We start from the raw sequence: 57,671 nt of genomic DNA, 5'->3' as shown, positions 1-57,671 counted from the left end.
TTTATCTGCCGGTACTACGTGAACTGTGGAAAAATAAAGTGTCTGCTCAAGTCCTTAATGCCAAATTCTAGGTAAATTTAAACTGATTAATTTAATATCATCCTCCATATTTGGGGGATGAATTTTAATAGTTTCCAAAAAACTATTTAATTAGTTCAATTCTCATAAATAGCCTAAGCAAATCTTTCTATTTTTCATTCAAAAAAATTCTGCTGCATCATTGAACATGATGACTTATTTTAAAACAGAAATTGGTTCATCAAAGGGCATTTATTTTATCTTTTGATAAAAAATAAATTAATAAGCCATTCTTTATCATGAGAATATATAAAGATATTACTTTAATAATATAGCTATTCTAAGTATATTTTCTTAAGCTATAAGTACTAATGATTAAATGAATCATAGAATTCTCATTTATTAGATTTCCTTCATGAAAATAAGTGAAGGTTCCAGTTTTTCCGAAGATATATCAAAGGATTTCCAATAATGTCGAATCAGTTTTTAGATTTAATTACAAAACGCCGTACGATCTACGCGATTGGTAAGAATGTCACTCAATCTCCTGAATTCTTAACTGATTTGATTCAAAACGCTATTAAACAAAGCCCCTCATCATTTAACTCACAATCTTCTCGTGCCGTGATCCTGTTTAATAGTGAACATGAGAAATTCTGGGCCTTTGTCGCAGATAAATTAAAAAGCTATGCCAAAGATGAAGAAAGTGCTGCAAAAACCGCAGCGAAAATGGGGACTTTTGCTGCAGGCTTAGGTACGGTTTTATTCTTTGAAGACCTAGATGTCGTGAAAGGCCTACAAGATCAGTTCCCATCTTATGCAGATAACTTCCCAATCTGGGCAGAGCATTCTACTGCGATCGCGCAATTTGCGACCTGGACAGCACTGCATACTGAAGGCTTGGGTGCATCTCTACAGCATTACAACCCGATCGTAGATGAAAAAGTTCATGCAGAGTGGAACGTTCCAGCAAACTGGCAACTGAGAGCACAGCTGGTGTTTGGTTCAGTTGAAGGTGAAGCACGCGCCAAAGACTTTATGCCGGATCAAGACCGTTTCAAAGTATTCCAATAATTTGAAAAACCGGCATCTGTCTAAATTCTTATAGATAGATGCCATGCAATAGGCGATAAAAGCATATTCCGAATCATAAAAATTAGGCTACACTTAGGGCGCATTAAATCTAAGAGAAATGGCGCCATGTCAAAGAACACCCAGAAACTTTCACCGCTTCAAGAGCTAATCGCTGAACAGAAATTGTTATGCGAAGAAGTCGGTTCTGCCTATGTAGAGGTGAGTGGGGATGACGTTATTGCCGTGGCAGTCCATACCCTGAATCAGGACCCCATTGTTGGTATTCGCAAGGCAGTAGATACAGCAACAAAAGTGAGCTGGTATATCTATGGTGGTGAACAAGTATCCAGCGATGCTGACTTTGAAATTATGACTGTACGTGAATTACAGGATATTGCCTCAGAAGTTCTTCCTTATCTGGCCCTGGATCAAGGCTTTCGTTTCATGATTGATGCTGATGATTATGAAGATGTATGGAAAGAAGGTCAGGAATGAACCGCTTAGCTTTTGCTATCTTGCTGGGACTCAACGGTGTACTCATCACGAATTACGCCGTAGCCGAGACGATGACCCAGGAGCAATTTGATCAGTATATTGCTGAGCAAACGCGTGTGGTCAATGAAAGCAAAGCCATTCTGGATGAACCGCATACAGCGTTAGACAGACCAAACATCAGCACTGAACGTCAGGTATTATGTGATCGCATTCAGGCTTATCAGAATATTTTGAAAGCTTCTCAGGAAAATAGTCAGTTGAATATGGCTTCCATGATGGCGATGGTGGCGCAAAATTATCTGGATCGTCAAAACCAGAGCATGAATAACTCTGGCATGACTACAGGTGTTTTTTGTAAGAGCAGGGCAGAGCAATCCGCTAAAGAAGATAAATCAAAGCCTTTGATTTAGGTTAATTTTCTGATATTTAATTTATTAAAACTACATAAAAATAAGATTAATGCGAATTTTCCCGGGGGAAATACCAATAAAAATGAATTATTCGTTAAAATTATTAAACATTAAAAATTGGTGGAAGAGATCGCCTTATCTTTCTCACTCTTTATTATTAAAAAATAGCCTAAGCAATTTTATCTGGTAAATATAATGATAAAAGCGAAGAGATAATTTTAAATCCATTGATGTCTTACTGAAAAATTAAGACTATATTTCCAAAATTAGCCTTCAATCATATCCATTAATAGCTCGTACTCATTCAGCTTAATTTATTAAGCCTATTTCCTGATGATTTATCCAAAGCTTGAGGATTCAAACAGCACCTTCAGCACACTTTAAAAATACATTTGACAAATAGCCTAAGCAAAACTTATATCTAATAAATAGCCTAAGCAAAGTTTATAATTTTAAGAATTGGCAATTGATTAATTTCCAATAAAATTCCAATATCAACAACTAAACTATGAAACCACGGAATTCTCAAATGATCCTCAACTACCAAATCACCACTCATGATGACTCAATACTTGTACCGATGGTCTTCATTCATGGTTTATTCGGCAGCTTGAGTAATTTAGGAATGCTGGCGCGACATTTTGCAAGTCAACGTACAGTCATTCAGTTAGATTTACGCAATCACGGTTTATCGGGACATACGGATCAACATGATTACCATCTCATGTCAGAAGATGTACTTGAAACCCTGGATAGTCTCAACATCACAAAATTTGTTGTGGTGGGGCATTCTATGGGCGGAAAAGTTGCCATGAAGCTGGCCGATATTGCACGAGATCGGGTAGAGCAGCTTGTAGTTCTTGATATAACTCCAATTCAATATCATGAAAATCATCATGCAAAAATTTTTGAAGCTTTATTTGCTGTAGCGCGTGCCAATGTGAGTTCACGTTTGGACGCGACAAAAATCATGCATGAATATTTACAAGAAGAAATGGTGATTCAATTCCTGCTGAAATCCTTTAATAAAGGGCAGTGGCTGTTTAATGTGCAGGCATTATATAACCATTATCAGGATATTCTATATTGGGAAGATCTTGCACCAGTTGATATACCAGCACTTTTCTTAAGAGGCGGTAACTCATTTTATATTTCCAAACCAGAACAGTTCGCTGCGATTGAACGTCAATTTACGCATGCCCATGTTGAACTCATTGAAGGTGCAGGTCATTGGCTGCATGGTGAAAAGCCGGCACAAGTGCTGGAACACATGCAAGCCTTTCTGGATGCACAACAATAAAATCTGGTAGAAGTTGAAGGTCAGTATGCAGCTGCTTGTAGCTGACCTTCATTAATCAGCTGGGCCGCCATTTCAGCAGTTTTTTTCAGACCCGGCATACGATATTCGGTATGACCATAATCCTTGATTGATTTCCAGCGACCGCCCCAGGTGAGTCCGACAGATTCTGCCACTTGGCCATAGAGTTCATAACCACGCATCGCCCATGGATCCCGCTCGCTGATCACGACTTTGCCATTCCGTTTAAAGGCAATATCCGCGGCCAGACCAAACTGATGATAACTTTGATAGCCTTTGGCGCGTGTGGTATTTGGATTCGCTGAAAGTGAATTTTGGCGCTCTGGACTACGATAACCTTCTAATAAAACCAGTTCATAGCCATGCTGTTCACGCATAATTTTAAATACCATCAACAAACGCTGTTTATAACGTGGATTAATTTTGTCCCATTTCCGGTTGGCTGTATTGAGATCGTTATGATGATGACTGTTTGGCAGATGTACATTTCCAACAGGATTGGGTGAAGGAGTAATCACTTGCGCAGAAACTACATTGGCATAGTAATTTGCTTCTTCCTGCAAGGCTATTTCAATCAGATGTTCATCTACTTCCGGAGGAGATGCGAGCACCTGACCATCCAGTAAGCTATAGATTTGCGGATCAACTTCCCGTAAATAATTTGCTTCAAAAGTACTGGCAGTAATGGGACGGGTTAAGCTAAAAATGATGATGCTGCTGAATAATGCCAATGCGGCCAGTAAAATCCACCATTGCTGAATATGCCAATGTGACTGGATTTTCGCTGACGAAGCTGCCTGATTAAATTCCCAAGCCAGCTGTTTGACAGCCAAAATACGGTTCTTGCCATAGGGTAAAATTTGCGTGAATAAGCTTATCAAACGGATTCTGAAATCATAAGAAACCAACACTAACATGCCGAGGCTAAGTAAAATAAAACTGGATAATATGAGGTAGATCATGCTTTATGACTGTGCGACTTCAGGATTTTCTTTTGGAGTCTTCGCAGGTGACTGTTCCTGAGTAGACGTACTTGCTGTTTTTAGCTCAACAGTTTTTTCTAATTGTTTTGGTTTTGTGGGTTGAGTAACAAGCCTTACATTTATAGGATTTTTTTCAGATTGTTGGATGTCTTTAGTGGATGTAGTTGAAGATCGAATAGTTTGAGGTTGGGATGTAAGCGGCTTAATTTTATCATTGGTCTGAGGTAAAGGCTTTTGCTCTTGAATAGCAAATGCAGAGTCAAAAGGTGATCCAGTATTTGCAGGCTCGTTTGCACTTGCTGGCTTTGCTACCTTAAACATGTTGTCAATATTTTGATCAAAACCATCTTCCAGATTTTGGATATTTTCCTGATCCGACGGCGCAACGGATTTTTGAATAAGCAGCTCATTTTCTACCATATGGCTTAAGTCTGCTACCTGATCGTTTGCTACTGTCAACTGTGCAGCAGTGCTTGCTTTATGGTCCTGATAATAATGATAGCCGAGTAAAACTGAGCCTACTGATAGCACCCCAAGTATAAATCCGCTCAATAAGTAAAAGTGAGGAGAATAAGACAGAGACTTTACAGACTGTAAAATACGAATATGTTTATTATTTTGATATGCCATAGTCACTAATATTTATGGTAAATGGATGGTGATATAGGCCTGTTCTACAGGAACACTAATCACATTTTGATATTGGGAAAATGCTGCATTACGGTCTTTGGATAATACATAGTGCAAACCTACAAAGCTTGCCAGCGCAAACAGCAACCAGAAAATCAAAATCCAGAAAAATGGTAATTCGCGATGAATGATGTGTTTAATCTGATCCGGAATAGCAGCAAAAGGAGAAAAGGCTTTTTTCCCTTTGAGATAATCAATCTGATCACCAACCCGACTAATCAGACTATTCAGCTGGCTCATTGATTCAATCCGGTATTTTCCATGAAAGCCTAACAATAAACAGTAATGATAGACCTCAAGAACGGCGAGGCGTGCTTTATCTCTATTGCGGATTTCTTCCATGTGTTCAAAGAAACGATAACCCGCCAGTTGTGATCCAAACAGACTCAGTTGGAGTGGACTCATCATCCAGAAATTTTGCAGATCAAAAAAATGTGGGGCTTGCTGGGTCACGATGGTTTCATCGAGTAATGCACAATAGGCATATTTTGCATCATGAATATCTTCAACAGGAAATTGCAGTTTTCTCGCCTGAGTCTCAAAACGTGACAGCATATCCAGTACTTTCTGGCGGAAGGATTCCAGATCGGCAGGTACATACTGATTACGAATCAGAAATACCACATAGAATCCATCATGTAACAGATCGACCAGACTGGCAGTCGCGGAGTATAGAGGTGTATCTGTATTTGTTCGAGCCTGGAAACCGATGCCAATTTGTCCATCGTCAAATAGTGAAGGGGCATTATTTAGACTATTCATTATTTTTATCCATTTACTACAGCAATCAGCTCAATTGAAATGTCCTGGAACCCACTCGGGATATAGACACAAATGGTTTCGGACTCAAGCATGCGCTGATACAGTTCATTATTCGGTTCTATCTCAAAATAGCTCACACCAGAACGCACCGGAATCGCGGTCGGCACCTGAATCAGATGCTGAACTGGCACTGCGGGTAAGGCTGCAATCACGCGTTGTTCAACATCAATCGTACTGCCCACTTTAAAGCGGATCGGTACATAAGCAATCAGGTCATGGGGGGGCATGACCCTACTGGATACCGCGAGATACAAACGGGTATCCCGGGAAATTTTGTCTGTTTCAAGGCTGCCCACCCAATAAGATGGCCGGGTTTCTTTAAGGGCAATACTGATATAGCGGTTTGAAATAATCGTATCCAGCAGTTCACGTAAAATGACATCCAGCTGGCCAAAACTGTCCTGTAAATGATGGTGCTGATATTGCGGTAACTGGTCGACAGCATACGCGGTTGAAAAGGTCAGCAATGACCCGGTCAGACGTAATAATTCAGAATACAGTCGTTCCGGATGAATACGTGGATATAGCAGGATATGATTCAGGGTTGCATGTGCAGTATTGAGTGCATTCACCAACCAGAAAGACACGATATCACCCGAACGGAATTCAATCAGTTTTTGTTCATTTTCACGGTTGTTGTTCTGAATGGTTTTGATCTTGGCGCGAATAATATTCAAAGTCCGCTTCAGATTATTCAGTAGATTTTCTGAGGCTTCGATATGCAGAATCGGCGGAATAAATTTATGATCCAGCACAAAATGCCCTGAGCTTTGGCGTTTCATTGTTGCAATCGGCATATAAAAATAACCATCGAGGGCCTGTTCAGGCTCCTGGCTGATTTCAAAAATCTTGAATTCTGCACGACGGCGTAACAGGGTAATTTCGGCTGTAGCGGCATTGGTAAACAGATCATGAGTCGAGCTTAAATGGGAATGATAACGGCTGGACTGTGAATTATCTTCATGGTTAAGATTCTGTTTACTTGCCTGAACCATCGGTAAAGCAAGATAAACAGCCATTTCTGTACGCAGATTCAGACTGTCAAGTTGCACGGGCTCAGGTAATAGATCCTGTGAAGGTGCACGATAAATTTCCCCATCTTGCCAGACCATTTCAATCCGGCTGAGTGCCATGATATTCATGCTGAACTGGGCCTCATCGAATTCAATCGCTTGAATTCCATAGGCAAAAGGAAAGGTTGCCTGAATCATCTGGTTCAGACGTTGTTCATGATAGGCATCCTGTAACTGAAAATGCTGAGGTCGTAAAAATAAACCTTCACCCCAAAGAACTTTTTCTGCTTTAAACATTCAGTCTTACCACTCACTATTCGAATTATTCATATCGGGTACACCCAGTAACTCTTGCACCTGTTCCAGGGGATTCTCATTTTTAATCACGTGTGCCAGCCATTCGTGTAACGGCATCTGGCTCCAGCGAATGGTTTTTTGCAGCATATAACTCACCGGGCTATGCGGTTCATGTATCTGGAAATAATCAGCAATTTCATTTAAGACTTTCAGCGCCTGTTCCCGGTTGGCCAGATGATTTTGTGGCTGTAATCTGAATTGAGTCTGCGCAACAGCAGAGACTGTATCCGTATAACCTAGCTGAATTGCTGATTCTTTCGGCTGTAATAAGTTTTCATTATTTTGATGTGCGATCTGTTCCACTTTATACAGGCGTTTAATCTGGGCAATAATGGAATCAACCTGTTCATCTATTACAGAAAAACTCGGTGCATCCAGACCTAGTAAATCATCTAGGGTTATTTTGAGTTGCTGCCAGTGCTTTTGAATATCCAAGACCTGCTGATAATTCTGTAACTGTACCGAGCGGGAAGTTGCCTGAAGTAATTGCTCGAAATTCTGCAGCTCATCATTGCCAGTTAGAGATTCATAATCTTCATCCTGCTGGTTATGGCGTAACCGGACATTTTGTTGATGTAAAAATGCCTCATAATTTCCCAAATGATAAAACGGTGCCTGACTGACCAGGGGAACCTGTTTCATCAATGCCGGAATCTGGCTGATTAAGCCTTGCAGTAAACCCAGGCGCTGATCTAAATCATCTTCCTCAATTAAAGGATGTAAATCCGGCCAATATTGCTGAATACTGCGATGGCTCAGTTCCAGGCCGCGGGCAATTCCTTCAAATCCGTGAATTCTGGCCCAGGCTTCAGCTAACCAGGTGTAAAGTCGCAGATCTTTGGTTTTTTCACTTAACAGCTCAACCGATTTATTCAGTACAAAATGCCAGTCTGCCTGACGTGGCTCAGAGATCCAGTCACCTTGATCCAGCAAAGGATCATCTTGAATTCTAGCCTTTTTAATGGCATGAAAGTCATTTGAAAATGAGCAGTCCTCACCACATGGCTGATGATCAGAGATGAGGGCAAGCAGTTGTTCAATATCTAGGGTCATTCTTCACCTGAAACTTATTTTTTTTCTTTAATTTTTAAATCTGGCTTTATACAGCATCCGTTTTCTTTTTTCGGGTGCGTTTGGTTTTCGCTTTGGGTTGCTGTTGATCTAAAAGATAAGTAATCTCATCATTTTCAACCTCAATCTGAATTTTCTCAGGTACTTTTTCTTCACTGAGTGCCATTAAAATTTCGGTGGCTAAAGCAGGCAATACACTGGCATTCAGAATATGGTCAACATTACGTGCACCGCTATCTACTTCTGTACAACGGCTTAAAATGAGTTCTAAGAGGTCATCGCTGTAGGTAACTTCAGTTTGATATTGGGTTTGTATTCGCTGAATAATTTTACCGAGTTTATGTTCAATAATTTTGAGTAGCAGATCATCATGCAACGGGAAGTACGGTACGATCTGCATACGTCCCAAGAACGCCGGTTTAAACTGCTGATATAAACTAGGTTTAAGCTGTTCAATCAGCTGATTTGCACTTGGCCAGTGTTCAGGTGGATGATTCAGACAGGCCTGCATGATGGCAGAGGATCCGACATTAGACGTCAGCAAAATCGTGGTATTTTTAAAATCAATCAGCCGTCCTTCACCATCTTCCAGCATACCTTTGTCAAAGACCTGATAAAACAGTTCCTGCACATCACGATGCGCTTTTTCAATTTCATCCAGCAACACCACGCTATATGGATTGCGGCGAACAGCTTCAGTCAGCACGCCCCCTTGACCATAACCGACATAACCTGGAGGCGCGCCTTTTAAAGCAGAAACCGTATGGGCTTCCTGATATTCCGACATATTAATGGTAATCAGATGTGATTCCCCACCATACAGTTCATTTGCCAGGGCCAGGGCTGTTTCAGTTTTACCGACACCACTTGGACCCACTAGCAGGAACACGCCTTGGGGTTTATTCGGATCTTCCAGTTTAGCTTTAGAGGTTTTAATACCTTGCACCAATTGCTTTAGAGCATAATCTTGCCCCATCACACGCTGCGCCATACAGCTTTCAAGCTCTAATACCTGCCTGATTTCATCATTGACCATTTTACCCACTGGAATACCCGTCCAATCCGAAATGATGTCATGAATGATGCTGGCATTGACGCGTTCAAAGACCAGTGGATTTTTTTGCTGTACTTCAGCCAGTTCTGCACGTAATACCGCAATTTTTTGACTAGACTTTTCGTCCTGATCCGGAGTCTGAAACTCCCGGATCTGCTGAACAATGTGCAATTCATGTCGCAATTGATTTTCCAAGCATTGGATGTTGTGCCTAAGCTCTGCAATTTTTACTGAAAGATTATTGAGTCGTTCATGGTGAATGGGCAGGTTCTGGTTTTCCTGAGTGAGTAATTTGTGTTCCAGTTCCAGATTGTGCAATTGTGCCTGCAGGTGATCGAGTTGTGCCGGTTGAGCATTCTGAGTCAGTGCGACGCGTGCGGCGGCAGTGTCCAGGACACTAATTGCTTTATCGGGTAATTGACGTCCACTGATATAACGATGCGACGCATGTACCGCAGCAATAATCGCTTCATCATCAATCTGCAAATTAAAATGCTGAGCCATCACTGGAATCATGCCGCGGAGCATATCAATCGCGACTGCTTCTGTTGGTTCCTCAACTTTGACGACCTGAAAACGGCGGCTGAGCGCTGCATCTTTTTCAAAATACTGTTTGTATTCCGCCCACGTGGTTGCGGCAATGGTACGTAATTCACCTCTTGCAAGTGCCGGTTTGAGTAAATTTGCAGCATCATTCTGACCGGCCTGGCCACCCGCACCAATCAGGGTATGCGCTTCATCAATAAACAGGATGATTGGATAGGCAGCACTTTGTACTTCCTGAATTACTTGTTTCAGTCGGTTCTCAAATTCACCTTTGACACTGGCGCCTGCCTGTAACAGCCCCATGTCCAGCACATGTAATTGCACATTTTTCAGGGCATCAGGGACCTGTTGCTGGGCAATTTTGAGAGCCAATCCTTCCACTACAGCCGTCTTGCCGACTCCCGGCTCACCTGTCAAAATCGGATTGTTCTGACGACGGCGCATCAAAATATCCAGCATCAAACGAATTTCAAATTCACGCCCAATCACTGGATCAATTTTTCCTTGAATAGCTTTCTGGGTCAGATTAATCGTGTACTGATCCAATGCAGGAGTTTTTTTTGCAGTCGTTTCAGCATTTCGATGAGCTACTGGCTGAGACGTTATTAATTGAGCTGACACATTTTCAATACTGTCCTGGCACAAATCCAGGAACTGATGCTTCATTGTATCAATCGGAATCAGCTCAAAAATTGAGGATGAACGCATCGCAATTTGATACAGATCGGAAGCTGTTAGTAAAGCTACAAGTAGGTGACCACTACGAATGATGGGTTCTTTTTCAGCGGAGGCTAGTAGCCAAGCCTGCTCAAGTAAGCGGATAATTGACGTGGCAAAAATAGGGGTGCGCGAATTGCCTTTGTTAAGCTGAAATAAACTTTCATTTAGATCATCTAGCAGAGCTTCCTTAGAAAGTTTATAGTTTTTAAACAGTAACTGGACATCATTTAACTGGTTATGCGAGAGTAATTCGAGAAAAAAATGTTCAATTTCGATTTCGTAATTTTGCTGATGAATACAAGTATTAGCAGATTTCTCAAGACATAAACGTGCATGATCAGATAATTTATTAATTAAAATTTTTAAATTATTCATGTATTTCTCATTATTTATTCTTACAAGGCACAATCTTTTTAAGGTTAGAAAGATAGGATTGTGCTGTTCTTGTTATTTATTTGAATGACTGCAATTGAACCAGTTCTTCTGATCAATTTTTACCCTAATGTTTATATGTTTTTTAAAAGAATAAAAGTCATATAATCTTTAACATTTTTTTAGAGACTGTTAAAAAATATTTTACAAAAGTCAATTTTTGTTGTTGACTTAGTGTGATCATTTTTTGTTAAATTCGCAAGATGATTTTTAAATAATAAATAGAGAAAAGTCATTTCAAGTAAAAAAATCGAATAACCAGAAAAAGAAAAATTTGAGGCTAATTTTGAAAAAAAATATGAGTTCCATACTCGTGCTGATGCTGGCTGTCTGCACGATGAGTCTGATGCAGACGCATGCTGCAACCCTAAAAAAATCATGTCTTAAAGTGCATCCACTGGCCGAAGGAGATACTGATCCAGAAATCTTGCAACAGTATGAACAGCTTTGTGCCAAAGCCGCTCGGAAAGATCTTAATTTACAGCGTAAAATCAAAGCCGATATTGCTCAACTTTATCTGGATCGTGGTCTGCATCTGAAAGCACTTCAAGCAGTAGATCAGTTAAGTCGTGAAAATTACATAACACGTCAACTAACAGATATTAGCTTCCTTGCTGGTGTCGCGATTTCTAATCATGCCCTGAACTATATGCGCACTACAGAAATCCGTCCGCTGAATGAACAAACCTACGCCATTACCAAAGTTTTTAATGACAATGTACGTTTATCCCAACCCGTTACGGTTATGCCTCTAAGGGCAGAGAAGGATTCAGGCAACAAGAAAAAAAAGGTGACCACGGCGAGTAAAAAAAACAGCTCGGCTAAAACACGTATAAGTGCTCCTGCACGTAATAAAGCAAAAGAAATATCTAGCAGCAATGTTGTCGCCAAGAAAACAGAGCCGGTCGTCCTCCCAAATGTCCAGTCTAGCTCCAATCCATTTGGTGCACTTCGAAATAACTAATAAAGAATAATTCATAGGAATCAGCAATATGGCTAAGCGTGAAAGTGTACAGAAGAAATTACAGCGGATTCGTCCACCGCGTGTGCAATTGACTTACGATGTGGAAGTTGGGGATGCCCGCGAAGTCAAGGAATTGCCCTTTGTAGTCGGCGTGCTGGGAGATTTTTCAGCAGCATCTGAACTGGAAAAAACTAAGCTAAAAGACAAAAAGTTTATCAATGTCGATCTGGACAATATTGATGAAGTGATGGAGTCATTGGCACCACGGGCCAATTTTCAGGTTGAAAATACCCTGACCGAAGAGGGCGGCAAGATGTCTGTGGACCTGACCTTTAATTCCATGGATAACTTTAAGCCAGAACAGGTCGTGCAGCAGGTTGATCCATTACGTCGACTGGTTGAAGCTCGTGAACGTTTAACCGATTTGCGTAATAAAATTTCCAATAATGAACGTCTGGAAGATTTGCTAGACGAAGTTCTGAAAAGTACTGATCAGATCCGCAAGATGAGTGTGGAGGCTGAGCATGAGTAATTTAAATGCAGCAACTGCTGAACACCTGAATATTGAAGAATACTCATTACTGGACTCTATCGTCGAGCGTAGCCGTATCGCGCGTACGAATGAAGAACATGACCGTGCCAAAAGCCTGATTGGTGAACTGGCACGTGAAGTCATGGCAGGAACAATTACTGTATCCGATAACATGACCCTTGCACTGGACAAGCGTATTGCTGAAATCGATGCCCTGATTTCAACCCAGCTGAGCAAGATCATGCATCATGAAGCATTCCAGAAAATTGAATCAACCTGGCGTGGCTTATATTATTTCTGTCAGGAAACCCCATCCAACTCTTTGATTAAAATTCGGATGTTGAATACTACCAAAAAGGAATTGATCAAGGATTTCCAAAGTGCCACTGATTTTGATCAAAGCACCTTATTCAAGAAAATCTATGAAGAAGAATATGGCTCTTTTGGTGGAGCACCTTATGCCACCTTGATTGGTGATTTCGAGTTTGATCGGACGCCATCAGACATGTATTTGCTGGAACAGATTTCCCATGTGGCAGCAGCAGCACATGCACCATTTATTTCTGCAGCCAGCCCAAGCATGTTTGGACTGGAATCATTTACCGATATTGATCGTCCACGTGATGTGTCCAAGATTTTTGAAACTGCTGAATATGTACAGTGGTGTTCATTCCGTGAAAGTGATGATGCACGCTATGTTGCATTGACCATGCCACGTGTATTGGGACGTGTGCCATATCATCCGAAAGAAGGCACAGCGACCGAGGGTTTTAACTATGTAGAAGAAGTATCTGGTGAAGATCATCATGAATATCTATGGATGAATGCAGCTTATGCTTTCGGTACTCGCTTAACTAATGCTTTTGATATGCATGGATGGTGTGCTGCGATTCGTGGTGTCGAAGGCGGCGGCTTAGTTGAAGGACTTCCTGTACATACCTTTAAAACGCATGACGGTGACGTGGTATTCAAATGTCCAACCGAAATTGCGATTACGGATCGACGCGAGAAAGAGCTGAGTGATCTTGGTTTTATTCCACTGGTGCACTGCAAAAATACCGATTATGCCGCGTTTTTTGGTGCTCAATCGACTCAGAAGCCGAAAAAATATGACAATGATGCCGCGAATGCCAATTCTGCTTTATCGAGCCAGATTCAGTACATCATGGCAGTTTCACGTATCGCACATTATTTAAAAGCGATGATGCGTGACAAGGTGGGAAGTTTTGCTTCTGCAGGCAATGTTGAAGCCTTTCTGAATGACTGGTTATCTCAATATGTATTACTGGACGACGGCGCCTCTCAGGAATCCAAGGCGCAATATCCTTTGCGGGAAGCGTCAATCAAGGTTGTAGAGAATCCAGCTGAACCTGGTCACTACAAATCAGTGGTCTTCTTGCGACCACATTTTCAGCTTGATGAGTTGTCTGTATCCCTGCGACTTGTCACTGAACTGCCGCAATCGAGCAATTAGGTCGGTTGCATTTTCTATTATTGATTATAAAACAGGATAAAAATAACAATGAAAGACATATACGTCCAATTTCGCGGCAAATATAAAGTCGATGGTGAATCACGCGATTCTGAACATAAAAGTTGGCTTGAAGTAAATTCCTGGTCACACAATATTCGCCAGCCAAAATCTGCGACGTCTTCAAGTGTGGGTGGCCATACCGCTGAGCGTGTAGAACATTCTGACATGATTTTTGTCAAAGATCTGGATGCTACCAGCCCGAAACTTTGGGAAGCATGTTCTGCCGGTTATACCTTTGATGAAGTTCAGATTGACTTCTACCGTGCCAACGGCGACAAGCGTATCAAGTACTTACAGATCAAACTGAAACACGTTCTGGTTTCTCAAGTCATGCCAAGCGTGAATGCAGAAGGTGTACCGACTGAAGCGTTCGGTCTGAAATATGCTGCGGTTGAGTGGACTTATAACCAGCAAGATATCAACGGTACACAGAAAGGTGCGGTAACCAAAAAATGGTCATTATCCAATAATACGGCATCTTACGCTGCTTAATGCTTCTGAATTTAGAGGCTTGCACCTGCAGGCCTCTATCTGAATGATTAAATTTAAAATGGATGATGGAAATACATGAATCTGGATCAGCTTTATCCTTATGGATTCCGTTCGACCTTGTTTGATCGACTACTGCCACAAGAGGAAGCACGTGCACAGGGCATGTCAATTCAGCAGTTGCGTGAAGCAGTTGCGGCGGATCTGGAGGATCTGTTGAACAGCCGTATGGCCATGCTCAACCATATGATTGATGATTATGTGCTGGTCAAAAAGTCCATTCTGCAATTTGGAATTATTGATTTTGTGGGCTTATCGACTGCAAATCCGATGGATCGTGACAAAATTTGTCGCTCGATTGAGGCATCTATTTCAGCACATGAACCACGGCTTAAGCATGTCCGGGTAGAAATGTTGCTGGATGAAAATAATATGGGTAGCCTGTGCTTAAGCATTCAAGCCTATTTGAATATTCATCCTTTATATGAGCCTGTAATTTTTGATGCTTTATTAAAACCGACCACACAACAATATGTTATTTTGCCAAGATCATAATAAGAATGAGCGCGATTGAAGAATTATTACCTTATTACGAAAAACAGCTGCAGGAATTTAGCCAGCAGTCCCGTGAATTTGCCAATAAATATCCAAAAATTGCCCAACGTCTGTCTTTAAATCAGGAACAGATTGACGATCCGCATATTGAGCGCCTGATTCAGGCATTTTCATTGATCTCTGCACGGATTGATAAAAAGCTATATGACAGCTATGAAATATTTACCCGTTCGATTTTTGCGGTGATGTTTCCCCAGTATGTAAAGCCGTTTCCAGCCTGTTCAATGGTCAGTTTTGAAGATGTGAATAAAATCAAACAGCTGAATGATGTACGTTTGATCCCGAAACATACTTCACTTAAATCCAAAAGTGTGCGTGGTGTGCAGTGTGAATACCGGACGGTCCAGGAGGTGGCTTTACTGCCAACTGCATTGAAATCAGTCCATTTTAAAACCCATCCTTCGGCGCACATTCATCTGAACCGTAATGCGACACTCGTGTTGGGTTTTGAAATTTTTAATCAGCAGTTGAACTTATTGCAAAAGCATAAGCTACCAATTTATCTAGATGCGATTTCCAGCTTTCCTTTACAGGTGCTGGATCAGGTTTTTAAGACAGAAACCCAGTTTTCGTTAAAGGGCAATGGCCAGGAAATCAAGATTTCAAATCCTTTCGAGCTATCAGGCTTTAGCGAGGAGGAGAGTATACTGCCGGTCGATCAGCACACCCATCAGGCCTATCGACTATTACTGGAATATTTCTGCTTTCCAGACAAGTTCAATTTCCTGAACCTGAATCTGGATTTTCTCCATCAGATCGAAGCAGATACCTCGAATTTTGAGTTGTATATTCACTTTAAAATGAACCTGAATGATCAGGCTGCGGTTCGCAATTATTCAGAACTGAATCTCGCCAATTTCAAGCTGTTCGTGACGCCAGTGGTTAACCTGTTTGAAAAACAGGCCGAACCGCAGAAAATCAATCATCAGCGACTGGAATATCCACTCATTTCAGATGCGCATCATCCTGAATATTATCAGGTGTATGCGGTCTCCGAGATGAACCTGATTCGTGAAAAGACTGATAAAGAACAGGTTGCCCATCAGGTTTTGCCATTTTTTGCCATGAGTCATTACCGGCATGACGGCGCACAATTTTATTATCATCTACAGCCAGAAATTGCCAGTACACAACAGAATGACCTGAAATTTTCTTTGGTCTCTCGAAGTCTGGAACCTCAGAATACCTCCTCTGATTTTATCAGTACTCAGCTGCTGTGCTGTAACCGTGATCTGCCTTATGAAAGCTATAACAGGGATCAGAATGCGCTCAGCTTGAATGACAGTCAGCTGGTTCGACGCGGACTCTTGTTAAAGCGCCCATCTTTGCCTTATCGATTCAAGCAGAGCCAAAAAGAACAATGGCGCATTATTTCCCATCTTTCCTTGAATAATCTGTCTTTGATGAAAGGTGATGCAGTCACACATCTGAAAGAATTGCTAGAACTGTATAACCTGCCGGCTTTCAAAGAAAACCAGCAGATCATTGCAGCAATTCAATCGATTGATTTTTCACTTAGTCAGAAATTACTGGACTACAAACCATTTCCACTGTTTGTTCGTGGTGTTCGTGTGCAGGTCAAGATGAATATTGAGGCTTTCAGAGGCTCGAGTCTGTATATCTTTGCCCAATTGCTCAATCATATTTTTAACCTGAAAGTGCAAATGAACAGTTATGTGGAAATGATTGTGATTGATGCAGCAACAGAACAGGAGGTATACCAATGCGTGCAGAACGTTGGTGGCAAAAAGCTTCTGTAGTAGAACAGCTGTATCAGCAGCCCACCCGCTTTGAACTGGTGCAGGCAACACGTCTGCTGCGTCATTATCCTGAGCAGAAACACTCACAAGACTGGAGCAAGAGTTTTAGTTTTGCTAGCTCGCTGAATCTGAATTTCCCCAAATCCGAAATTGAGTCTCTGCAATGGACAGATCAGAAAATTCAGCTGACCAGTCCGATGATTGGTCTGACCGGGACACAGGGAGTATTACCTTATACCTATACCTACCGTATCAAGCAAAGCCCGCGTCAGCAGCGCGAGGAAACCCTGCATTTTCTCGGTTTATTTAACCATAAACTGACCGCGCAATATATCGAAGCCTCGATTCACTATCATCTGCCAGTACGTTATGAAATTGAGCAGGAAAATCATTATCTGGAGATTCTGCATGTGCTCAATGGCTATGTGCGTGAACAACATCAGCAACAGCATCTGGATGATTATTTTGCTGAATTTTCCGGTCTGATGCAGGGGCAAAATAATAGTGCTTATGTCCTGAAAACCATGCTGGGTTGCATGTTCAAGCATCAGGTTCAGATCCGGGAGTATTTACCAGAACAGTTTAAACTGGATGCTTCGCAAAAAGCTTCACTGGGCGGATCAAATCCTGCATTACTGGGAATCAATACTTTCTGTGGCGAAGTGCTGACCCAGATTGATGAAAAAATTGAAATCGTGATTGGTCCTTTGAATCGTCAGGACTATCTGGATTTTCTGCCGCAGCAAAAATATAGTGAAAAACTCAAGCAGATGATTTCAACCTGGTGTAGCCCAACCTTGATGGTGGATCTGCGTCTGGTATTAAGCAAGGCTGAAATCTGCCCAATTCGGCTCGGTGATCAAAGTGCCGGGCTGGGACAAGGCGCTTTTTTGATGCTACAAACCGCTGAAGATAATCAGGAAACTTGTTACAGCCTGATGAGGAGAGCAGCATGATCAAGAGCATTATTGCGATCATTCTGACACTCATCCTGCTGACAAGCGCTTTGGTGATCTACTACTGGCGTGATGTGCAGTATGATCCGACAGCTATGGAGATACTGCAGTTTTTTATTTTACTTCCTGTCTGTGCTGGCTTGTTATTGCTTTCCCCATGGCTGATTTATACATCGTTAAAAGCTTATCAGACAGCTAAAGCAGAAAAGTTAGAAGCCGCTGAAAATGAAAAAAAACATTTGCAACAGCAAAGTGAACTGGAGAAAAATAAGGATAAACCGGTTGAGGAGCGGACTCTAAAAATCTATTCATCCGCAGCAATCCATAGCTTTGGTGAAAATCATGAAATTATTGACGCAATGCAGGCATTCAAAAGCCCGGAACTGGATGAAACCTTGGTCAATCACTATGGACTGCCGATCCTGTCTTATCGCATTCGACATCTGGATGAGTTGTTAGCCGAAGTAGAAGAGGATGACACTCTGCACAGCATGCGGCTGCAACGAATCAATTTACTGATTCAGCAGCAGATGGAGCAACATGCTGAAAGTCTGCATCACATTGCGACACATCTGAGAAAGTCAGCGATGTTCTATGATGCAGAAACCGCTTATGAATACCGTATGCATCAGGGCTGGATCAATGAACAGTTTGATGAAGAGAATGAAATAGAAACTCCATTTGAACAGGTGGCACGATTAAATAAATTGAATCTGCATATTCTGCTGCCGGCAACATTGATTCATATCTGGCCAGATCAAGCACAACAGACGCTGATCGAACAGCTAGAACAGCAATATGAAATTGTGCAGCGCCAGATTCATGTCGAGTTCCATTATGTCGATCATTACAATACTTATGCACTCTGGATCAATCTGCTCAATGATATTCAGCAGCAACATGAACAGGTCAGTCTGGTGATTGCAGTACAGTCTGAAATTGATCAGGAGTGGCTGGAACAGCAGTTATGGCAGTCGGAACAATATCTGCCGGGAGAATATGCCGCGAGTATATGCCTGTCTGCTCCACAGTTAAACATTGAAGATTTAATGGAAATTAAATCAATTAAAACCTTAAAGCATGTCAAAAATATTAGTGAATATTTACAGCAACAATGTCCAAATTTTGCTGAACAGTTGCAGCAGGAAGCCGCATTTGTACTGTTGCTGGATGATCCATTACAGATCAATACCTCTAAAAAAATTCAGCAGTATTTAGGTACAGCTGGGATAGAACTGCATCACGGCCTGTATTGCCATTCTTATCTGGGCAGTACAGTAGAGATGAAAGCCTTGTTTGGGATATTTTTGTTCATGCAAATGAATGATGATGTCATTACATTGGCCTATACGGTGCAGCATCCTCAGACATTTTTTGTCTGTCAACCTGTCAATATGGTTGAGGAACTAGAACAGAATGCGGCCTGAAAAATTTTAAAAACCTGAAAGATAATAAAGAAATATAAGAGATTACAGTGAATACATTATTTTATACGATCTTGGGATATGTCTGGCAGTATGTGACCAATCCAAAAGTGATGATGGCATTGTCATTTTTCGTGGTGATTATTTCCATGAAAAACACTGTATCGGACCGTGTGTTCTGGATGCTGGTGGCGGTTTATAGCCTGATCCTGGTAGTCTGGGGGATTTATACACTGATCCAGCATTATCGGCATGGCAAAAAAGGCGAGGAACTTTCCGAGGCCATTGCCAGTACGACCGAAGCTGAACAGAACAGGAATAAGAATAAAGAAGAACTGCAGCTGATCCAGCAGCAGATGAAAGAATCGATTCAGCTGATCCGAAAGTCCAGACTCGGAGATCGTAAGGGGAATACGGCACTGTATGAACTGCCTTGGTATATGGTGATTGGCAATCCTGCTGCTGGAAAAAGCTCGGCCATTTACCATTCCGGTTTACGTTTTCCATTTGAAGAACATCATCAACAGATGGTGTCTTCCGGCTTAAGCGGGACCCGTAACTGTGACTGGTTTTTCTCAACCGAAGGAGTCTTACTAGATACGGCAGGGCGTTATTCGGTCTATGCTGAGGACCATTCCGAATGGCTCGGTTTTCTGAATATTCTCAAGAAAAATCGTTCAAAGGCGCCCGTGAATGGTCTGATTGTCATTGTCAGTATTGCCGAGCTGGTCAGCCAGAGTCCGGAAAAATCCATTAAATTAGCCAAAAATCTGCGTGCCCGTATTCAGGATCTAACTGAACGTCTAGAAGTCTTTGCTCCCGTGTATCTGGTCTTTTCTAAAATGGACCTGATTGCCGGATTTACCGATTTTTTTGACTGTTATGATGCGCAGGAATTTGATCAGGTTTGGGGCGCGACTTTACCGTATGCGGCAAATTCCAGCGAGCAGGCGCTAGAGCTTTTTGAGGAGCATTACAATATTTTATACGATGGTCTGAAAAGTGTCAGTACAACGCATTTGAGCCGTCGGCATTCACAGCACATTTCTCCAAGTGTAATGACTTTTCCACTGGAATTTAAGAGCCTGAAACCGGTTTTAAAAACCTTTATTTCTACACTGTTCCAGGAAAATCCATACCAGTTTAAACCTATTTTCCGTGGCTTTTACTTTACCAGTGCCTTGCAGGATGGCGTAATTGAAAGCCCAATGACGGAACAGATCGCGGATGATTTTCACTTGATCCACAGTGATGACAGTGAAATTGGTCTGCCGAAACAGTCAGTTTCCCAGAACCACGGTTATTTCCTGAAAGGCCTGTTTTCCAATGTGATCCTGAAAGACAAGCATCTGGTACGTCAGCATATTAACCCGACAAAAAAACGTCAGCGTTTTATGGCCTTTACCGGTGCAATTCTTGGGGTATCGATTGTCCTTAGTTTATGGTTATGGTCATATCGCAATAACCAGCAGCTCATTACTGAAGTTCAGGCCGACCTGAACAAAGTGCTACAGATACAGGCACAGGCCAACCGTTCGCTGAATCATCAGCTGGATGCCTTGCTGATTTTACAGGGGCATCTGCAGCAACTGGATCAGTTTGATCAGGACCGTCCACTGAAATACAGCTTTGGTTTATATCAGGGTAAGCAGATTCGGGAAAAACTGGAAACTGAATATCTTAAAGGCATTGAACAGCTGGTGCTGCAGCCCACCCAGCAGCAGATTGCACAGTATCTGCAACGTGTTAAGGCAAATGAAGCGGTGCTAAAAGAAAATTATATTCAGGTGAAAATGAATCATGTGGCGCAAGGCCGCCAGATTGCTTCTGAACCTTCAGACCAGAATCCTCAGGATGCTTATAATGCCTTAAAAACCTATCTGATGCTGAGCAATCGCCAGTATATGGATTCCAGTCATTTAAGTGATCAGCTGACACGTTTCTGGCGCACATGGCTGGAACAAAACCGCGGTGAAATACCGCGAGGTGAAATGCTCCAGAAAGCCGAGCAGATCCTGGGTTATGCCATTACATTGTCAGGACGAAACAGTTTCCCTCAGTTGAATTCTGATGCAGTATTGGTGGATCAGACCCGTCAGATATTGACAGCGATTACCACCGGTATTTCTGCACGTGACCGTGTCTATAATGAAATCAAGAGTCGTGCGGCCGTGCGTTTCCCCGCAATGACAGTCAAACAGATTCTGGGTGAAACCAACCAGAATGCCATGTTGGGAAGCTATGCTTTGCCGGGAATTTATACCTATCCGGCATGGAAAGGTTATGTACAGGGAGCCATCGAGCAGGCAGCGAGCAGCACAACCGATAGTCGGGACTGGGTGCTGAATACCACGCAATCTGATGATCTCAGCTTTAGTGGTAGTCCTGAGCAGATCCGTCGTCAACTGACTGAGCTCTATAAGAAAGAATATATTGCAGAATGGCGTAAATTCCTGAACGCGATTCATTATGCCAAAGCAGGCGATTTCAATCAGCAGATCAAGCAGATGGATCTCTTGGGCGAACCGGAACATTCTCCAATCCGTATCTTGATCCAACGTGTGGCCCAAGAGACCAGCTGGGATAATCCGATGGTTCAGGCAGAACTGGCGGTGCCGCAAAAAGGCTTTATTGCCTGGTTTAAACGTAAAGTGCTGAATCGTGATGAAGCGAAGCAAGTGCAACAGGCCAATAGCCCGTTACAGCATGGTGTGATTGCACGTGAGTTCCAGATGTTCTATCAGATGGTACGTCAGCGCGATGATCTGCAAAATCAATCGCTTCTAGATGGTTACATGCAGTCAATGGCAAAAATCCGCAGCCAGTTCAATGATCTAAAAAGCTCAGGTGATATTGGTCCTGCCAGTATGGCTCTGGTCAAACAGACAATTCATGAGCAGAACTCCATTTTTAACACTAGCCAAAAATTTGTGGCAGAGAAAATGGCGGCAGGGACGACAGAGCTGGATCAGCAACTGTTACAAAAACTTTTGGTTGCACCATTAATCCAATCCTTTGAGGGGCTGCTGGTTCCTGCACAGGCTGAAATAAACAAGCTCTGGACCATGCAATCTTATCAGCCATTTAGCCAGAATCTGGCTCAGAAATATCCGTTTAGCAGTCAGGCAACCTTACAGGCCACTTCCAATGAAATTAACCAGATTTTTGGTGAAAGTGGCAGTATTGCACGCTTTGTGAAAGAACATCTGGATCCACTGGTGATCCGACGTGGCTATACTTTGACCTCCAAAACCTGGCAGGATCTGGGAATCAGTCTGAACCCGGCTTTTGTCGCAAATTTCCAGACTTATGTCGCACCTGCTCATGGGGTTGCCACAGGTGAACTGACTCAGGGGCAGGGTACAGCACCTGCTGTAAACCAGTCCAATTTCCAGTTCTATCCATTGGAAAATCCTCAGCTTTTAGCTTATACCTTTGATATCGATGGGCAACGCATGCTGTTTGAAAATGGCATACAGCAATGGGTGAACTTTGTCTGGCCAAATCCGGGTGCGATTCCAGGCACACGCATTACGCTAGTGGATCTGGAAGGGAAAACGCATACCATTTTTGATGAACCGGGTGAATATGGCATTAACCGCCTGATTGAAAGTGCACAACGTACCCAGAAAGGCAGCAACTTTGAGATGGTCTGGAAGAGCAAGGAAAATCCGGAACTTTGGGTAAAAGTGAACTTCCGTCTGGTCAGTGGACAGAATGCCAGTTCTATCGGCGGACAGCCAAACTATGCCAACCTGCAACTGGAGGATCAGGTCGTTTCCAATAAATCAGTACGTGTCGTGGCTGCGCAAAGTGTTCCTGTATCGGCACAGCAGAGTCTGGCTCAAACCAATCCGGCCACAGCATTAGCCAACACAGGAGTAGCTGCACCATGATGAAAATTCAATTGCAACTGCCGAAGCGGTGGAGGGATACGGATGTATGAGTTAAAAACCACACCATTTTATTATGGTAAATGTCCAGCACGTGGCGATTTTCTCAAGTCGCGTGGACAATCTCAGCTTATTCAATTGATTGATCAGTGGATTACGGAAGCATTAGAGGTTGCCATGCAGAAGGCAGATTTCAAGCAGACCTATGCACAATTACCAGCGCTGGATTTCTTTATTGCCAATCCACAAGAAAAACTGTTTTTGCTGGCCAATTTAATTGCCAGTGAAGACAGTTCAGGGCGGCAGTTTCCAATGGTGCTCATTCATCTGATTGAGCATGAACAGCCATTTGAAAATATCGTGTATTCACCATTGCGCTACAAATCGGCTCTGGTTGAGCTTTATCAATGTAACCGGGTAATGCGTTCCATTCGTGATACTGATATTTTGCTGGATAAACTAAGCAAGCTGAGCAACCAGATTATGGTGCCCACCCAAGAAGAAGCGCAGGAATTTTATCAACATCATACGATTCATTCATTTGCTAAGCTGATTAATCTGAGTACCTATCAGCTGGCACAGAGCCTGATTGGATTGGGTTTATTACTGCAACCGATTGTTCAGCAAGGTACTAGTCGCTTGAATAAAGTGCTAATTTTACCTATTCATAATAGGATTTATTGCTATGAAATTGCAGCATTTTGGGTCAGTCTGATTAGCCAGTTTGTGCAATATCATCATACAGAACTGTTGATTGGCATATTACATAAAAAACAGCCTATTTTATTATTTGGTTTTAAAGGTGCAGATATACAAGCTTTAAGCGATATTTTTACCGAAAACTTAGATAGTCAGCACTGGGTATCCTTAATCCATGCAGCCTGGATTGACCAGTATCTGGAAAATAATGCAGGTTTGGCAGCCTTGGAACAGTCCTTAAGTGAGCGTCAGATGAGTCTGGCTCAAGGAATCAAGTTATTTAAACAAACATTTGCAGAAGCATAAAATGAAAATAAAAAACAAATATTTAAAATTGAAAAAAATATATAAAATCAATCCATTAGTATCTTTTTTGTTGAGTTTTTCAGTGTGTGCACAACCGATCATTATTGAAGGTGCTGTACCCACTGAGATGACCAAACAGGAAATACTGAGTAAATTATATACAACTTATGGGCAGAAAAATGTGGTGGACCGCATCCAGATCCGTCAGGTCACCGCACCAGCAGACTGGTCAAATACAGTCAGTACAGTAATTCATGAAGATCTGAAAAAGGTCAAAAACGGTAAATTAACAGTAAAAGGTACTGATATTCAGCTCACAGGTAAAGTATCAAATCCTCATGAAATTCAGGAAATTACAGCAAAATTTCAGGGATTAACACCAGCAAGTTACCGCTTAAATACCCAGCTTTCAGTCAATCAGGCTGAACAGCAGATCATTGATGCAGCATTAAAGAATCGAATTATTGAGTTTGAATCTGGTAGTGCGGTATTAGCATTTTCAGGTGCACAGATCCTGGATGAAATGGTCATTGCTTTAAACAAAGTGGGTGCTAAAAAAATACGGATTATTGGACATACGGATAGTTCAGGCAGTGCTCATCAAAATCTGCAATTGAGTCAGCAACGTGCAGAAGCAGTAAAGACTTATTTAATCAAAAAAAATATTCCAGCACATTTGCTCAGTACTGATGGTCTAGGTGCAAGTAAACCTGTAGCGGAAAATACCACAGCTGAAGGTCGAAAGAAAAACCGTCGGATTGAGTTTGAAGTACTTTAAAAATATAAGTTGCTTGAGCAACAACATAGATAATCGTATTATTAATAGTTGTTATTCACCAATTAAAATGTCTATGCGATAAACCATTTAAAATGTCCTGTTTTTAACTGCAAGAGTCAAGCACAGGATTTAAATTTCTTTGTTCAATAATGGCTTTCTGAGCTTTACGACTCGGCATACTTTTCTTGAGACGGGAACGTTTATTTTGTTGTTCTAGTTCTTCATGCTGCTGTTGAATATGGGCTAATACAGAACCCAAACGTTTATTTTCAACAATCTCTCGCTGGTTGAGCTGACTTAATTTATCGAAGATGCTGTAATTGATTTTTCTTCCCTGATATTCAATCGCGACTGTACTATCCGGGTATTCCAGAAACTCAAGATACTTGCCAATCAATCTTTGGTTTTCTTCCGTGTTTTCCAGGAGATATACGCATTTATCATAAGTGATCGTCAGGCTATTCGTGACTCTGCGGGGTTCACGCCAGGTAAAAATATCATCTAATTCTTCGGCTGTTTCAGTGATAGGCCGATGTAGATTCTTAGGATTAAAAGCCATCTTGGCAAACTTCTGATTGAACTGCTCAATGAAGCAGGGTAGCCAAGCATTAGCTTGCTCAATCGAACTGATGCCTTCCAGACGCATTTCTTTGATCAGACGGTCCTGAAGCGTTCTATTGGCTCGTTCTACACGGCCTTTGGCCTGTGGTGAATTAGCGAAGATAATATCGATATTCAGGGTGTTGAGTACACGTCCAAACTGGGTAATCTTGGTGTCTTTCTTGCTGCTTTGATTCACTCTAAAGACTGAATGTTTGTCGCTGTAAAACGCTAAAGGCTTACCGTGCTGTTCGACATATAAACGTGTCGAAATCATATAGTCAAAAGCTGATTCTGATTCACAGAAGCGTAAATGCTGCAATTTGCCTGTGGCATCATCAATGAACACCAGTAGGCAGCATTTAGCAGCGCGTCCTTCGAACCAGTCATGGTGTGAGCCATCAATTTGGATCAGTTCACCAAAGCAATCCCGGTTGTAACGAGGCTGATACGGGCGTTTCAGACGCTTGGCGCGAGGAATCCATAAATCGGCTGCAATCATCCAGGAACGCAGTGTTTCCACTGAAATATCAAAGCCATGAACGGTGGTGAGCTTTTCATGCGCTAAAGTGGGTCCGAAACCATGCAGTTGATCAGAAACAATATTGAGGCACTTGAGTCTGAGCTCTTCAGGAAGCCTGGAATTGCTGATTTGACCACGACCGGCATGGGCTAATACAGCTGGGCCTTGAGCTTTGTATTTTTGCAATAAACGCCTGATCTGACGCTCTGAAATATGAAGTAGCTGAGCAGCTTGGGACTGGGTTATGCGTTGATCACAGATTTCCTGCAAGACCGACAATCGTTTAAGTTCTTTATCCGACATAGACACCAACATATCAAACCGTCCGCTAAGAAAATTGCAAAAGTGCATATTCTAAAAGCGGACATTTTTACTTTGGAGAAACCGGACATTTCTACTTTGGGTTTACAAATACTATTTCGTATAATGTATATTATGTTAAATAGGATGTTATGCAGATAGCCTATCTCGATATATGTTGTTCATAAAAATTAATTTTGAAATTTTCAGTAGAAATTAAAGCTAAAAATGAAATTGCGAAAAAATAAAGCTAATAATGAAATAAAACTCACTTAGGAAAAAATCATTACTAGTTTTATCAAATAAAATCTTCGATCTATCAAAAATTTTCATCGATTTTTATACATTAGCGACCAAAGCTTTTCTTTTGTATTCAATCGCAAAATCTTCACCTTCCTTGCGAATTGCATCTTGGTATTCAAGCTTTTTAAAAGAATTTCTACTGTAAATCTGAGAAATCCATTCTGGTGTTACTTATATCTACTAATCTCAAAACTGCAATATTACTATCTCTGATCCCGCCAAACTGCCAAGGAATACCTAAGTCAAAACTTCCCTCCCTCAATAAATGTCAGCCTGTAACCGATATGACCAGTCTGTTCGGGTTTATTCTATATCATTGAATGGAAAATAAATCCCACGTCTCTGGGGGCATCTCTCAATAATAGTAGCTACTACGGTTGTAAATTATTCTAGAATGGATTATTTGTACTTTTTCTTTTTGTCATGTCTATATACAGGTTTGATTGAATGAGTGCTCATTACCTTTGATAGATTCTGCTCAATAGATTCTCGCAATCCATCTAAGTATTCAATTTCATTGGATAATTTTAAATAGTCAGCAATTTGGTCACTGAAATTCTCAATAATTTCTTTGGCATTTCTAATGCGAAATTCAGGACTTTCAGCCAATTTCAACAGCTCTGCCTTAGTCGGGAATTGCTTGCTGCCATTTATTTTAAGAGCGAGCTGATTATCAATATTTTTATATATGAGTGTATGTGTGATATCGAAAGGTGGTGATACAAAGATATCGCTCATATCTGGCGTATATTGCAGAGCAAAGTTTTTAAGGTGAGCGTCACCGTTCCCAATCAGGCAATTAAAAACAATGTACTTATACATTTTTACGACTTCTGCCTCGCTACGGGTATAGAGGTAGGTGGCTTTAAGCAAGTTTTCGTAGCTACCCTTGTACTTCTCGTTTGGGTCATTAGATCTTTTGAGAAGAGTCGTAAAATCCTCGTAGCCTAACCTGGTTCCATCAGCAGCTTTATCAAAACGCTCAATAATGTAGGTTTCTAAATTGGCTGATAGATATGTTTTGGGTGGTTGCAAACCACAATGACGAGCAGCTTCCATACAGACAAATTCATTTACCGTCAGTAAATCAAAGTCTGCATCATAAGACTTAACAATCAGGTCTTTTTGTTGAACAGTACGCTCCGTTAGAGTAGTCACATTAGGAATGCTAACTTTGGGCTGAACTCCAGCTAAAGAGTTTCGTAAATAGTATTTTTCTAATAATTGTGGAAAAAGTGGAACTTGGCTATTGTAGTTAAGAATTTCATCAAGGCTAACTATTTCTACTTCTGGTAATTGCAATTCACTTTTATAGGACAACATGCCAATACCATTAGCTTCTTGTAGAGCCAATAAATACATTTCATTCACATTGGCATATCGAGCAAGTTTACTGGCAATAAAATGGCGATTATGCCCCTCTGGTAAATTTTGGGAAAAAATAGGATGTAATGCCCCATGTGGATATCCCTGCATATCAGGTAAAGTCATTGTAAGAGATACAAATCTTTGTTCTTGTACTGGTTGATAGTAATAATGACCACTATGCGTCAACAAGCCTTGTTTGAAATTATCTGTAAATACTTCAATAGATTTGATTTGTGTGGGTAGTTGAAAGTTTTCCATCAATCTTCTTCACTAAATAGAGTGTCGATGTCATTCCAATTTGGCAGAGATCGTTTTTTGGGGGTGACTTCAAACTGTAAACCAACTGCATCTATGAGACGTTCGAAAATATCAAATGAGCCTGTGAAATGGCCATTCTCTATTTCAGAAATGGTAGATTTATTGACACCAGACTTTTTTGCCATCATTTGTTGTGTGTAAGCTAATTTCTGCCTTGCTTCACGTATTTTTGCTCCAATCTCCGCACGACTGGCCATAAAGTCACCTCATCTGTTCGTCATTTAGCGAAATATTGCTAACCAGTATATATAAGTTTGCTATATGGCGAATATCTTACTATATTTAACTTATATTTTCTATATGGCGAACATTAGGGTTCATGTTGTCTATATTTCGCTATATAGCGAATAATTAGCTAATAAATGCTTTCTGAATTACACGGTATATCTACAAAGATAATCATGGAGAATGGTAATTCAGATATTCTTACTATTGATAACCTTAAACAATTGGAAATTAAAAACCTGCAACGGGCTGTCCAGCATTGTGAAGGAAAAATTTTTGGTGAAGATGGTGCGGCCAAATTACTTGCAATTAATCCAACGACCTTAATTTCAAAATTGAAAAAATTAGGGATTCGCTATTAATTTTCCCCGGACCTCTACTTTGACATGATAGAGGTCTGGGGATGTTTACTTTTTTCCATTTCTTAAAATATTAACTTTACTAAGTTTATAAACCAGAAAAATTTAAAAAAATAAACAGCACAACTCATTGCGAACTTCCCTCTTGCTTCCTGTCTCCAAACTGCCATCAAAACGTCATGGATTTGTCATTTATTCATGTTGAGATAAGCCCATAAATTTAAAAAAGATGTAATGAGGACAACATGGCAGGATTATCGATTTGGCACGTACTTATTTTTGCAATCGTCGTAATTTTACTTTTTGGCACGTCTAAACTCAAAAATCTGGGCAAAGATGTTGGCGGTGCAATCAAGGACTTTAAAAAATCTGTACGTGAAGAAGAGGCTGAAGCGGCAAAAATTCAACAGCCCCGCACTATTGATGCTGAAGTTAAAGTCAGCGAGAGTTCAATCAAAAGTTAAGGTATCGTCATGCTCAATATTGGAATGACTGAGCTGCTAGCCTTTGGGGTAATTGCACTTCTAGTGCTCGGACCAGATAAGCTACCTGAGGCAGTTCGTTTTATAGGTAAATGGTCTACCAAGATAAAAAGAACCGTCAGCAATATACAAAATGATCTTGACCGTGAATTGCGTCTGTCTGAGCTACGTGAGCAAATGCAAACCGAGCTGAAACGTATTCAGGAACTGGAAGCCAAAATGCAGGCACAAATGGCTGATCTCAATGCACCAATTGAGCCGGTCACAAAAATTTCAGAACAGCCGGTACTGAAAACTCAGTCAAGTTATGAACTGGTCAATCAACCGCTTTCCCCGGTTCATTTAACTCCGGCTAGGCAGGTCGCTAAGCAAGAAAAAAAATATCCTGACATGAAGGTGGCCGTATGAATATTTTACCGTCGACTCAAGCCAGCAGCGATCCCCAGAAAGTTCATCTAGAAGAAATGCCGATTTCCCGACACTTAGTGATTCTGCGCAAGCATCTTTTCAAGATTGTAGGAATATTGATCGGACTGTTTTTCTGTCTGCTACCATTTGCGACGCATACTTATCAGCTTCTATCCGAGCCCTTACGTGCCCAGTTACCGGCAAGTTCCACCATGATTGCCACCGATGTAACTGCGACATTTATGGCACCGTTTAAATTGAACTTTTTTGTTGCCCTGCTGATCGCCATGCCTTTTATCTTGTATCAACTTTGGGCCTTCGTTAAGCCGGCACTATATGAAAAAGAAAAAAGTCTGGCTTTGCCGCTCCTGATTGGCAGCATTGTCCTGTTTTATGCGGGTATCGCTTTTGCCTATCTGGTGGCTTTACCGTCTATCCTGCATTTTTTTATCAGTGTATCGCCTGAAACCGTCGCGCCCATGACTGACATTAATAGTTATCTGGCCTTCTGTTTAAAACTTTTTCTGGTGTTTGGATTTACCTTTGAAATTCCGATTATTACCCTGTTATTGATTCTGATCGGTGTGGTAAGCACACAGACCTTGGTAGAAAAAAGACGCTTTATTGTGGTGGGGTGTTTTTTTGTGGCCATGTTTGTAACGCCCCCTGATGCCCTGTCCATGATCATGCTGGCTATACCCATGTGGCTGCTGTTTGAGCTAGGTTTAATGGCCGGAAAATTTCTGGAAAAGCGGCATCTAAAAAATAGCTAATTAAGAAAAATGCCTCCTTACTGGGGGCTTTTTTTATATTAATTTATTTATATAAATTAATGTTTTATTTAATTATTTTGAAATAAAAGCTTCACCTTTTAGTCATATTTAACTGCTAGTTTATTTCTGACTTTAAAACAACCAAACCTTAGTTGTGGGAATAAAACAATGACAGATTACCTACCTTATGATGAAAATCAGGAACTGGACAATAACACTTCAGATAATCATCATTTTCGGGATATTCTAGAACAATCTATGTCACGTCGTGACTTGATTGCAAAGACTGCAAGTGGGGCTGCAGCATTGGCACTGGCTTCTAGCCTGACTGCGTGTAGCGATGACAATGAAAATGGCAATATTGGGGACGATGAGAGCAATCCGAATCCGCCAACAGACAACAATGCTCGTCCAGAAAAATTAAGTTTTAGCCCAGTGAAAAAAAACCTAGATGACTGGGTTACGGTTCCTGAAGGCTATACAGCCACTGTCCTATATGCAATGGGAGATTCAATTCATCCTATCTACTCTGACTGGGACGATAACAATATTCCGAACGGACCAAGCTTTCAGTTCCGTTCTGGTGACTGCCACGATGGTATGAGCTATTTTGGTTTAAGCACTAAGACTGGCCGTTATGACGAGAATGCATCTGAGCATGGCCTGCTGGTGATGAACCATGAATATATCAATCAAACTTTTTTACATCCTCAAGGACCAACAAAAGTTGATGGTCGTCGTCCAGAAGATGAAGTCATCCGTGAAGTGAATGCACACGGTGTATCAATTGTGCATATTAAGAAAAACACCGAAACTCAAGCGGTAGAAATCGTTAAATCATCACCATTTAACCGCCGTATTACGGCTTCAACAGTGATGGATTTTTCTGGGCCGGTAACAAATTCTCCATTAGTCCGCACTGCTTTCTCTCCTAACGGTCGTCAGACTCGTGGTACACACAATAACTGTGGTAATGGTTATACACCATGGGGCACTTATTTAACTGCCGAGGAAAACTTTATTGGTTATTTCCAGCGTTCAGGCACAGACCAATATGCAGATCGTAGTGAAGCTGAGAAAACCGCACTTAAACGTTATGGCTTAGGCTTAGATATTTCATATCAAATTGAAAAAAATGCCGATGGTACAGTTAAACGTGATGAGAAAAATAGTATTGTTTATGTTCTAGATGCACAAGGACAAAAAGTTCCGGAACGCGATGATCAAGACCGTATTGTTTATTTAGATAAATCTTCACGTTATGCATGGGAAACAGCTCAGGCTGGAGTTGAATCACAAGATATGTACGACCGCTGGTCAGCTAACGTAACCAAAGCCTCTGCAAGTCAAGACTATCGTAATGCACCAAATACCTTTGGCTGGATTGTTGAAATTGACCCATTTGATAACAGTGCAAATCCGGTAAAACGTACTGCACTGGGCCGTTTTGCTCACGAAGACTGTCGTGCTAGCCGTGCGATTGAAGGTGAACAGTTTGCCTTCTACATGGGCGATGACTCACGTGGTGAATACATTTACAAATTTGTCTCTGATGCAAAATGGGATCCAAAAGATATCAATACCGGCTACCGTGCTGGTGACAAATATATGAATAACGGTAAGTTCTATGTTGCCAAGTTCAATGCAGATGGAACTGGTCAATGGATTGAACTTGCTCACGGTAAAAATGGTTTAACTGCAGAAAATGCGGTATATCCTTTTAGCTCTGATGCGGATGTTTTAACTTTTGCACGTTTGGCAGGCGATGCCGTTGGTGCGACGAAGATGGACCGTCCTGAATGGGTAGCCGTTAACCCGGAGAATGGTGAAGTCTACGTTACCCTGACTAATAACAGTAACCGTGGCAATAGCTCGGCGCAACCTGTTGATGCTGCCAACCCACGTAATTACTCAGATCCTGAAGGCGGTAAGGGTAATGTGAATGGCCATATTATTCGCTTTAAGGAAGAAAACACTGCATCAGAAAGCTTTGAATGGGATATCTACCTGTTCGGTGCTGAAGCATCGATGGATGCCAATATCAACCTGTCGGGCTTAAATGATAATAATGATCTGTCTTCACCAGATGGTATGTGGTTTGATCCTCGCGGCGTACTCTGGATTCAGACTGACGACGGCGCTTATACAGATACCACTAACTGTATGATGCTGGCTGCCCTGCCTGGACAAGTAGGTGATGGTGGTCCAGCAACAACCTCTAATGGTCAAGCGACGATTGCGGGTGCCAAAGTAACCGATGAAAATTTACGTCGCTTCTTGACTGGTCCAAAAGAGTGTGAAATCACAGGGGTAACCATGACACCAGACTATAAGGCCATTTTCATCAATGTACAGCATCCAGGTGAAGATTCTAAAACCTTTGATGCTCCAACCAGTAACTGGCCTGCAAGTCAATCAGATCGTTCGAACAAGACCGCACGTCCACGTTCAGCAACTGTTGTGATTACGCGCAATGATGGCGGTGTTATAGCCGGTTAAATAGCTCACTTAAATTAAAATGCTGGCTCAATGCCGGCATTTTAATTTTTGAATGTTTTTTTAATTTTAAGGGTTAACTGGTCAATAAAAAGAATATTTTTGTTTAGAGTTAAATTGATATAAATATTAAAGTATGAAGTGGACTTCGGATCAATATATAAGTGAAATCCAATACAACTAATCATAGGTTCAGCTATCTTCTACTTGGAGGACTTGTAATTTGCAGCTTTAGTTTTGAGTATTTTTCTAAAAAAAAGCAGGTATCCAAGGAGGGATTGATACCTGCCACTCTAAGGGAACTATATTAATATCCTGCTTCTTTAGTCTGTGAATCACAGTTAGAAACTAGCAACTTTTTCTGCACATTCACAAATCGTTGGTAACTCTCTATTAATCGATGCTGATATTAAGTCTGGTAAAATCTGGTTAACAGCTATCGAAATTTTTTCAGGATAGCCGACCTGATACGACTGACAATCTCGATGTAAAAACTGATACAGTTCTTCAGCAACAAATTCGGGACTGTCAATATTTTTTCCCAGTCTGATATTCAGTTCTATTGCATTTGAATGATGAATATTGGTTTCGGTAACCCGTAATGAAAAGTATCTGAATCTGATTGAACTTTTGCTGTATTCACGGGCTAGTGCTTCGGTTGCACCACGCAAGGCAAATTGGCTGGCACAATAACTCGCATATCCAGGATAGCCAATACTGCCAAAGGTTGAACCTATATTAATGACCTGGCCAGGCGAACTGATAGATATCAATGGCAGGATCTTTTGTATCAGCTGCATTGGATAAACTGCATTAATCAGCATCATTTGTTCCATGATTTCTTGTGGCTGCTGTGTAAATAGCTTGAAATCACTGATACTGATGTTGTTAATGTAGTAGTGAATGGGTTTATTCAGCGTAGCAAGAGCTTTTACCAGCTCTTCCCTGCTTTGCAGATCGGCAAAGTTGCAATGAATTAAATCCAGTTGTAGCTGTGGATAACATTGGGCTATATTGTCATGTACTCTTTGCAGAATCTGTTGATTCTGCCCAACAAGAACCAGATTGACCCCGTTTTGGCCCAGAACCTTTGCAATAGCCTGACCAATACCAGAAGTAGCATCCATAATTGTTGCAGTTAAATTAGGCATAAATACTTTCTCTTGTTCTTAACAGAATGATTCAAGATCGAATCTGCCGCAGGTCATGTGGATCACATCACGAAAAATAATTTAGTACTTAAGATAAAACTCCAAACTTAAAAAATTCTTAATTCTGCACATAAATTTAAATATTATTTTTATTAAAAAAACACATAGAGACCATTTTTTTTAAGAGAGTTTTAAGCCTGTAATCTTAAGTTAGAGTTTCCTTTTATTGACTCATGACAGCTATGTCTTCCTACCGTTCACCCTATAAAGGCACCTCGGGAATACAGCGTATTCTGAATGCGACCCGTTATTCCTTGGCCGGCTTTAAAACAGCTTTTCAAAATGAAGCGGCCTTCAGGCAAATCCTGCTCATCAACCTGATTTTGATTCCTCTGAGCTTTGTCATGCCGGTGAGCCGGGTTGAGCAAGCACTGATGGTGGCCGTGTGTCTGTTGGCGCTAATCGTTGAACTGCTTAACTCGGCGATTGAGGCGGTGGTAGACCGTATATCCATGGAGCAGCATGAACTGTCTAAAAATGCCAAGGATATGGGCAGCGCTGCCCAGTTTGTAGCACTCAGTTTAATTACCGTGACTTGGGGTCTTATTTTAGCGGGTTACTTGATTTGATCCCTCGCCTGGTACAGCAAGAAAAATGGAAGATTTAAAATGATATCCGAGTATTCCCGGTTTTTACTGACACAAATATTGCTGCTGATTTTCAGTTTTCTGATGCTCTGGAATTTTTTTGATGTAGGTGGAGCAATTGATTTACAGCTGATTTATCCGTTCATTGACGATCAGGGACAATTTCCCCTGCGGCAACACTGGGCACTGGCCGAGCTCAATCACCGCTATGTCAAAAATCTGCTGATTCTGGTGTACATAACATTGTTAGCCGGTTGGCTGGCTTCACTGAAATGGCAGAACTGGCATCAACGGCGCTGGGAATTTGGCTATTTCTTTAGCATGGTGGTGCTGACCACGGCCTCGATTGGCATTTTAAAATCCCAGTCGGCGCATGCTTGCCCCTGGGATATGATCATTCCCACCCATGAGGGTATTTTGTGGGATTTGAGTGCTACTGCCGGACACTGTTTTCCCGGCGGACATGCATCCAGCGGTTTTGCCTTGATGGCTGGTTATTTTGTCTATCGGATTGCTAACCGCAAGCGGGCTTATTTTTTCCTGATCGCAGCAGTGATTTTAGGCTTCGCCATGGGCTGGGCACAAATGATGCGCGGTGCGCATTTTCTGAGTCATAACCTGTGGACTGGCTGGATGATCTGGTGCATGAATGTCATTGGCTATGCGCTATTTAGCCACAAACTGCCGCTGGCAAATCATCCCATGCACATGAACATCAGACAGCCTTAACCCAATAAAATCGAAGCCTATCTACTTAGGCTTCGATCACAGGAAATTTGACTTGTACACACAGGCCACCCAGACTGTTACTTTGCGAAAATTCCAGCGTGCCACCCAGGCGCTCGGTGGCTTTATCTACAATCGACAAACCTAAACCGCTACCAATTTCAACATGGTTATGAATCCGGTAGAAACGCTGCCGGATCTGGGCGAATTGAGCAGGATCTATTCCTGCCCCACTGTCTTCAATCTTTAAAACCGCCTGCTGGCCTTGCTGAAAAATTGATACGTTAATCACGCCGCCCTTCGGAGTGTATTTAATCGCGTTATCAATTAAATTATAAATAATCGAGTGCAAGGTCGAAGCTTGTCCTTGAATTCGCAATTCCTGTTGCTGTTCTACGCCCAGATCAATCTCTTTCTGTAAGGCCAGCTGAATCAGCTGCTCAATGCAGGCCACGGTCATCTGATTGAGCGAAAGCATTTGTGCCGGCTCGGTTAAGCTGTCGGAAGCATCCTGTTTGGCCAAACTCAATAACTGGTTGACCAGATGCTGCATGCGCAAAACACCCTGACTCAGATTATGAAGCGAGTCGCTCTGCGGAAACTGCTGCAATAAAATTTGCAGCTGCAAGTTGAGTGCGGTCAATGGTGTACGTAATTCATGGGCAGAATCCGCGACAAATTGACGTTGTTCCTGTTGAGCCAGAGAAATTCGTCCAAACAGATGATTCATTTCCTGAATAGTCGGTTCTAGCTCCAGGGGATAATCCTTCATTTCAATCGGCTTTAATTCTTGCGCCTTACGGCTGGCCAGTTCCGTTTTAAAATCATGCAGTGGCTGAAAATTTTTCCGGATCATCCAGCCTAAACCGAACACAGCAAAAGGTAAGAAAAGCACATAAGGCAGAAACATATTGCCGGCCAGTTCCAGCGCCAGCTCCTGCCGGACATTTTGCTGCTGACTCACCTGAATCTGCAACTGGTCACTTGGAATGATATAGGTGAGCCAGGTTCCATACGGCGTTTGATGCTTGTAAAAACCTGCTTTTTTGACCGGTGCAACCAGCACATTCTGTGGATGCAAGGGAGTAGCTGTCTCTGCGTAAGACCAGATATCTACAAACAAATCTTCTTCACTGTACTGTTTTTCCAGATCGATTTGACTTTGTAGCGGTCGTGGATGATTTTCCGCAATGCGCTCGGCCAGACTTTGCATCTGTTTATCCAGCACTTCATTAATTTCTTCGAGGGCAATCCGGTAGGCAGCGAAAATCAGGATGCAGCCCAGTACCAGGCTAAACAACGAAATGTAGATAATCAGGCGTTTTTGCAAAGAATAACGTTTCTGCATAAGGCTCTATCCTAAGCGATATCCTAGACCACGTATGGTACGGATGAAGTCTTTGCCTAATTTCGCCCGCAGATGATGCACATACACTTCAACGGTATTACTGCTGACATCACTATCGAAGTCATAAAGCTTGTCTTCTAGATCATTTTTAGAAAAAATTTTGCTGGGATGAGTGAGTAATGCGGTGAGAATCGACCATTCCCGATTAGACAACTCGATCGGCTGACTGTTAAAGCATGCGATATGCTGCTCCAGATCCAGTTCCAGACCACTGTGTGATAACTTTTTATGGCTCTCTGCCCCGGTATTTGGGGGACTACTGCGTCGGATCAAAGCATGAATACGGGCCAGCAGTTCATCAAATTCATAGGGTTTAATCAAGTAATCATCTGCCCCCTGATTTAGCCCATCGACCCGGTTCTGTAACTGATCCCGGGCAGAGATAATCAGCACCGGCAAATTGGGGAACTTCTGCCGGATATGTTTGAGTACCTGCATGCCATCCATCATCGGCAGGCCCAGATCCAGCAGGACAATATCATAGGCCTGCTGCTGTAACTGTTTTAAACCATCCAGGCCATTATTGACCCAATGCACATCAAATTGATGCAGCTTGAGCAAGGTTTCAGTCGACTCGGCAATCATAAAGTCGTCTTCGATAATCAGTATTTTATGCATTTCAAGCTCTGTTCTTTAATGATGATGAGCATTGTGCAAGCATATCATTTTTAGCTTCAGTCACTTGCGTTTTTATATCCAGCAGACTCAATAAGCTTGGGAAAAGATGATCCTGACTGCGTGCCTGTTTGGTCTGTGCTTTAAGACAGCTCACCTGCTGGGCATTCTGCTGCGTCCAGAGCTCTGAGAACCACATCAGCATCGGAACATGGGTTTGCTGGGTCGGTGCCATACTATAAGGTGCGCCATGCAGATATAAACCATGCTCTCCAGTGGATTCTCCGTGATCAGACACGTACCATAAACCGGTCTGATACTGGCTTTGATGTTTTAGGGTCTCGATAATTTGAGCGAGCACATGATCTGTATAGACAATCGAATTATCATAGCTGTTCTTTAATTATTCAGCACTGCAGCCCTGAATGGCATTGCTGTTACAGGTCGGCTGGAACGGTTGATACGGCGCTTTGGAACGCTTGAAATATGCTGGCCCGTGACTGCCCATCTGATGTAGCACGATTAATTGCGGTTTCAAGTTATTTTTGTCCAGATGTGCCAGATAATCTTTCAGGCTATCCACCAGAATTTCATCAAAACATTCACCAGCAGCATCACACCACTTCTGTTTCAGTTGGGCAGGAATCTGATATTGCTGCACCCGGTCACAGGCCCCTTTACAGCCAGAATTATTGTCGATCCAGGTCACCTGATAACCGGCACGCTGAGCGATATCCAGTAAACCTTCACGGTGGCTGGCTAACTGTTCGTCATAATGCTGACGGGACATGCCCGAAAACATGCACGGGACTGAAACGGCGGTTGCTGTACCACAGGAACTGACCTGACTAAAATTAATCACCGCTAACTTGCCCAGTTCAGGATTGGTATTACGCGCATAGCCATTTAACGCAAAACTCTCGGCACGTGCAGTCTCCCCGACCACCAGCACCATCAATTTGGGTTGCTTCTGCATTTGAGCCTGCTGTAGCAGATGGGCATCTTCACCATAAGTGATTAAAGGCAAATTGGCTTTAGGTGCTTTCTTTTTATAATAAGATACGGTGGACGCAATGCTGTTTTGCGGGGAAATCATGCCCTTTAGATCGCGGTGCTCGCGGAAGATTGCTGCATAATCGACATAAAAACAGAACAACAGTCCTAGAATCAATCCGGCAGAAAGCAGACTGCTCAGGCTTTTATGCCACAATTGACGCCCGAAAGATGCAGGCTGAATTTTTAGCATCCAGACAATACACAGCGGAAAAACCACAAAGACCAGCGTCCAGATCACCAGTCGTATTGACCAGAGATCACGGACTTCTCGGGCATCGGTCTGCAGCATATTCTGGATCTGGTCCGGTGTAATTACCACCCCCAGACTATTGACAAAATAAGCACTAAAACCACCCAGAATGATCAGCACACTAGCGAGTATCTTGGCATTCCATTTCCAGTTCAGCCACTGCAAGACCAGATTGTACAAGCTGATAATCACCAGGACTGTAGCCGCCAATAATGCGCCTGCCTTGAGATTGGTATAGGGCGTCAGTTGATGGATTTTCTGATAGAAAGCAAAGTTTAAGACCAGCCCCAGCCAAGTGGCAAGTAACAGGTTGAAGCGTGCAAGGCTGATGGGTTTGATCTGGCGTAGACCGGGAAAAGAAAGCAGCTTAAGCATTTTTTTAGTTCAAAGACTTTAAGATGCTTTAGCCTAAAATCTGAAGCTTAAAAATGACTTAAAATCCTTTCTTTGCGAACTTCATAAAATTTTCAATGCTACTGTTTCACCCTTGTTTAGACTTATTGTTTTAAAAAGGATGTGATTCCCTGACTAGAGCGAATTTGAAAAGCACATCCTGAGTACATTTAAGCTACAGCCACATTAAATAATGAGCCGATCCAGGAGCTAAATAGCATGGCAATCACCCCCCAAAGCATGACTCGGGCCGAACCTTTCCAGATGCTCACCCCTCCTGTATAACTTGCCAGTGCGCCCATAATCCCGAGACTAAGCACACCGATCAGCATCACGCCTTTATCCAGGTACTGTTCAGGCAGTAACAAAATAGAAAGTAGAGGAAATAGTGAGCCTATAGTAAAAGCGATAGCGGATGAAAATGCAGCCTGAAAAGGCTGAGCCGAAGTGTTTTCTGATATACCAATTTCATCGCGGGCATGTGCATCTAAAGCATTGTGTGCGGTGAGCTGCAAGGCAACTTGCTGGGCCACCTCAGGGGTTAAGCCACGCTGGATATAAATATTTTCCAGTTCTTTCAGTTCATGTTCTGGATGACGTTTAAGCTCACGTGCCTCCATATTCAGATCATTCTTTTCAATATCCTGCTGGGATTTGACCGAGATATATTCTCCAGCAGCCATCGACGCAGCTCCGGAAATTAATCCGGCTACACAAGTCACCAACAAGGTATGTGTGGACGCGCCACTGGCTGCCATTCCCACCACCAGACTGGTGACAGAAATAATTCCGTCATTTGCCCCGAGTACAGCTGCGCGCAACCAGCCCGCCCGTTCAAAATAATGTTTTTCAAGATGATAAGAATGACGCACGGTATAGTCTCTTTTTTGTTCTCAACATCATGATCGTATATTTATTTCGCTTGAAGAAACAACTCTTTATTTAATAAACTCTTGTTCAGAACAGCTCATGAATGGGTGAGCGCTCTGATTTACCAATTTTTATTGCATGGATTGCATTTTTCCAATTGCACTCATTTTAACATCTGAGAAATTTACAAGTCACAGTCCTATCACTACAGTTTATTTATTATTAAATGCTGTGTTTTCAAGTACTGATAAAGGTTGCTGTTACATTAATAGCGATGGCCAAAATCGTGGTATTGAATCCATACGCCAGAAGCAAATGTAAAGTATTGAGTATTCTCATGGGTTGGCGAGTAATTGATACATCGGCCGTTTGCGCTGAAGTGCCAATAATATAGCTAAAATACAGAAAATCGGGATAGGTTGGATTTGGCGTACTAGGAAAAGCCAGTCCGCCATGTTTATGCTTTTCTAGGGCTAAATAAAAGTCATGGGCATAATGAATTGCAAAAATGGTGTGCATCAGGAACCAGGCCGAAATAATAGTCAGGATGGATAGCCCTAAATGGCCGGTTCTGATGGCAGCATCTTTAGGTAAATGATTAATTTCAATAATTATGGCAATAAAACACATCACTAAAGTGATGATGACGAGCACCAGAATGACCCATTTGCTGGCATCCTGTTTTATGGCACGTTGTAGAATATGGTGATGGTCTATGGGCCAGAGCTTTTTGATAGTAAAAAGTAAGTAGGCATAAATGGTAATGTTCCAGCTCATCAAAATGCAGGTAGACCAGCTTAAATGAGTTGCTGAATAGAAAATAAAATACCAAATCAGGAGAGATGGAAAGATAATAAAGAAATAAAGTCGGGACTGAAGCGCTGTTCTTATAGATTGGAGGAAACGTATGAGCTGTCCCGCATGTCATGAGATGGCTTTAGCAGTATAAAGTATTTTATTAAAACAACAGGGTAAAAGAGCTTTTAGTAGATAAAGGCGTACTGATTCAAGATTACGATAAAATAGATATTTTAAAATCTAGTAGTAAAAGAAACTAAAAAAATTAATTTCCTATTCTTAATGAAACTGAATCTTGAACCCTTTTAGCTAAAAAACTAAAAAAGTGTGCAGCAGACTTTAGGTAGACGTCAGTTAAATATGTAATTCCAATATTGATGTTCATCAAAGTTAATTTTGAAATTTTCCGAAGAAATTAAAGCTAAAAATCAAATTACTAAACTTTGATTAGCCTAATTTTTATAAACCAGGCTGAGGATTCTGGTCTCGACTACACACTTTAAAAGAATTCAATATTAAAGTAATGAACATTTACGCAGTTTCTAGTTGACCAACCTGATGATATGCGCGGTTGAAGTACACTAGGCTTTCCTCTTGCTGACTGCGTCTAATCGCGATGACTCGACATAAGAAAATACTGTGTGTACCCACTTTTTGAATTTCTTCAATCTGGCAATCAAAGCTCACCAAAGCATCTTCTAAAATTGGAGCACCTGTCTTAAGAGTTGTCCACTCGCCTATCTTAAATCGCTCTTCTGAGCTGAATTTACTAGATGCAAATGCATTTGAGATGTATTCATGCTGCGTGCTGAGTACATTTACTGCCAGCACGTTATTTCTCATAAAATGTGCATGCGAGCGAGAAGATTGATTCATACACACCAGCAATGTCGGCGGTGTATCCGTCACACTACAAACGGCAGATGCGGTAAAGCCATGTGTTCCTGCTATACCTTCGGTTGTAATCACATTTACAGCCGTGGTTAACAAGGACATTGCATTTCTAAAGTCAGTTGCTTCAATCATCTCTTTTGTCTCAAATGTATATGTAACCTGTCTTTACTCAAAGTCAGGTAAATAATCTATGGATCATTTACCCTCCTCTGGTGAAGACCATTTCGTGCTAAGCGCCCAGCTCTTGACGAACAATCGCTGCCCCTGTACTTAGTGCTTCGAGTTTGCCCCGAGCCACTTGACGAGACAACGGTGTCATCCCACAGTTGGTTGATGGATACAGTTTGTCTGCATCCACAAATTGCAATGCTTTACGCAGTGTATTGGCAACTTCTTCAGGCGTTTCGATTTGATTGCTTGCAACATCAATCGCACCGACCATGACTTTTTTACCCCGAATCAGCTCAATCAGATCCATCGGTACACGCGAGTTTTGACACTCGAGTGACACGATATCAATTTTAGATTGTTGCAGTTTAGGGAAGGCTGCTTCGTACTGACGCCATTCATTACCGAGGGTCTTTTTCCAATCGGTATTGGCTTTAATGCCATAACCATAACAAATGTGTACCGCAGTTTCACATTGCAGACCTTCAAGCGCACGCTCTAAAGTCGCGACGCCCCAGTCATTCACTTCATCAAAAAACACATTGAATGCTGGCTCATCAAACTGAATGATATCAACCCCTGCTGCCTCTAACTCAAGTGCTTCTTGGTTCAGGATCTTGGCAAATTCCCATGCCAGTTTTTCACGGCTCTTGTAGTGACCATCGTACAGCGTATCAATCATGGTCATTGGGCCAGGCAGTGCCCATTTGATCGGCTGCGTGGTTTGGCTACGCAAAAATTTTGCGTCATCCACAAACACTGCTTTTTTACGGGAAACTTCACCGACTACTGAAGGTACGCTGGCATCATAACGGTTACGGATACGCATAGTTTCACGTTTTTCAAAATCCACCCCTTCAAGATGCTCGATAAACGTGGTCACAAAGTGCTGACGGGTCTGTTCACCATCACTGACAATATCAATGCCAGCATGGACTTGTTCATGCAAAGACAGTTTTAAGGCATCACGTTTCGCTTCTAGTAGTTCTTTACCTTCAAGTTTCCAAGCTGACCAGAGCTTTTCAGGTTCTGCCAGCCAGGACGGTTTTGGCAAGCTGCCTGCTGTAGAGGTCGGGAGTAACTTTTCAGGTTGTAAAAGTGCCATGTCTAATCTTCTTTCTCTAAATTCGTTTATATATGTGATCTATCAGGCAGCGTTGTCTTGCTGAGCCGTTGCTACTTTAAAATTGGCAGCCCATTCATCCAGAATGTCTTTATATGGCTTGATGAAGTTTTCCTCTGTCCATTTACCTTGTTTGACTGCTAGTTCCCCACGTTCAACACGATCATAGACAATGCGAGTTAATGAATAGTCGCCATAGCTCAGGCTAGGCTGATACACCACACCTGCGGGTGAATTGGTGTTGTAAATTTCAGGACGATAGATTTTCTGGAAGCTTTCCATGGTGCTAATCGCACTGATCAATTCAAAATCGGTGTAATCATGCAGCAAATCGCCCGCAAAATAGAATGCCAACGGCGCATTGCCATTTTCAGGTTTAAAGTAGCGAACACTTAAGCCCATTTTTTTAAAATATTCATCGGTACGTGAGTAGTCATCATTAGTGTATTCCACGCCTAGAACAGGATGCACATTGGCACTGCGGTAGTAGGTTTTCGTAGTGGAAACACTCAGACAAATCACAGGCTGTTTATTAAATTCAGCTTTAAAGACTGCTGAATTCACAAGATGCTGGTACAGCTTGCCGTGTAGGTCACCAAAGTCTTCAGGTTTTTCATTGGCCTTACAGCCGAGTGATGGCAATACCACACTGAAGTCATAATCACGTACATAAGATGAGAAGCTATTCCCAATCATGCCTTCAATGCGTTCATTGGTATGATGGTCGATAATGGTACTTTTCAAGGTTTCAATAAAGGGAAAGGTTTGACCATTGCCCTCAATATCAATTTCAGCAGAGATGATATCGATCTCCAGTGAATAACGATCACCTCTAGGATTATCGGCAGTTGCCAAGCTATTAAAACGGTTATTAATCATCTCAAGTGTACGACGAAGATTCTCCTGACGGCTTTCACCACGTGCCAGATTGGCAAAGTTGGTGGTTAGACGTGTATTGTTTGCTGGTTCGTAGTTCTCATCAAAACGAATACGTTTAATTGAACATTGGAATGCTGTACTCATGGAGATATGCCACCTAAATTTTTTATAAAAAAAGCAAATTTCTGTATGGATGTATTTAAGCGTGAATCCAAACATGAGTAAAACGATATAAATTCAGTAAAAGATGAGTTAAATTCATCTTAATGAGTGGAGTGTATAAATAATGATCTATACTTTAATAGAAAAATTAAGATTCTAATTTATGTTGCCGATCATTATTCATTTCTAAATATCAAAGTGTATTATTGAGCACGATTTATAAGTAGCGACTTCATTCTGAAATGACCAATACCTTTTCTGACAATCCTCAAGTTCGAGTGGTTTCAACTTTTTCTGAACTCGTATATTCGGATTTTCTGGGTGAGGCGAATGCCATCTGCTGGTCTAGAAATTTGTCTGGTGATTTTAAAGAAATCGTCGCTAAACTAGATTTAAAAGAAAATATGATTGAAGTTTCTGTTGAAGATCTTTTGGCGCTTCAGCTTTCTGAACAGGGTCATGTGGCTAGAGAAATCATATTAAAAGATATGCAGCTACTGACTGACTACGGCGCTTCCCCTTGCCTGAATTTGCTGAAATCCTACGAACGGGATGATGAGTTTGATTTTATTTCGACCGATGTCTATTCCTACCATGTGGATCGCTCCCCTATCGAAACGGATACATTTTTATGCATCTATCACGGTGCTGCAAGCGAGATTTTGCCCAATAACCAGGTTGAGCAAAAAATCTTGATTCCTGAAATCAGGGAACAACTCAAGCAGTTACATGACGGACCAGAAACTGAGTTTGAGACGTTTCTGGAAGAATATTTCTTCGATCTGCATTATCGGGCTAAAGCTGATGCAAAGCCTGTTAATTTAGACACGGGAAATCTCTGGCGACTCGCTGTTGATCATCCAGCACAGCAAGTTTTACCCTGTGTGCATAGAGCTCCTGTTGAAAATGATGGAGAATATAGATTGCTATTAATTTGTTAAATTGGCTTCTTAGAAGAGGTTAATTATAGTTATTTGGTTAAGCAATGATACCTAAAGGGTATGTACTGTATTAATTATTTATTAATAAAAAAACATTAAAATACATTGGTTTGAGCGTATTAGAAGTGAATGTATGTACAAGAATTTTCATATAATGTTTTATTTTGTATAAAAGTGTTATTTTTTGTAGGAAATTGCTTACACAAATTAGAGTAATTACCCTATTTTCTATCGTCAAAATTTTTGACATTATATTTCACATAAAGAGTCAGCAAGGAAAGCTGATAATAATCGCATTATAACGATAATAAAGTCGCCAAGACAGCGAACTTACCGGGATAGTAAGTAATAAAAGAAGAGACTACAGCCGCTAAGCCTTATAGTTTTGGGAGAGACTATAAGGCTTTTATTTTTTTTGAATATTGTCTCAAGTAAAACTATAGCATACTGGTATTTAAGTTTTTGAATATAAACATCAATATCTCTATCCCTTTTCTTGCTGATTAACGGACCTGTTCATCTGGTGACACACGCCAAATTGTATCTCCTACATCATCAGCAACCAATATTGCGCCTGATAAATCTACTGTTACACCCACTGGCCTTCCTAATGCCTCTCCATTTTTGCTTAAAAAGCCTGTCAGGACATCTTTTGGGGTACCGGAAGGCTGACCATTACTAAATGGTACAAAAATTACTTTATAGCCACTATGTGGTTTTCTGTTCCAAGAACCATGCTGACCAATTAGTGCACCACCGCGATATTGAGGCATTAACTCAGCTTTATAAAAACTCAAACCTAATGATGCCGTGTGGTTGCCCAATGCATAATCCGGTTTAATCGCCCGTGCTACCAGTCCAGGATTTTGCAGCTTTACCCGTTTATCTACATGCTGACCATAATAACTATAAGGCCAGCCATAAAAAGCGCCGTCTTTCACTGAGGTCATATAGTCAGGTACCAAATCATTCCCGATTTCATCCCGCTCATTAACTACAGTCCATAATGCTCCACTTTGAGGCTGCCAATCCATGCCATTAGGATTACGTAAGCCAGTTGCAAATGGACGTGCCTTAGAACTGGCCATATCAAATTCCATGATCAGAGCTCGTCCTTTTTCTTGGTCTAGGCCATTTTCAGCTACATTGCTGTTGGAGCCAACTGTAATGTAGAGTTTGGTTCCTTCAGGATTGGCAATCACGTTTTTGGTCCAATGATGGTTTAAGGGACCTGCCGGTAAAGCCAATACTTTGCGACCACTTTCTTTGATTTGAGTCATACCTGGCTGATAAGGAAAACCTACTAAAGTATCTGTATTTGCTACATATAGTGTATTTCCAACTAGGGTCATGCCAAATGGTGAGTTTAAATTCTGCAAAAATACTGTTTTCTGATCAGCAACGCCGTCATGGTTATTATCACGAAGTAGACTAATACGGTTAGGACTTGGATGAGAAGATCCTGCCCTTTTCATGACCATTTTCATGATTTTACCCTTAATCCCCTGACTATCTTCAGGCTTGGGCGGCGCATCAGTTTCCGCCACCAATACATCTCCATTCGGCAGAACATAGAGCCAACGTGGATGCTGAAGACCTTTGGCAAAAGCCTGCACTTTTAAACCCGCAGCCGGTGTAGGCATAGTATTTACTGGCCAGCCTTTGGCTGGTGCGATATTAACGACAGGGAACAAACTGGATTTAGGTTCAGGCAGCTCAGGTTGAGGACCATAACTGTCTGTAATCGGAGACTTGGATGACGATGTACATCCAGCGAATGCCAATATTATGGCAGTACTCAGGATAGACGATAAAATTTGAGCAGACATTGTGGTTCCCTGCTTTTTTGTTGTTATCTGCTTATCTTAGAAGTCTATTCAAATGACAACTATAGGGTTCTTGTTTTATCTGGTTGTTGATTGATTGCTGCGCTTTTGATATTCAATCTTATGGTCTAGTTTGAATAAAAACTTATCTATGTACCTTCAATTTTAAGCATGGTTTGATCCTGTCTTTTCAAATAAATGGCCATGCAATACTCAGTAAAAATAATAGCCCTAATACGGCGCAACTCATTTGCCAAAAACGTAAAGGATCACGTTCAATGATTGCTGGTGGTTTAGAGTTTAATAATTCTTTGGAAGGATGCGTTAGATTATGAATGAGTTCAGACAAGGCCTCAAAACGATGTGTCGGTTCAATACTCAGCGCTTGGCCTAAAATTTTATCTAACCATATAGGTAAATCAGGCCGATATTTCCTGATGGAATGATATTGAACTTTTTTAAGCTGCTTTAAACTGTTACAGCGAGCTAAATCCGTCCCATAAGGTAATTGTTTGGTCAGTAAATAATAGGCCATAACCGCCAAAGAAAATTGGTCTGAATGTACAGATGGCGAATGATCAATAAAATACTCTGGTGCCATAAATGCCAAGGTTCCGAGTGCTCGATTCGCATTTTTAGGATTAATTTCGACCAGACCTCTTACTGCTGTTGAACCATAATCAATCAGTTTAATTTTCATGGCATTTTCTGCATTTAAAACCATGATGTTCTTTGGCCGTATATCCTGATGCAGCATCTCCAGCCGATGCATTGCATTTAAAGCCAAGGCCGTTTGTTGCAAAATTGGTAAAATATCATCGAGCTTTAAAGGCTTTTCCTGGCGATGCAGCCATTGAGCCAAGGTTTCACCCTGCAAATATTCATAACATTGGAATAAATATTTTTTCTCAGTGTTATGTGGATAACACTGCATCAGGTTGTCATGCTTCAGACGTTTTGATACCCAATCTTCGAGTTGAAACTGCTCTACGGCATTTTTATCTTGCTGTAAATCTACCCCCAAAGTTTTTATGACCAAAGGCTGCTGCTGAGTATCGTGTGCCAAATACAGGCAACTGCGATGATTTTGGTGCAAAATCTTATCAATCACATAACCTTCAAAAACTTCACCTTTACTGAGCTGTTGTGGAAATACATAATCCTGCTGAATATGAAACTGATTCAGTTCAGGCAGCTGTTCTACACGGATTACCTGGAGACTTAAGTTATCATCACTGCCCTGTTCTAAGGCTTTTTCAACGAATGCTTTGGCAAGTTGATTTAAATCTGCATCTATTAAAGTTAAATCTAATAATTGTTGATCTGTGACAAATTCATAGACCCCATCGGTCATCAGTAAAAAAATATCTTTTTCTTTGAGCTCAATATTTCGATAATCAATTTCAATACGATAATCTGCACCTAAGGCTCGGCTGAGATAATGCTCTCTGGATGACAACCAGACACGATGATCATGGGTCAGTAATTCAATTTCATGATCGCGAATGCGGTAAATACGACTATCACCAACATGAAAAATATGGGCTTGTTGCTGTTTTAAAATCAGTGCAGATAAGGTACAGACATAACCTCGGTCTTTATCAAAACGTCCTTGACTTTGTTGAGTCTGTGCATAAAGCCATGAATTGGTCGCGCGGATCACCCGTTCTGCTGAAGTCTGTGTACTCCAGGCATCTGAAGTAGAATAATAGTCAGATAAAAAACTGCCAACAGCGGTTTCTGCTGAATGATGACTGACATTACTGCTACCGATTCCATCCGCTATAACACAGGCAATACCTTTCTGTTTCAGCACATGTCCTTCGGGCAGATATACTCCATGGAAATCCTGGTTCTGTTGTTTAATTCCGGCAGTAGAATATTGCCCAATACTGACTTTTAATGTTTTTTTCATGCTGAAAGCTCAAAAGGGATCTATACGATCCCTTTATAAAATGCTGAATGATGACTGACATTACTGCTACCGATTCCATCCGCTATAACACAGGCAATACCTTTCTGTTTCAGCACATGTCCTTCGGGCAGATATACTCCATGGAAATCCTGGTTCTGTTGTTTAATTCCGGCAGTAGAATATTGCCCAATACTGACTTTTAATGTTTTTTTCATGCTGAAAGCTCAAAAGGGATCTATACGATCCCTTTATAAAATGCTGAATGATGACTGACATTACTGCTACCGATTCCATCCGCTATAACACAGGCAATACCTTTCTGTTTCAGCACATGTCCTTCGGGCAGATATACTCCATGGAAATCCTGGTTCTGTTGTTTAATTCCGGCAGTAGAATATTGCCCAATACTGACTTTTAATGTTTTTTTCATGCTGAAAGCTCAAAAGGGATCTATACGATCCCTTTATAAAATGCTGAATGATGACTGACATTACTGCTACCGATTCCATCCGCTATAACACAGGCAATACCTTTCTGTTTCAGCACATGTCCTTCGGGCAGATATACTCCATGGAAATCCTGGTTCTGTTGTTTAATTCCGGCAGTAGAATATTGCCCAATACTGACTTTTAATGTTTTTTTCATGCTGAAAGCTCAAAAGGGATCTATACGATCCCTTTATAAAATGCTGAATATTAAAATTCTTTTTTAACACCAGTACGGACATGGGTGGTATAAAGTGCCAGACCTGTTAATGCCAAACCACCCACCAGATTACCCAAAGCAACCGGCAATTCATTCCATAGGAAGTAGTCAGCAATCGAGAAGTCACCGCCCATCATCATGGCAAATGGAAACAGGAACATGTTCACTACAGAATGCTCAAAGCCCATGGCAAAGAACAGCATAATTGGCATCCACATGGCAATGAATTTGCCACTCACCGTAGTAGACATCATCGCGCCAATGACACCTAATGACACCATCCAGTTACACAGCATGCCACGGATAAAAATAGTCATCCAGCCGGCGAATCCGTATTCGGCATAACCTAATGTCCGCTCCTCACCAATATGCGCAATTTTCACGCCGACAGGGTTTGGATCCGCTGCAAAACCCATGGTATAAACCGCTGCCATGAGCACCGCAACGACTAAACAGCCTGTAAAGTTCCCTACAAACACCAAGCCCCAGTTTTTTAGAATACGTCCCCATGTCACCCCTGGGCGTTTATCTAGCCATGCCAGCGGCGTAAGTACAAACACCCCAGTTAACAGGTCATAGCCCAATAAATACAACATACAAAAACCAACTGGAAACAGGAGCGCACCAATTAGTGCTGATCCTGTTTGCACGGCTATGGTAATGGCAAATACCGCTGCCAGCGCCAAAATCGCACCTGCCATAAAGGCACGAATCAATACATCACGGGTTGCCATATGTAATTTGGATTCACCCGCATCTACCACTTTTTTTGCAAACTCTGCAGGAGCAAGATATGCCATGTCATCGTCCTCATTTTTAATATCTGGACCTGTTTTTAAACAAAAAGACGCCTAAGGTCTTTGAAACCTTAGGCGTCGTTGCCTTAAATATCAGAACAGGTAATTTTGTTATGGCGCCATTGCCATGCTTGTTATAAATGAAGCAAAAGCTGTGCCATAAATTATTTAAAAATCATTCAATTTTTTGCACTCTATTTAAAACTAATTTCGTCCTCTAGTTGGCATGAGAACTGCATTAATGAAAATTCACATAAATGTATTTCAAAAATAATCTGGAGATTTTTATGATTACCCATCGTCAACAAGTAACTGACATGATCATTTCAGCGAAAGTTTTAAAGTCAATTAAATGGGCAGATGTCGCCAAAGAAATTGGTCTTTCTAAAGAATGGGTAACGGCTGCCTGCCTGGGACAAATGGCATTTAATAAACAGCAGGCAGAGAAAATTGGTCAGATTTTTGACCTTAGTGATGAGGCAGTGGCATGGCTGCAAATTGTACCTTATAAAGGCTCTTTACCAACCAGTGTGCCTACGGATCCTTTAATTTACCGCTGGTATGAAGTTGTAAATATATATGGTTCGACTATTAAAGAGCTGATCCATGAAGAATTCGGTGATGGCATTATGAGCGCAATTGACTTCAGCATGGATATTCAGCGTGAGGAAAATCCAAACGGTGACCGGGTAAATGTCGTATTGTCTGGCAAGTTTTTACCTTATAAAACCTATTAATTAATCGTTTGATCAAGCCATCATATTGATGGCTTTTTATTTCTTCGTAAGGAGATCTTTTATACCACCGCCCTTATCCTCATTTAATTTTGACGATACACAGCTGCTGCGTATAAGAGGAACCGACATCAATATAGTGACAGTTATCAATCTGGGTATGCCTTTTCACAATGGTATGCCCTAAATAGACCTCATCAATATTTTTAACGGTTCCATAGCGCTTGGAATGATGCCGGATACGGCCTCTCCCCCATAATGCATTAGTATAAGCTGAAGTTAAGCCCGGAATTTTTCGTTCACCCTTGGCAATGTTTGTCTTAAACTGATTCCAGTCATGGATATCAATATCCGCATGCAAAATGCCAATCTTTTTATCTTCATCCGCATGCAAAATGCCAATCTTTTTATCTTCATCCGCATGCAAAATGCCAATCTTTTTATCTTCAAGTTGAATTTCAATGACCAATGGAAGCTGAGAGAAGATTTCGCTGAGTTCATCCTGTTTTTCGGTGGACAATAGATAGAACCATTCACCACCATTTCGTGCATGCATATCCTGAATCCATACATCATCACGTCCTTTGATGCACATTTCCTCGTGATTGCCGCGGACGCTCAAGAACCAGGGCTGATCTAATAAAGAAATACATTCCAGATTTTCACTGCCTCGATCCACCAGATCACCGGTACATATCAGCAAATCTTGCTCAAAATTAAACCTGATTTTTTCCAATTCTTGCATCAGAAGGCGATAGCAACCATGCAGATCTCCGACCACATAAATGGCAGCATAATCTGCTCCTCGAATATTTCTGCTTAGCGTCATCATGATATGTGGAATCTTTGAAATCACTAAAATAGGACGATGCGATTAGGATAGGTATACAGGTTTAAATTTGGGTTACTGGTTTATACAGCCTGCAATATACCTCATTGCTAAGATCGTATTTATTCAGTTTCCTCAGCTGAATTTCGATTTAATTCATTGATAGCTTGACCTGTGTGTGCCATCCATGCATCACGTCGTTTAAAGAGTAAAGGTGTAACCCGATTGACTTCATCGATTAAGCTTTGTAGATCTGCATTCAGCAATTGCCCACCTTCAGTGACAATTTTACCGCCAACCATGGTCATGATGACATCCTGTCCCTGAACAGCATGTACAAGATTAGTATATAAATTAAATAATCGGCCTTCATCCACCAACGGCGTCATACGTGGGGTAGCGATATCTACAGCAATAATGTCAGCTAGCTTCCCCACTTGCAGGCTACCAATCTGATCCTGCATGCCCAATGCCTTTGCACCTAAGCAGGTGGCCATCTGGCAAACAGACCATGCATCTAGGGCTGCTGCATCCAAAGAAGAAAACTTGGCCAATAAAGAAGCCGTCTTCATTTCCTCAAACATATCCAGATTGTTATTTTCTTTTTCTCCATCTGTGCCTAAACCGACAGCAATTCCCTGTTTGAGCATATCCAGTACAGGCGCAGCACCTGAGGCCAGTTTCATGTTTGAAACTGGATTATGGGCAACTCCAACATTGTGTTCTTTCAAAATTTGAATTTCATTAGAATCTGCCCACACACAATGTGCAAGTAAGGTATGTGGCAAATCTAAAAGACCCAGCTGTTCCAGTGTCTGGATTGGACGTACACCATGACGGCGCAAGTTTTCCTGGACATCAAACTGGCTTTCATTGCTATGGGTGTGAAAACCGGTCTGATAATCCTGGCATAAGCTTTGAATACGTTTGAGTGCATGAGGTTCAGCATAAAACAGATGTTCTAAGCCCACCCAGACCTGAATTTGGCCATGACTTTGCTGATGCCAACGATTAATCAGGGCTTCATTCGTTTTTAGGGTTTCAAAATAGTCATGGTCAGGGTGCTCGGCGACATAAGGTACCAAGATAGCACGGATACCAAGCTGTTGTGCGGCTTCTGCACTGCCATCCATGTAGCGCCACATATCAACAATGGTCGTGGTACCGGATAATAATGCTTCTGCATAACACAAATACGAGGCAGCCTTGGCATCTTCAGGTTGAAGCACACGATGCATTGGATCAATAAACTGTTCCAGCCAATCCCATACTGGCAGTCCTTCAGCAGTGCCTCTTAATAGTCCGGAATGACAGTGCGTATTGATTAAGCCTAGCATTAATAGGGCTTCAGGATAATCACGCACGATGACATTGGGATATTTTTGGGTAAGTTCGGTCTTGGTTCCTATGGCCTTGATTCGGTCTCCCTCAATCAATATCGCCCCATTTTTGATGCATTCATTTTGACTATTCATGGTCAGCACATAGGCTGCTGCTAATATTTTCATTTTGTTCTATATCATCTTTTTAATTGATAGGTTTAAGGCACAAACGTTTTGCCTAATGACGCTGGCAGATTCATCTTCAAAAGTTTCTTGTCTCGGGAAATTACGACTAGTACTACAATCGTCGCCAGATAAGGCAGAGCTGCTAAAAACTCATTGGGTACTTTGATCCCCAATGCCTGCGCATGAAACTGCAGGATGGTCACACCACCGAACAGATAAGCACCCAGCATCAGTCGGGATGGTTTCCAGACAGCAAAGACCACCAGAGCAATTGCAATCCAGCCCCGACCTGCGACCATATTTTCAATCCACATTGGGGTATATACAGTAGATAAGAATGCTCCCCCAATACCTGCCATCAAGCCGCCAAACAGGACGGCGCCGTAGCGAATAGCCAGTACGTGGTAACCCATGGCATGTGCACTTTCAGGTGACTCTCCTACTGCTTTTAACAGCAAGCCCAGACGGGTTTTTGCCAATACAAACCACACAGCAAAAAATGCCAGTATGGACAGATAGACCACATAGTTTTGCTGAAACAGGATTGGACCAATGAAGGGAATATCTGCCAGTACAGGTATATTCCAGCTACTTAAACCCGGTAAAGCCATGCTGACATAGTTCTGACCTAAAAATGCAGAAATACCCAGCCCAAAAATAGTTAAAGCCAAACCACAGGCCGACTGATTAGTACTAAGTGATAAGGTGAAGAAAGCAAAGATCAATGCCATCAGCATACCTGCCAGCCCACCGATCAATAAGGCACTAAATACACTGGCTTCATATTGGGCAGCAAAGGCAAAACCGGCAATGGCACCGACCAGCATCATGCCTTCTACACCTAAATTAATTACCCCAGTGCGTTGTGACACCAACTCACCTAAACCTGCAAAGATTAGAGGCGTTGCTGCGGCGATTGTGCCTGCCAGAATTGCGGTCATTTCTATAGCCATATTGTTCTTCCTCCGATCTTGTTAAGCATTTGCCGAAGCAGGTTCAGCTGCAGGCACTACACGTTTTTTGGCAAAGCGGTAACGGTTTTCAATCAAGGCATCCGATCCCAACAGGAAAAACAGCAGCAAGCCTTGGAATATCCCGGTAATTGCAACCGGAAGCTGTAATTGCATTTGTGCCATTTCTCCACCGAGATAAATCAATGCCATTAATGATCCGGAAAGTACGATACCAATCGGATTCAGACGACCCAGATAAGCAACAATAATTGCAGCATAGCCATAACCTGGTGACAGGCTCGGATTCAGCTGACCAATTGGGCCTGCTACTTCACATATCCCGGCAATCCCCGCCATCATTCCGGAAATCACCAGACTCAGCCAGATCGCTTTTGAAGATGAGAAACCAGCATATTTAGCAGCTAAAGGTGCTTGTCCGCTGACTTCCAGTTTAAAAGCAGTCATACTTTTACGCATAAAGAGCCAGAACAGAAGCACAGCCACAGCGATGATAAAGATTGAAGCATTAACCCGTGTTCCTTCCAGAATCATCGGTAAGGTTGCACTTTCACTAAACATGACAGTTTGCGGAAAATTCATGCCCTCTGAATCACGCCAAGGACCATTAACCAGATAGAGCAATACAAACAGTGCGACATAGTTCATCATCAAGGTGGTCAGGGTTTCTTCGGCATTAAAATGGGTTTTCAGTAATGCAGGAATTGCGCCCCATAAGGCACCGCCAATTGCGCCCATAAAAATCATAAGAGGTAAAATCCACCAACCTGCCTGTTCATGGAATAGCAGTGCGATACCGCCGCCAAAAATGGCACCCATGATCAGCTGACCTTCGGCACCGATATTGAACAGTTTGGCACGAAACCCAACAGCTAAACCCAAGGCAATCAGAATTAGAGGGCCCGCTTTAACGGCCAACTCGCTCCAGCCATAGGAAGTCATCAGCGGTTCAATAAAAAATACATACATGGCCTGTGCAGGACTAATCCCCAGCATTAAAAATAAAATACTGCCAACGACCAGCATGGCTGCCAGGGCAATAACTGGTGACAGCCATTTCATCAGTTGTGACGGATGTTCACGTGGTTCGAGTAAATGCATGTGCTCATCCTCCACAGATCATTTGTTGTTTTAATAAAGTCTTAAGCATGAGCGTGTTGCTCCTCTGCCGTGGCCGAGGTCGCTTCATGGCGTTGAATGCCAGACATGAGTAAGCCAATACTTTCTGCATTGGTTTGCTGGGTTGGAACTGGATTCGACAGCTCGCCATTGGCGAGTACACAAATGCGATCGCTCATCTCAAACAGTTCTTCGAGTTCTTCGGAAATCACCAGAATACCGACCCCTTGACGTGACAGATCGATCAGCGTCTGACGGATAAACATGGAAGCACCTACATCTACGCCCCATGTGGGCTGAGCCACGATCAGGAATTTTGGATTCTGCAGAATTTCACGGCCGACAATAAATTTTTGCAAATTCCCACCCGATAAAGAACGGGCTTCTGCGTTCGCACCACTGGCCTTAACCCCAAATTTTTTGATAATTTTTTCAGCAAAAGTCTGGATATCTGAGAATTTAATTAAGCCCCAACGGGTGAATTTCTGACGATAGGCGGTCAATAGCACATTTTGAGCCAATGTCATATTGGGGACGGCACCACGACCTAAACGTTCTTCCGGTACAAACCCAAGTCCCACATTACGCCGCTGGCCAGCAGTTAATGCAGTAATCTCCTGTTGTTCCAGATAAAGCCTGCCGGTTTTGGTCAGCGCTTCGCCGGACAATAAAGACAGCAGTTCGGCCTGTCCATTTCCGGAAATACCGGCAATACCGACAATTTCACCTGCCTGAACGCTAAGATTGATATTTTGTAAGGACACACCAAAAGGATCATCAGACTGATAGCCAAGATTTTCAACCTGAAAACAGGTTTCTGGTATGCCCTGATATTCTGCGCGTATATAAGTGGGTAAATCACGGCCAATCATCAGGCGGGCCAAATCACTGGTCGATTTTTCTCGTGGATCGACGTTTCCAGTGACTTGTCCATTACGCAAAATCGTGGCTTCATCACAGAGTTCTTTAATTTCATGCAGTTTATGACTGATATATAAAATAGAAACTCCCTGAGATGCCAGCATGCGCAGAGTTTTAAATAACTGCCGTACCGCTTGGGGTGTCAAAACTGAAGTCGGCTCATCCAGGATAATCAGCGCTGGATGTTGTAACAGGCAACGAATAATTTCTACACGCTGCCGCTCACCTACCGATAAGGAATGAACTTCCCTTCGCGGATCGACAGGTAAACCATACTGTTCAGAAACGGCAATAATTTTCTTGCTCAGGTTCGGTAAATCTACTTTTTCATCCAGTCCCAATAAAATATTTTCAGCAACAGTCAGGGTCTCAAACAGGGAAAAATGCTGATAGACCATGCCGATCCCGAGTTTTCTCGCCATTGATGGACTGTCTATTCGGACTTCTTTACCATTCCACAGAATTTGTCCCTGATTGGCTTTGACTGCACCATAAATAATTTTCATGAGGGTGCTTTTCCCAGCACCATTTTCACCCAAAATAGCGTGAATCTGTCCAGGATATACAGTCAAATGAATCTGGTCATTTGCCTTGAGTGAATTATAGCTTTTGCAGATATTGACCAGCTCCAGTCGCGGAATATCCTTGCCTGAACCTGTATTCATCTTGGGCATAGGTGTAGACAGATCATGTGTTGGATTCATCATAAGTGCCCTGTTTTATGCGGCTGGTTGATTCATCTGCCTTTTGCTAAAGACCAGATGAATCATGAGCCTGTTTTTAGAATGATGTGATGTCTGTTATTTTCTTTCTTATTTCGGAAGTGAACCTTCTACACCTTTTACGTAGTAGTTCATTTTGCTCAAGGTGGCATCATCCAGTGTTTTACCTTTAGCAATGACCATTGAACCATCCTGTTTATAGAGCGGGCCAGTAAATGGGTGCAAGGTACCTTTCAGGATCGCATCTCGAACAGCAAGTGCTTTCTTTTTCTCACCTGCGGTTACCATTGGTCCAAAGCTCTCAATATCGACAGCTTTCTGTTTTACCCCATACCACAGTGCACTTGGCTTCCATGTTTTATTGCTGACCTGAGTCATCACTGGGGTGTAGATTTTTTCCCAATGGAGTACCGAAGCCGCCAGATGGGCTTTAGG

52 protein-coding genes and 3 pseudogenes (2 of these 55 cut by a window edge) are annotated in these 57,671 nt (G+C 41.9%); 25 read left to right on the top strand and 30 right to left on the bottom strand.

Annotation, left to right across the window (positions count from 1 at the left end):
• From BK820_RS05280 to BK820_RS05260, 5 genes are all read left to right on the top strand, one after another.
• Window positions 1-71 carry the end of a hypothetical protein gene (locus BK820_RS05280; protein ID WP_071320322.1) on the top strand. The gene continues 421 nt to the left of window position 1, outside the view, so 71 of the gene's 492 nt are visible here — the last part of the coding sequence; its start codon lies off the left edge, out of view; its stop codon occupies window positions 69-71.
• 418 nt (window positions 72-489) lie between these two features.
• Window positions 490-1,092 (top strand): nitroreductase family protein, encoded by a 603-nt coding sequence (locus BK820_RS05275; protein ID WP_048882790.1) that lies wholly within the window; start codon window positions 490-492, stop codon window positions 1,090-1,092.
• Between the two features lie 126 nt (window positions 1,093-1,218).
• Complete coding sequence (locus BK820_RS05270) at window positions 1,219-1,587, top strand: immunity protein Imm33 domain-containing protein (protein ID WP_048882789.1); 369 nt, start codon at window positions 1,219-1,221, stop codon at window positions 1,585-1,587.
• Window positions 1,584-1,997 (top strand): hypothetical protein, encoded by a 414-nt coding sequence (locus tag BK820_RS05265; RefSeq protein WP_048882788.1) that lies wholly within the window; start codon window positions 1,584-1,586, stop codon window positions 1,995-1,997. Before BK820_RS05270 ends, BK820_RS05265 begins: the two co-directional genes overlap by 4 nt.
• A gap of 529 nt (window positions 1,998-2,526) precedes the next feature.
• Complete coding sequence (locus BK820_RS05260; protein ID WP_071320321.1) at window positions 2,527-3,297, top strand: alpha/beta fold hydrolase; 771 nt, start codon at window positions 2,527-2,529, stop codon at window positions 3,295-3,297.
• 20 nt (window positions 3,298-3,317) lie between these two features.
• On the opposite strand, the gene BK820_RS05255 is transcribed toward BK820_RS05260, so the two are convergent.
• The 6 genes from BK820_RS05255 to tssH are packed head-to-tail and all read right to left on the bottom strand — an operon-like array spanning window position 3,318 to window position 10,946.
• Window positions 3,318-4,277 (bottom strand): M15 family metallopeptidase, encoded by a 960-nt coding sequence (locus tag BK820_RS05255; protein WP_071320320.1) that lies wholly within the window; start codon window positions 4,275-4,277, stop codon window positions 3,318-3,320.
• A gap of 3 nt (window positions 4,278-4,280) precedes the next feature.
• Window positions 4,281-4,928, bottom strand: coding sequence for a hypothetical protein (locus tag BK820_RS05250; RefSeq protein ID WP_071320319.1), 648 nt, complete (start codon window positions 4,926-4,928; stop codon window positions 4,281-4,283).
• 12 nt (window positions 4,929-4,940) lie between these two features.
• A complete protein-coding gene (gene icmH, locus BK820_RS05245; protein WP_071320318.1) occupies window positions 4,941-5,750 on the bottom strand; it encodes a type IVB secretion system protein IcmH/DotU in 810 nt (269 codons plus the stop codon).
• A gap of 5 nt (window positions 5,751-5,755) precedes the next feature.
• Window positions 5,756-7,120: a type VI secretion system baseplate subunit TssK gene (gene tssK / locus BK820_RS05240; protein WP_071320317.1), complete on the bottom strand. Its 1,365-nt coding sequence runs from the start codon at window positions 7,118-7,120 to the stop codon at window positions 5,756-5,758.
• Between the two features lie 6 nt (window positions 7,121-7,126).
• Window positions 7,127-8,233 carry a type VI secretion system protein TssA gene (gene tssA, locus BK820_RS05235; protein ID WP_071320316.1) on the bottom strand — a complete coding sequence of 369 codons (1,107 nt, stop codon included), beginning with the start codon at window positions 8,231-8,233 and terminating at the stop codon, window positions 7,127-7,129.
• A 46-nt stretch (window positions 8,234-8,279) separates the two neighbouring features.
• Window positions 8,280-10,946: a type VI secretion system ATPase TssH gene (gene tssH / locus BK820_RS05230; protein WP_071320315.1), complete on the bottom strand. Its 2,667-nt coding sequence runs from the start codon at window positions 10,944-10,946 to the stop codon at window positions 8,280-8,282.
• A 355-nt stretch (window positions 10,947-11,301) separates the two neighbouring features.
• On the opposite strand from tssH, the gene BK820_RS05225 reads away from it, so the two are divergent.
• The 11 genes from BK820_RS05225 (at window position 11,302) to BK820_RS05175 (ending at window position 24,953) form a co-directional block, all read left to right on the top strand.
• Window positions 11,302-11,967, top strand: coding sequence for a hypothetical protein (locus BK820_RS05225; protein WP_228715825.1), 666 nt, complete (start codon window positions 11,302-11,304; stop codon window positions 11,965-11,967).
• 28 nt (window positions 11,968-11,995) lie between these two features.
• Window positions 11,996-12,499: a type VI secretion system contractile sheath small subunit gene (tssB, locus tag BK820_RS05220; RefSeq protein WP_004809254.1), complete on the top strand. Its 504-nt coding sequence runs from the start codon at window positions 11,996-11,998 to the stop codon at window positions 12,497-12,499.
• Window positions 12,492-13,973, top strand: coding sequence for a type VI secretion system contractile sheath large subunit (tssC, locus tag BK820_RS05215; protein WP_071320313.1), 1,482 nt, complete (start codon window positions 12,492-12,494; stop codon window positions 13,971-13,973). Before tssB ends, tssC begins: the two co-directional genes overlap by 8 nt.
• A gap of 48 nt (window positions 13,974-14,021) precedes the next feature.
• On the top strand, window positions 14,022-14,525 hold the full coding sequence (locus tag BK820_RS05210) for an Hcp family type VI secretion system effector (protein WP_004809258.1): 504 nt from the start codon (window positions 14,022-14,024) through the stop codon (window positions 14,523-14,525).
• Window positions 14,526-14,600: 75 nt separating this feature from the next.
• Window positions 14,601-15,077 (top strand): type VI secretion system baseplate subunit TssE, encoded by a 477-nt coding sequence (tssE, locus tag BK820_RS05205; RefSeq protein ID WP_004809259.1) that lies wholly within the window; start codon window positions 14,601-14,603, stop codon window positions 15,075-15,077.
• Between the two features lie 5 nt (window positions 15,078-15,082).
• Window positions 15,083-16,897: a type VI secretion system baseplate subunit TssF gene (gene tssF, locus BK820_RS05200; protein WP_071320312.1), complete on the top strand. Its 1,815-nt coding sequence runs from the start codon at window positions 15,083-15,085 to the stop codon at window positions 16,895-16,897.
• Window positions 16,861-17,853: a type VI secretion system baseplate subunit TssG gene (gene tssG / locus BK820_RS05195; RefSeq protein ID WP_071320311.1), complete on the top strand. Its 993-nt coding sequence runs from the start codon at window positions 16,861-16,863 to the stop codon at window positions 17,851-17,853. Before tssF ends, tssG begins: the two co-directional genes overlap by 37 nt.
• Window positions 17,850-19,280 (top strand): hypothetical protein, encoded by a 1,431-nt coding sequence (locus BK820_RS05190; protein WP_071320310.1) that lies wholly within the window; start codon window positions 17,850-17,852, stop codon window positions 19,278-19,280. Before tssG ends, BK820_RS05190 begins: the two co-directional genes overlap by 4 nt.
• Before the next feature lie 47 nt (window positions 19,281-19,327).
• Complete coding sequence (gene tssM / locus BK820_RS05185) at window positions 19,328-23,173, top strand: type VI secretion system membrane subunit TssM (RefSeq protein ID WP_071320309.1); 3,846 nt, start codon at window positions 19,328-19,330, stop codon at window positions 23,171-23,173.
• A gap of 42 nt (window positions 23,174-23,215) precedes the next feature.
• A complete protein-coding gene (gene tagF, locus BK820_RS05180; RefSeq protein ID WP_071320308.1) occupies window positions 23,216-24,175 on the top strand; it encodes a type VI secretion system-associated protein TagF in 960 nt (319 codons plus the stop codon).
• A gap of 1 nt (window position 24,176) precedes the next feature.
• Window positions 24,177-24,953 (top strand): OmpA family protein, encoded by a 777-nt coding sequence (locus BK820_RS05175; RefSeq protein ID WP_071320307.1) that lies wholly within the window; start codon window positions 24,177-24,179, stop codon window positions 24,951-24,953.
• A 103-nt stretch (window positions 24,954-25,056) separates the two neighbouring features.
• On the opposite strand, the gene BK820_RS05170 is transcribed toward BK820_RS05175, so the two are convergent.
• The 3 genes from BK820_RS05170 to BK820_RS05160 all read right to left on the bottom strand — a co-directional run bounded on the left by BK820_RS05170 (window position 25,057) and on the right by BK820_RS05160 (window position 28,562).
• Window positions 25,057-26,379: an ISNCY family transposase gene (locus BK820_RS05170; RefSeq protein ID WP_081409040.1), complete on the bottom strand. Its 1,323-nt coding sequence runs from the start codon at window positions 26,377-26,379 to the stop codon at window positions 25,057-25,059.
• A gap of 699 nt (window positions 26,380-27,078) precedes the next feature.
• The gene (locus BK820_RS05165; RefSeq protein ID WP_071320305.1) at window positions 27,079-28,305 is read right to left on the bottom strand and encodes a type II toxin-antitoxin system HipA family toxin; all 1,227 of its coding nucleotides are present in this window, start codon (window positions 28,303-28,305) and stop codon (window positions 27,079-27,081) included.
• Window positions 28,305-28,562: a helix-turn-helix domain-containing protein gene (locus tag BK820_RS05160; protein ID WP_071320304.1), complete on the bottom strand. Its 258-nt coding sequence runs from the start codon at window positions 28,560-28,562 to the stop codon at window positions 28,305-28,307. The genes BK820_RS05165 and BK820_RS05160 overlap by 1 nt, the downstream gene beginning before the upstream one ends.
• Window positions 28,563-28,766: 204 nt before the next feature.
• Between BK820_RS05160 and BK820_RS05155 the strand changes: the two genes are divergently transcribed.
• From BK820_RS05155 to BK820_RS05135, 5 genes are all read left to right on the top strand, one after another.
• The gene (locus BK820_RS05155; RefSeq protein WP_071320303.1) at window positions 28,767-28,952 is read left to right on the top strand and encodes a hypothetical protein; all 186 of its coding nucleotides are present in this window, start codon (window positions 28,767-28,769) and stop codon (window positions 28,950-28,952) included.
• Between the two features lie 242 nt (window positions 28,953-29,194).
• Window positions 29,195-29,413, top strand: a complete 219-nt coding sequence (locus BK820_RS05150; RefSeq protein WP_004894723.1) for a Sec-independent protein translocase subunit TatA — start codon at window positions 29,195-29,197, stop codon at window positions 29,411-29,413.
• Window positions 29,414-29,422: 9 nt separating this feature from the next.
• Window positions 29,423-29,839: a Sec-independent protein translocase protein TatB gene (gene tatB, locus BK820_RS05145; protein ID WP_004809302.1), complete on the top strand. Its 417-nt coding sequence runs from the start codon at window positions 29,423-29,425 to the stop codon at window positions 29,837-29,839.
• Window positions 29,836-30,612, top strand: a complete 777-nt coding sequence (tatC, locus tag BK820_RS05140; protein ID WP_071320302.1) for a twin-arginine translocase subunit TatC — start codon at window positions 29,836-29,838, stop codon at window positions 30,610-30,612. Before tatB ends, tatC begins: the two co-directional genes overlap by 4 nt.
• A 168-nt stretch (window positions 30,613-30,780) precedes the next feature.
• The gene (locus BK820_RS05135) at window positions 30,781-33,111 is read left to right on the top strand and encodes a PhoX family protein (RefSeq protein ID WP_071320301.1); all 2,331 of its coding nucleotides are present in this window, start codon (window positions 30,781-30,783) and stop codon (window positions 33,109-33,111) included.
• A 338-nt stretch (window positions 33,112-33,449) separates the two neighbouring features.
• On the opposite strand, the gene BK820_RS05130 is transcribed toward BK820_RS05135, so the two are convergent.
• Window positions 33,450-34,259, bottom strand: a complete 810-nt coding sequence (locus BK820_RS05130) for an SDR family NAD(P)-dependent oxidoreductase (RefSeq protein ID WP_071320300.1) — start codon at window positions 34,257-34,259, stop codon at window positions 33,450-33,452.
• A 242-nt stretch (window positions 34,260-34,501) separates the two neighbouring features.
• Between BK820_RS05130 and BK820_RS05125 the strand changes: the two genes are divergently transcribed.
• Window positions 34,502-34,888 (top strand): diacylglycerol kinase, encoded by a 387-nt coding sequence (locus BK820_RS05125; RefSeq protein ID WP_004809311.1) that lies wholly within the window; start codon window positions 34,502-34,504, stop codon window positions 34,886-34,888.
• Window positions 34,889-34,927: 39 nt separating this feature from the next.
• Window positions 34,928-35,635, top strand: a complete 708-nt coding sequence (locus tag BK820_RS05120) for a phosphatase PAP2 family protein (protein ID WP_071320299.1) — start codon at window positions 34,928-34,930, stop codon at window positions 35,633-35,635.
• Between the two features lie 25 nt (window positions 35,636-35,660).
• On the opposite strand, the gene BK820_RS05115 is transcribed toward BK820_RS05120, so the two are convergent.
• The 8 genes and pseudogenes from BK820_RS05115 to BK820_RS05080 form a co-directional block, all read right to left on the bottom strand.
• The gene (locus tag BK820_RS05115; RefSeq protein WP_071320298.1) at window positions 35,661-36,980 is read right to left on the bottom strand and encodes an ATP-binding protein; all 1,320 of its coding nucleotides are present in this window, start codon (window positions 36,978-36,980) and stop codon (window positions 35,661-35,663) included.
• Window positions 36,981-36,986: 6 nt separating this feature from the next.
• A complete protein-coding gene (locus tag BK820_RS05110) occupies window positions 36,987-37,658 on the bottom strand; it encodes a response regulator transcription factor (RefSeq protein ID WP_071320297.1) in 672 nt (223 codons plus the stop codon).
• A gap of 1 nt (window position 37,659) precedes the next feature.
• Window positions 37,660-39,336 (bottom strand): annotated as a pseudogene (locus tag BK820_RS05105) (phosphoethanolamine transferase).
• A gap of 188 nt (window positions 39,337-39,524) precedes the next feature.
• Window positions 39,525-40,226, bottom strand: a complete 702-nt coding sequence (locus tag BK820_RS05100) for a VIT1/CCC1 transporter family protein (RefSeq protein ID WP_005222045.1) — start codon at window positions 40,224-40,226, stop codon at window positions 39,525-39,527.
• Window positions 40,227-40,461: 235 nt separating this feature from the next.
• The gene (locus BK820_RS05095; protein WP_034434002.1) at window positions 40,462-41,133 is read right to left on the bottom strand and encodes a DUF1345 domain-containing protein; all 672 of its coding nucleotides are present in this window, start codon (window positions 41,131-41,133) and stop codon (window positions 40,462-40,464) included.
• A 420-nt stretch (window positions 41,134-41,553) separates the two neighbouring features.
• Window positions 41,554-42,048 carry a flavin reductase gene (locus tag BK820_RS05090; RefSeq protein WP_005222049.1) on the bottom strand — a complete coding sequence of 165 codons (495 nt, stop codon included), beginning with the start codon at window positions 42,046-42,048 and terminating at the stop codon, window positions 41,554-41,556.
• Between the two features lie 97 nt (window positions 42,049-42,145).
• On the bottom strand, window positions 42,146-43,189 hold the full coding sequence (locus BK820_RS05085; RefSeq protein ID WP_005222060.1) for a methionine synthase: 1,044 nt from the start codon (window positions 43,187-43,189) through the stop codon (window positions 42,146-42,148).
• A gap of 42 nt (window positions 43,190-43,231) precedes the next feature.
• Window positions 43,232-44,230 (bottom strand): putative oxygenase MesX, encoded by a 999-nt coding sequence (locus BK820_RS05080; RefSeq protein ID WP_005222062.1) that lies wholly within the window; start codon window positions 44,228-44,230, stop codon window positions 43,232-43,234.
• 260 nt (window positions 44,231-44,490) lie between these two features.
• Between BK820_RS05080 and BK820_RS05075 the strand changes: the two genes are divergently transcribed.
• Complete coding sequence (locus tag BK820_RS05075; protein WP_005222064.1) at window positions 44,491-45,189, top strand: hypothetical protein; 699 nt, start codon at window positions 44,491-44,493, stop codon at window positions 45,187-45,189.
• A 503-nt stretch (window positions 45,190-45,692) separates the two neighbouring features.
• Here BK820_RS05075 and BK820_RS05070 read toward each other — a convergent pair.
• From BK820_RS05070 to BK820_RS05045, 6 genes and pseudogenes are all read right to left on the bottom strand, one after another.
• Window positions 45,693-47,018 carry a PQQ-dependent sugar dehydrogenase gene (locus BK820_RS05070; protein ID WP_005222066.1) on the bottom strand — a complete coding sequence of 442 codons (1,326 nt, stop codon included), beginning with the start codon at window positions 47,016-47,018 and terminating at the stop codon, window positions 45,693-45,695.
• Between the two features lie 187 nt (window positions 47,019-47,205).
• Window positions 47,206-48,930, bottom strand: coding sequence for a bifunctional protein-serine/threonine kinase/phosphatase (locus tag BK820_RS05065; RefSeq protein ID WP_071320296.1), 1,725 nt, complete (start codon window positions 48,928-48,930; stop codon window positions 47,206-47,208).
• A gap of 20 nt (window positions 48,931-48,950) precedes the next feature.
• Window positions 48,951-49,145 carry a hypothetical protein gene (locus BK820_RS05060; RefSeq protein WP_071320295.1) on the bottom strand — a complete coding sequence of 65 codons (195 nt, stop codon included), beginning with the start codon at window positions 49,143-49,145 and terminating at the stop codon, window positions 48,951-48,953.
• Between the two features lie 41 nt (window positions 49,146-49,186).
• Window positions 49,187-49,360, bottom strand: a pseudogene (locus tag BK820_RS05055) (bifunctional protein-serine/threonine kinase/phosphatase); the annotation flags it as partial.
• Window positions 49,361-49,401: 41 nt separating this feature from the next.
• Window positions 49,402-49,575, bottom strand: a pseudogene (locus tag BK820_RS05050) (bifunctional protein-serine/threonine kinase/phosphatase); the annotation flags it as partial.
• A gap of 50 nt (window positions 49,576-49,625) precedes the next feature.
• Window positions 49,626-50,435, bottom strand: a complete 810-nt coding sequence (locus BK820_RS05045; RefSeq protein ID WP_000323725.1) for a formate/nitrite transporter family protein — start codon at window positions 50,433-50,435, stop codon at window positions 49,626-49,628.
• 284 nt (window positions 50,436-50,719) lie between these two features.
• On the opposite strand from BK820_RS05045, the gene cynS reads away from it, so the two are divergent.
• Window positions 50,720-51,169 (top strand): cyanase, encoded by a 450-nt coding sequence (cynS, locus tag BK820_RS05040; protein ID WP_071320334.1) that lies wholly within the window; start codon window positions 50,720-50,722, stop codon window positions 51,167-51,169.
• A gap of 79 nt (window positions 51,170-51,248) precedes the next feature.
• Here cynS and BK820_RS05035 read toward each other — a convergent pair whose 3' ends face one another.
• The 6 genes from BK820_RS05035 to BK820_RS05010 form a co-directional block, all read right to left on the bottom strand.
• A complete protein-coding gene (locus tag BK820_RS05035; protein ID WP_071320294.1) occupies window positions 51,249-51,998 on the bottom strand; it encodes a metallophosphoesterase in 750 nt (249 codons plus the stop codon).
• A 119-nt stretch (window positions 51,999-52,117) separates the two neighbouring features.
• Window positions 52,118-53,503: an amidohydrolase family protein gene (locus tag BK820_RS05030; protein ID WP_071320293.1), complete on the bottom strand. Its 1,386-nt coding sequence runs from the start codon at window positions 53,501-53,503 to the stop codon at window positions 52,118-52,120.
• A gap of 32 nt (window positions 53,504-53,535) precedes the next feature.
• Window positions 53,536-54,456, bottom strand: a complete 921-nt coding sequence (locus BK820_RS05025; RefSeq protein ID WP_004809345.1) for an ABC transporter permease — start codon at window positions 54,454-54,456, stop codon at window positions 53,536-53,538.
• A 21-nt stretch (window positions 54,457-54,477) separates the two neighbouring features.
• Complete coding sequence (locus BK820_RS05020; protein WP_071320292.1) at window positions 54,478-55,575, bottom strand: ABC transporter permease; 1,098 nt, start codon at window positions 55,573-55,575, stop codon at window positions 54,478-54,480.
• Window positions 55,576-55,616: 41 nt separating this feature from the next.
• Window positions 55,617-57,221 (bottom strand): ABC transporter ATP-binding protein, encoded by a 1,605-nt coding sequence (locus BK820_RS05015; RefSeq protein WP_071320291.1) that lies wholly within the window; start codon window positions 57,219-57,221, stop codon window positions 55,617-55,619.
• A gap of 105 nt (window positions 57,222-57,326) precedes the next feature.
• Window positions 57,327-57,671, bottom strand: the end of a protein-coding gene (locus BK820_RS05010) for a BMP family ABC transporter substrate-binding protein (RefSeq protein WP_071320290.1). Its footprint extends 747 nt past the window's final position; the window shows 345 of its 1,092 coding nt (coding positions 748-1,092); its start codon lies off the right edge, out of view; its stop codon occupies window positions 57,327-57,329.

The sequence above is a fragment of the Acinetobacter sp. LCT-H3 genome (assembly GCF_001866125.1).
In the GTDB taxonomy this organism is placed as follows: domain Bacteria; phylum Pseudomonadota; class Gammaproteobacteria; order Pseudomonadales; family Moraxellaceae; genus Acinetobacter; species Acinetobacter schindleri.
The sequence above is the reverse complement of the archived record's forward strand: the minus strand, read 5'-3'. Positions and strand labels throughout refer to the sequence as shown.

Excerpts from the sequence above, each read along its gene's own strand:
- BK820_RS05275 (WP_048882790.1), top strand. The coding sequence starts at position 490 with ATGTCGAATCAGTTTTTAGATTTAATTACAAAACGCCGTACGATCTAC.
- BK820_RS05270 (WP_048882789.1), top strand. The coding sequence starts at position 1,219 with ATGTCAAAGAACACCCAGAAACTTTCACCGCTTCAAGAGCTAATCGCT.
- BK820_RS05265 (WP_048882788.1), top strand. The coding sequence starts at position 1,584 with ATGAACCGCTTAGCTTTTGCTATCTTGCTGGGACTCAACGGTGTACTC.
- BK820_RS05260 (WP_071320321.1), top strand. The coding sequence starts at position 2,527 with ATGATCCTCAACTACCAAATCACCACTCATGATGACTCAATACTTGTA.
- BK820_RS05255 (WP_071320320.1), bottom strand. The coding sequence starts at position 4,277 with ATGATCTACCTCATATTATCCAGTTTTATTTTACTTAGCCTCGGCATG.
- BK820_RS05250 (WP_071320319.1), bottom strand. The coding sequence starts at position 4,928 with ATGGCATATCAAAATAATAAACATATTCGTATTTTACAGTCTGTAAAG.
- icmH (WP_071320318.1), bottom strand. The coding sequence starts at position 5,750 with ATGAATAGTCTAAATAATGCCCCTTCACTATTTGACGATGGACAAATT.
- tssK (WP_071320317.1), bottom strand. The coding sequence starts at position 7,120 with ATGTTTAAAGCAGAAAAAGTTCTTTGGGGTGAAGGTTTATTTTTACGA.
- tssA (WP_071320316.1), bottom strand. The coding sequence starts at position 8,233 with ATGACCCTAGATATTGAACAACTGCTTGCCCTCATCTCTGATCATCAG.
- tssH (WP_071320315.1), bottom strand. The coding sequence starts at position 10,946 with ATGAATAATTTAAAAATTTTAATTAATAAATTATCTGATCATGCACGT.
- BK820_RS05225 (WP_228715825.1), top strand. The coding sequence starts at position 11,302 with ATGAGTTCCATACTCGTGCTGATGCTGGCTGTCTGCACGATGAGTCTG.
- tssB (WP_004809254.1), top strand. The coding sequence starts at position 11,996 with ATGGCTAAGCGTGAAAGTGTACAGAAGAAATTACAGCGGATTCGTCCA.
- tssC (WP_071320313.1), top strand. The coding sequence starts at position 12,492 with ATGAGTAATTTAAATGCAGCAACTGCTGAACACCTGAATATTGAAGAA.
- BK820_RS05210 (WP_004809258.1), top strand. The coding sequence starts at position 14,022 with ATGAAAGACATATACGTCCAATTTCGCGGCAAATATAAAGTCGATGGT.
- tssE (WP_004809259.1), top strand. The coding sequence starts at position 14,601 with ATGAATCTGGATCAGCTTTATCCTTATGGATTCCGTTCGACCTTGTTT.
- tssF (WP_071320312.1), top strand. The coding sequence starts at position 15,083 with ATGAGCGCGATTGAAGAATTATTACCTTATTACGAAAAACAGCTGCAG.
- tssG (WP_071320311.1), top strand. The coding sequence starts at position 16,861 with ATGCGTGCAGAACGTTGGTGGCAAAAAGCTTCTGTAGTAGAACAGCTG.
- BK820_RS05190 (WP_071320310.1), top strand. The coding sequence starts at position 17,850 with ATGATCAAGAGCATTATTGCGATCATTCTGACACTCATCCTGCTGACA.
- tagF (WP_071320308.1), top strand. The coding sequence starts at position 23,216 with ATGTATGAGTTAAAAACCACACCATTTTATTATGGTAAATGTCCAGCA.
- BK820_RS05175 (WP_071320307.1), top strand. The coding sequence starts at position 24,177 with ATGAAAATAAAAAACAAATATTTAAAATTGAAAAAAATATATAAAATC.
- BK820_RS05170 (WP_081409040.1), bottom strand. The coding sequence starts at position 26,379 with ATGTCGGATAAAGAACTTAAACGATTGTCGGTCTTGCAGGAAATCTGT.
- BK820_RS05165 (WP_071320305.1), bottom strand. The coding sequence starts at position 28,305 with ATGGAAAACTTTCAACTACCCACACAAATCAAATCTATTGAAGTATTT.
- BK820_RS05160 (WP_071320304.1), bottom strand. The coding sequence starts at position 28,562 with ATGGCCAGTCGTGCGGAGATTGGAGCAAAAATACGTGAAGCAAGGCAG.
- BK820_RS05155 (WP_071320303.1), top strand. The coding sequence starts at position 28,767 with ATGGAGAATGGTAATTCAGATATTCTTACTATTGATAACCTTAAACAA.
- BK820_RS05150 (WP_004894723.1), top strand. The coding sequence starts at position 29,195 with ATGGCAGGATTATCGATTTGGCACGTACTTATTTTTGCAATCGTCGTA.
- tatB (WP_004809302.1), top strand. The coding sequence starts at position 29,423 with ATGCTCAATATTGGAATGACTGAGCTGCTAGCCTTTGGGGTAATTGCA.
- tatC (WP_071320302.1), top strand. The coding sequence starts at position 29,836 with ATGAATATTTTACCGTCGACTCAAGCCAGCAGCGATCCCCAGAAAGTT.
- BK820_RS05135 (WP_071320301.1), top strand. The coding sequence starts at position 30,781 with ATGACAGATTACCTACCTTATGATGAAAATCAGGAACTGGACAATAAC.
- BK820_RS05130 (WP_071320300.1), bottom strand. The coding sequence starts at position 34,259 with ATGCCTAATTTAACTGCAACAATTATGGATGCTACTTCTGGTATTGGT.
- BK820_RS05125 (WP_004809311.1), top strand. The coding sequence starts at position 34,502 with ATGTCTTCCTACCGTTCACCCTATAAAGGCACCTCGGGAATACAGCGT.
- BK820_RS05120 (WP_071320299.1), top strand. The coding sequence starts at position 34,928 with ATGATATCCGAGTATTCCCGGTTTTTACTGACACAAATATTGCTGCTG.
- BK820_RS05115 (WP_071320298.1), bottom strand. The coding sequence starts at position 36,980 with ATGCAGAAACGTTATTCTTTGCAAAAACGCCTGATTATCTACATTTCG.
- BK820_RS05110 (WP_071320297.1), bottom strand. The coding sequence starts at position 37,658 with ATGCATAAAATACTGATTATCGAAGACGACTTTATGATTGCCGAGTCG.
- BK820_RS05090 (WP_005222049.1), bottom strand. The coding sequence starts at position 42,048 with ATGATTGAAGCAACTGACTTTAGAAATGCAATGTCCTTGTTAACCACG.
- BK820_RS05085 (WP_005222060.1), bottom strand. The coding sequence starts at position 43,189 with ATGGCACTTTTACAACCTGAAAAGTTACTCCCGACCTCTACAGCAGGC.
- BK820_RS05080 (WP_005222062.1), bottom strand. The coding sequence starts at position 44,230 with ATGAGTACAGCATTCCAATGTTCAATTAAACGTATTCGTTTTGATGAG.
- BK820_RS05075 (WP_005222064.1), top strand. The coding sequence starts at position 44,491 with ATGACCAATACCTTTTCTGACAATCCTCAAGTTCGAGTGGTTTCAACT.
- BK820_RS05070 (WP_005222066.1), bottom strand. The coding sequence starts at position 47,018 with ATGTCTGCTCAAATTTTATCGTCTATCCTGAGTACTGCCATAATATTG.
- BK820_RS05065 (WP_071320296.1), bottom strand. The coding sequence starts at position 48,930 with ATGAAAAAAACATTAAAAGTCAGTATTGGGCAATATTCTACTGCCGGA.
- BK820_RS05060 (WP_071320295.1), bottom strand. The coding sequence starts at position 49,145 with ATGAAAAAAACATTAAAAGTCAGTATTGGGCAATATTCTACTGCCGGA.
- BK820_RS05045 (WP_000323725.1), bottom strand. The coding sequence starts at position 50,435 with ATGGCATATCTTGCTCCTGCAGAGTTTGCAAAAAAAGTGGTAGATGCG.
- cynS (WP_071320334.1), top strand. The coding sequence starts at position 50,720 with ATGATTACCCATCGTCAACAAGTAACTGACATGATCATTTCAGCGAAA.
- BK820_RS05035 (WP_071320294.1), bottom strand. The coding sequence starts at position 51,998 with ATGATGACGCTAAGCAGAAATATTCGAGGAGCAGATTATGCTGCCATT.
- BK820_RS05030 (WP_071320293.1), bottom strand. The coding sequence starts at position 53,503 with ATGAAAATATTAGCAGCAGCCTATGTGCTGACCATGAATAGTCAAAAT.
- BK820_RS05025 (WP_004809345.1), bottom strand. The coding sequence starts at position 54,456 with ATGGCTATAGAAATGACCGCAATTCTGGCAGGCACAATCGCCGCAGCA.
- BK820_RS05020 (WP_071320292.1), bottom strand. The coding sequence starts at position 55,575 with ATGCATTTACTCGAACCACGTGAACATCCGTCACAACTGATGAAATGG.
- BK820_RS05015 (WP_071320291.1), bottom strand. The coding sequence starts at position 57,221 with ATGATGAATCCAACACATGATCTGTCTACACCTATGCCCAAGATGAAT.